The sequence below is a fragment of the Phenylobacterium sp. genome, assembly GCF_030693625.1.
Lineage (GTDB): Bacteria > Pseudomonadota > Alphaproteobacteria > Caulobacterales > Caulobacteraceae > Phenylobacterium > Phenylobacterium ferrooxidans.
Genome location: NZ_JAUYAF010000041.1, coordinates 1 through 54,861 on the forward strand (window position 1 = coordinate 1; position 54,861 = coordinate 54,861).

At 68.4% G+C, this 54,861-nt stretch carries 55 protein-coding genes; 33 read left to right on the forward strand and 22 right to left on the reverse strand.

What is annotated here, in order from left to right:
• From Q8N10_RS08905 to Q8N10_RS08915, 3 genes are all read left to right on the forward strand, one after another.
• Positions 1-1,058 (forward strand): VWA domain-containing protein (locus Q8N10_RS08905; protein WP_305663900.1); only part of this gene is annotated, 1,058 nt, incomplete at its 5' end.
• Between the two features lie 75 nt (positions 1,059-1,133).
• Positions 1,134-1,790 carry a TetR/AcrR family transcriptional regulator gene (locus tag Q8N10_RS08910; protein WP_304781986.1) on the forward strand — a complete coding sequence of 219 codons (657 nt, stop codon included), beginning with the start codon at positions 1,134-1,136 and terminating at the stop codon, positions 1,788-1,790.
• 1 nt (position 1,791) lies between these two features.
• The gene (locus Q8N10_RS08915; protein WP_304781984.1) at positions 1,792-2,961 is read left to right on the forward strand and encodes an MFS transporter; all 1,170 of its coding nucleotides are present in this window, start codon (positions 1,792-1,794) and stop codon (positions 2,959-2,961) included.
• On the opposite strand, the gene Q8N10_RS08920 is transcribed toward Q8N10_RS08915, so the two are convergent.
• From Q8N10_RS08920 to Q8N10_RS08930, 3 genes are read right to left on the reverse strand one after another with little or no spacing between them, the layout of a single operon-like run.
• Positions 2,933-4,357 (reverse strand): UdgX family uracil-DNA binding protein, encoded by a 1,425-nt coding sequence (locus tag Q8N10_RS08920; protein WP_304781981.1) that lies wholly within the window; start codon positions 4,355-4,357, stop codon positions 2,933-2,935. The two genes, Q8N10_RS08915 and Q8N10_RS08920, sit on opposite strands and share 29 nt — an antisense overlap.
• Complete coding sequence (locus tag Q8N10_RS08925; protein ID WP_304781978.1) at positions 4,357-5,583, reverse strand: putative DNA modification/repair radical SAM protein; 1,227 nt, start codon at positions 5,581-5,583, stop codon at positions 4,357-4,359. The genes Q8N10_RS08920 and Q8N10_RS08925 overlap by 1 nt, the downstream gene beginning before the upstream one ends.
• Before the next feature lie 43 nt (positions 5,584-5,626).
• A complete protein-coding gene (locus tag Q8N10_RS08930) occupies positions 5,627-6,553 on the reverse strand; it encodes a LysR family transcriptional regulator (protein WP_304781975.1) in 927 nt (308 codons plus the stop codon).
• 123 nt (positions 6,554-6,676) lie between these two features.
• Between Q8N10_RS08930 and Q8N10_RS08935 the strand changes: the two genes are divergently transcribed.
• Entirely contained in the window at positions 6,677-7,222 is a 546-nt protein-coding gene (locus Q8N10_RS08935) for a hypothetical protein (RefSeq protein WP_304781972.1), read from the forward strand.
• Positions 7,219-8,637, forward strand: a complete 1,419-nt coding sequence (locus Q8N10_RS08940) for an MFS transporter (RefSeq protein WP_304781969.1) — start codon at positions 7,219-7,221, stop codon at positions 8,635-8,637. The genes Q8N10_RS08935 and Q8N10_RS08940 overlap by 4 nt, the downstream gene beginning before the upstream one ends.
• 12 nt (positions 8,638-8,649) lie before the next feature.
• Here Q8N10_RS08940 and Q8N10_RS08945 read toward each other — a convergent pair whose 3' ends face one another.
• Positions 8,650-10,890: a transglycosylase domain-containing protein gene (locus tag Q8N10_RS08945; protein WP_304781965.1), complete on the reverse strand. Its 2,241-nt coding sequence runs from the start codon at positions 10,888-10,890 to the stop codon at positions 8,650-8,652.
• A 152-nt stretch (positions 10,891-11,042) separates the two neighbouring features.
• Between Q8N10_RS08945 and Q8N10_RS08950 the strand changes: the two genes are divergently transcribed.
• The 5 genes from Q8N10_RS08950 to Q8N10_RS08970 all read left to right on the forward strand — a co-directional run bounded on the left by Q8N10_RS08950 (position 11,043) and on the right by Q8N10_RS08970 (position 15,159).
• On the forward strand, positions 11,043-11,315 hold the full coding sequence (locus Q8N10_RS08950; protein WP_304781963.1) for a hypothetical protein: 273 nt from the start codon (positions 11,043-11,045) through the stop codon (positions 11,313-11,315).
• A 38-nt stretch (positions 11,316-11,353) separates the two neighbouring features.
• Complete coding sequence (locus Q8N10_RS08955) at positions 11,354-12,232, forward strand: transglutaminase family protein (RefSeq protein ID WP_304781960.1); 879 nt, start codon at positions 11,354-11,356, stop codon at positions 12,230-12,232.
• A gap of 26 nt (positions 12,233-12,258) precedes the next feature.
• Positions 12,259-12,405, forward strand: a complete 147-nt coding sequence (locus tag Q8N10_RS08960; protein ID WP_304781957.1) for a hypothetical protein — start codon at positions 12,259-12,261, stop codon at positions 12,403-12,405.
• 118 nt (positions 12,406-12,523) lie between these two features.
• Positions 12,524-13,687, forward strand: coding sequence for an MFS transporter (locus Q8N10_RS08965; protein WP_304781954.1), 1,164 nt, complete (start codon positions 12,524-12,526; stop codon positions 13,685-13,687).
• Positions 13,688-13,818: 131 nt separating this feature from the next.
• Positions 13,819-15,159 (forward strand): MFS transporter, encoded by a 1,341-nt coding sequence (locus Q8N10_RS08970; protein WP_304781951.1) that lies wholly within the window; start codon positions 13,819-13,821, stop codon positions 15,157-15,159.
• Here the strand turns inward: Q8N10_RS08970 and Q8N10_RS08975 are convergent.
• Genes Q8N10_RS08975 through pcaF form a run of 7 tightly spaced genes read right to left on the reverse strand, consistent with a single transcriptional unit; the run spans position 15,156 to position 21,220 of the window.
• Positions 15,156-16,232: a Glu/Leu/Phe/Val dehydrogenase dimerization domain-containing protein gene (locus tag Q8N10_RS08975; protein ID WP_304781948.1), complete on the reverse strand. Its 1,077-nt coding sequence runs from the start codon at positions 16,230-16,232 to the stop codon at positions 15,156-15,158. The two genes, Q8N10_RS08970 and Q8N10_RS08975, sit on opposite strands and share 4 nt — an antisense overlap.
• Positions 16,233-16,292: 60 nt before the next feature.
• Complete coding sequence (locus Q8N10_RS08980; RefSeq protein ID WP_304781945.1) at positions 16,293-17,312, reverse strand: alpha/beta fold hydrolase; 1,020 nt, start codon at positions 17,310-17,312, stop codon at positions 16,293-16,295.
• The gene (locus Q8N10_RS08985; protein ID WP_304781942.1) at positions 17,309-17,893 is read right to left on the reverse strand and encodes a uracil-DNA glycosylase family protein; all 585 of its coding nucleotides are present in this window, start codon (positions 17,891-17,893) and stop codon (positions 17,309-17,311) included. Before Q8N10_RS08985 ends, Q8N10_RS08980 begins: the two co-directional genes overlap by 4 nt.
• A gap of 34 nt (positions 17,894-17,927) precedes the next feature.
• A complete protein-coding gene (locus tag Q8N10_RS08990) occupies positions 17,928-18,245 on the reverse strand; it encodes a DUF3253 domain-containing protein (RefSeq protein WP_304781940.1) in 318 nt (105 codons plus the stop codon).
• A 2-nt stretch (positions 18,246-18,247) separates the two neighbouring features.
• A complete protein-coding gene (locus Q8N10_RS08995; RefSeq protein WP_304781936.1) occupies positions 18,248-19,396 on the reverse strand; it encodes an acyl-CoA dehydrogenase family protein in 1,149 nt (382 codons plus the stop codon).
• 16 nt (positions 19,397-19,412) lie between these two features.
• Entirely contained in the window at positions 19,413-20,015 is a 603-nt protein-coding gene (locus tag Q8N10_RS09000) for a hypothetical protein (RefSeq protein WP_304781932.1), read from the reverse strand.
• The gene (gene pcaF / locus Q8N10_RS09005) at positions 20,012-21,220 is read right to left on the reverse strand and encodes a 3-oxoadipyl-CoA thiolase (RefSeq protein ID WP_304781929.1); all 1,209 of its coding nucleotides are present in this window, start codon (positions 21,218-21,220) and stop codon (positions 20,012-20,014) included. The genes Q8N10_RS09000 and pcaF overlap by 4 nt, the downstream gene beginning before the upstream one ends.
• A gap of 108 nt (positions 21,221-21,328) precedes the next feature.
• On the opposite strand from pcaF, the gene Q8N10_RS09010 reads away from it, so the two are divergent.
• Together Q8N10_RS09010 and Q8N10_RS09015 are read left to right on the forward strand one after the other, a co-directional pair.
• On the forward strand, positions 21,329-21,787 hold the full coding sequence (locus Q8N10_RS09010) for a PaaI family thioesterase (protein ID WP_304781926.1): 459 nt from the start codon (positions 21,329-21,331) through the stop codon (positions 21,785-21,787).
• On the forward strand, positions 21,787-22,785 hold the full coding sequence (locus Q8N10_RS09015) for an LLM class flavin-dependent oxidoreductase (RefSeq protein WP_304781923.1): 999 nt from the start codon (positions 21,787-21,789) through the stop codon (positions 22,783-22,785). The genes Q8N10_RS09010 and Q8N10_RS09015 overlap by 1 nt, the downstream gene beginning before the upstream one ends.
• Here Q8N10_RS09015 and Q8N10_RS09020 read toward each other — a convergent pair.
• Both Q8N10_RS09020 and Q8N10_RS09025 read right to left on the reverse strand, forming a co-directional pair.
• Entirely contained in the window at positions 22,782-23,279 is a 498-nt protein-coding gene (locus tag Q8N10_RS09020) for a hypothetical protein (protein ID WP_304781920.1), read from the reverse strand. The two genes, Q8N10_RS09015 and Q8N10_RS09020, sit on opposite strands and share 4 nt — an antisense overlap.
• Positions 23,276-24,553 (reverse strand): NupC/NupG family nucleoside CNT transporter, encoded by a 1,278-nt coding sequence (locus tag Q8N10_RS09025; protein ID WP_304781917.1) that lies wholly within the window; start codon positions 24,551-24,553, stop codon positions 23,276-23,278. Before Q8N10_RS09025 ends, Q8N10_RS09020 begins: the two co-directional genes overlap by 4 nt.
• A gap of 173 nt (positions 24,554-24,726) precedes the next feature.
• Here Q8N10_RS09025 and Q8N10_RS09030 point away from each other — a divergent pair, with 173 nt between their 5' ends.
• The 3 genes from Q8N10_RS09030 to Q8N10_RS09040 are packed head-to-tail and all read left to right on the forward strand — an operon-like array spanning position 24,727 to position 26,080.
• Entirely contained in the window at positions 24,727-25,146 is a 420-nt protein-coding gene (locus tag Q8N10_RS09030) for an organic hydroperoxide resistance protein (protein WP_304781914.1), read from the forward strand.
• Positions 25,143-25,643 (forward strand): MarR family winged helix-turn-helix transcriptional regulator, encoded by a 501-nt coding sequence (locus tag Q8N10_RS09035; RefSeq protein ID WP_304781911.1) that lies wholly within the window; start codon positions 25,143-25,145, stop codon positions 25,641-25,643. The genes Q8N10_RS09030 and Q8N10_RS09035 overlap by 4 nt, the downstream gene beginning before the upstream one ends.
• A 56-nt stretch (positions 25,644-25,699) precedes the next feature.
• A complete protein-coding gene (locus tag Q8N10_RS09040; RefSeq protein ID WP_304781908.1) occupies positions 25,700-26,080 on the forward strand; it encodes a VOC family protein in 381 nt (126 codons plus the stop codon).
• Positions 26,081-26,349: 269 nt separating this feature from the next.
• Here the strand turns inward: Q8N10_RS09040 and Q8N10_RS09045 are convergent, their stop codons facing one another.
• Positions 26,350-27,039, reverse strand: a complete 690-nt coding sequence (locus tag Q8N10_RS09045; RefSeq protein WP_304781905.1) for a glutathione S-transferase family protein — start codon at positions 27,037-27,039, stop codon at positions 26,350-26,352.
• Positions 27,040-27,205: 166 nt separating this feature from the next.
• Here Q8N10_RS09045 and Q8N10_RS09050 point away from each other — a divergent pair, with 166 nt between their 5' ends.
• Positions 27,206-27,613, forward strand: a complete 408-nt coding sequence (locus tag Q8N10_RS09050) for a GFA family protein (RefSeq protein ID WP_304781901.1) — start codon at positions 27,206-27,208, stop codon at positions 27,611-27,613.
• 549 nt (positions 27,614-28,162) lie between these two features.
• Here the strand turns inward: Q8N10_RS09050 and Q8N10_RS09055 are convergent.
• Together Q8N10_RS09055 and Q8N10_RS09060 are read right to left on the reverse strand one after the other, a co-directional pair.
• A complete protein-coding gene (locus Q8N10_RS09055) occupies positions 28,163-28,585 on the reverse strand; it encodes a DUF2200 domain-containing protein (RefSeq protein WP_371133897.1) in 423 nt (140 codons plus the stop codon).
• Positions 28,586-28,658: 73 nt separating this feature from the next.
• Positions 28,659-29,972 carry a cytochrome P450 gene (locus Q8N10_RS09060; protein WP_304781894.1) on the reverse strand — a complete coding sequence of 438 codons (1,314 nt, stop codon included), beginning with the start codon at positions 29,970-29,972 and terminating at the stop codon, positions 28,659-28,661.
• 156 nt (positions 29,973-30,128) lie between these two features.
• Between Q8N10_RS09060 and Q8N10_RS09065 the strand changes: the two genes are divergently transcribed.
• The 3 genes from Q8N10_RS09065 (at position 30,129) to Q8N10_RS09075 (ending at position 32,158) form a co-directional block, all read left to right on the forward strand.
• The gene (locus Q8N10_RS09065; RefSeq protein WP_304781891.1) at positions 30,129-30,884 is read left to right on the forward strand and encodes a hypothetical protein; all 756 of its coding nucleotides are present in this window, start codon (positions 30,129-30,131) and stop codon (positions 30,882-30,884) included.
• Between the two features lie 98 nt (positions 30,885-30,982).
• Positions 30,983-31,633: a glutathione S-transferase family protein gene (locus Q8N10_RS09070; RefSeq protein ID WP_304781889.1), complete on the forward strand. Its 651-nt coding sequence runs from the start codon at positions 30,983-30,985 to the stop codon at positions 31,631-31,633.
• A 105-nt stretch (positions 31,634-31,738) separates the two neighbouring features.
• Positions 31,739-32,158, forward strand: a complete 420-nt coding sequence (locus Q8N10_RS09075; protein WP_304781886.1) for a hypothetical protein — start codon at positions 31,739-31,741, stop codon at positions 32,156-32,158.
• 43 nt (positions 32,159-32,201) lie between these two features.
• Here the strand turns inward: Q8N10_RS09075 and Q8N10_RS09080 are convergent, their stop codons facing one another.
• Positions 32,202-32,996, reverse strand: a complete 795-nt coding sequence (locus tag Q8N10_RS09080) for an SDR family oxidoreductase (RefSeq protein ID WP_304781883.1) — start codon at positions 32,994-32,996, stop codon at positions 32,202-32,204.
• A gap of 252 nt (positions 32,997-33,248) precedes the next feature.
• Here Q8N10_RS09080 and Q8N10_RS09085 point away from each other — a divergent pair, with 252 nt between their 5' ends.
• Positions 33,249-33,773, forward strand: a complete 525-nt coding sequence (locus tag Q8N10_RS09085) for a GNAT family N-acetyltransferase (RefSeq protein WP_304781879.1) — start codon at positions 33,249-33,251, stop codon at positions 33,771-33,773.
• Positions 33,774-33,844: 71 nt separating this feature from the next.
• Positions 33,845-34,882, forward strand: coding sequence for a PLP-dependent cysteine synthase family protein (locus Q8N10_RS09090; RefSeq protein WP_304781876.1), 1,038 nt, complete (start codon positions 33,845-33,847; stop codon positions 34,880-34,882).
• A gap of 68 nt (positions 34,883-34,950) precedes the next feature.
• Here the strand turns inward: Q8N10_RS09090 and Q8N10_RS09095 are convergent, their stop codons facing one another.
• The gene (locus Q8N10_RS09095; protein ID WP_304781873.1) at positions 34,951-37,020 is read right to left on the reverse strand and encodes a S46 family peptidase; all 2,070 of its coding nucleotides are present in this window, start codon (positions 37,018-37,020) and stop codon (positions 34,951-34,953) included.
• Positions 37,021-37,251: 231 nt separating this feature from the next.
• Between Q8N10_RS09095 and Q8N10_RS09100 the strand changes: the two genes are divergently transcribed.
• The 5 genes from Q8N10_RS09100 to Q8N10_RS09120 are packed head-to-tail and all read left to right on the forward strand — an operon-like array spanning position 37,252 to position 40,789.
• Positions 37,252-38,394, forward strand: a complete 1,143-nt coding sequence (locus tag Q8N10_RS09100) for an ABC transporter permease (protein ID WP_304781871.1) — start codon at positions 37,252-37,254, stop codon at positions 38,392-38,394.
• A complete protein-coding gene (locus tag Q8N10_RS09105; protein ID WP_304781868.1) occupies positions 38,391-39,146 on the forward strand; it encodes an ABC transporter ATP-binding protein in 756 nt (251 codons plus the stop codon). Before Q8N10_RS09100 ends, Q8N10_RS09105 begins: the two co-directional genes overlap by 4 nt.
• A gap of 4 nt (positions 39,147-39,150) precedes the next feature.
• Positions 39,151-40,110 (forward strand): HlyD family secretion protein, encoded by a 960-nt coding sequence (locus Q8N10_RS09110; RefSeq protein ID WP_304781865.1) that lies wholly within the window; start codon positions 39,151-39,153, stop codon positions 40,108-40,110.
• Positions 40,111-40,157: 47 nt separating this feature from the next.
• Positions 40,158-40,391, forward strand: coding sequence for an antitoxin (locus tag Q8N10_RS09115; protein WP_304781861.1), 234 nt, complete (start codon positions 40,158-40,160; stop codon positions 40,389-40,391).
• Complete coding sequence (locus tag Q8N10_RS09120; RefSeq protein WP_304781858.1) at positions 40,391-40,789, forward strand: type II toxin-antitoxin system VapC family toxin; 399 nt, start codon at positions 40,391-40,393, stop codon at positions 40,787-40,789. The genes Q8N10_RS09115 and Q8N10_RS09120 overlap by 1 nt, the downstream gene beginning before the upstream one ends.
• A 30-nt stretch (positions 40,790-40,819) precedes the next feature.
• Here Q8N10_RS09120 and Q8N10_RS09125 read toward each other — a convergent pair whose 3' ends face one another.
• Positions 40,820-42,910 (reverse strand): ATP-binding protein, encoded by a 2,091-nt coding sequence (locus Q8N10_RS09125; RefSeq protein ID WP_304781855.1) that lies wholly within the window; start codon positions 42,908-42,910, stop codon positions 40,820-40,822.
• A 178-nt stretch (positions 42,911-43,088) separates the two neighbouring features.
• Between Q8N10_RS09125 and Q8N10_RS09130 the strand changes: the two genes are divergently transcribed.
• The 4 genes from Q8N10_RS09130 (at position 43,089) to Q8N10_RS09145 (ending at position 48,644) form a co-directional block, all read left to right on the forward strand.
• Positions 43,089-43,994 carry an SDR family NAD(P)-dependent oxidoreductase gene (locus Q8N10_RS09130; protein ID WP_304781853.1) on the forward strand — a complete coding sequence of 302 codons (906 nt, stop codon included), beginning with the start codon at positions 43,089-43,091 and terminating at the stop codon, positions 43,992-43,994.
• Between the two features lie 158 nt (positions 43,995-44,152).
• Positions 44,153-45,577, forward strand: a complete 1,425-nt coding sequence (locus tag Q8N10_RS09135; RefSeq protein ID WP_304781850.1) for an MFS transporter — start codon at positions 44,153-44,155, stop codon at positions 45,575-45,577.
• Between the two features lie 142 nt (positions 45,578-45,719).
• Entirely contained in the window at positions 45,720-47,159 is a 1,440-nt protein-coding gene (locus tag Q8N10_RS09140) for an MFS transporter (protein ID WP_304781848.1), read from the forward strand.
• 78 nt (positions 47,160-47,237) lie between these two features.
• A complete protein-coding gene (locus Q8N10_RS09145) occupies positions 47,238-48,644 on the forward strand; it encodes an MFS transporter (RefSeq protein WP_304781845.1) in 1,407 nt (468 codons plus the stop codon).
• A gap of 141 nt (positions 48,645-48,785) precedes the next feature.
• On the opposite strand, the gene Q8N10_RS09150 is transcribed toward Q8N10_RS09145, so the two are convergent.
• Positions 48,786-49,904 (reverse strand): Mrp/NBP35 family ATP-binding protein, encoded by a 1,119-nt coding sequence (locus Q8N10_RS09150; protein ID WP_305663901.1) that lies wholly within the window; start codon positions 49,902-49,904, stop codon positions 48,786-48,788.
• A 125-nt stretch (positions 49,905-50,029) separates the two neighbouring features.
• Here Q8N10_RS09150 and hflK point away from each other — a divergent pair, with 125 nt between their 5' ends.
• Positions 50,030-51,226 carry an FtsH protease activity modulator HflK gene (gene hflK / locus Q8N10_RS09155; protein ID WP_304781839.1) on the forward strand — a complete coding sequence of 399 codons (1,197 nt, stop codon included), beginning with the start codon at positions 50,030-50,032 and terminating at the stop codon, positions 51,224-51,226.
• Positions 51,223-52,113: a protease modulator HflC gene (gene hflC / locus Q8N10_RS09160; protein WP_304781836.1), complete on the forward strand. Its 891-nt coding sequence runs from the start codon at positions 51,223-51,225 to the stop codon at positions 52,111-52,113. Before hflK ends, hflC begins: the two co-directional genes overlap by 4 nt.
• A gap of 173 nt (positions 52,114-52,286) precedes the next feature.
• Here the strand turns inward: hflC and Q8N10_RS09165 are convergent, their stop codons facing one another.
• Together Q8N10_RS09165 and serB are read right to left on the reverse strand one after the other, a co-directional pair.
• Positions 52,287-52,943, reverse strand: coding sequence for an HAD family phosphatase (locus tag Q8N10_RS09165; RefSeq protein WP_304781833.1), 657 nt, complete (start codon positions 52,941-52,943; stop codon positions 52,287-52,289).
• A 49-nt stretch (positions 52,944-52,992) separates the two neighbouring features.
• A complete protein-coding gene (serB, locus tag Q8N10_RS09170; protein ID WP_304781830.1) occupies positions 52,993-53,886 on the reverse strand; it encodes a phosphoserine phosphatase SerB in 894 nt (297 codons plus the stop codon).
• Here serB and miaA point away from each other — a divergent pair.
• Positions 53,831-54,814, forward strand: a complete 984-nt coding sequence (gene miaA, locus Q8N10_RS09175) for a tRNA (adenosine(37)-N6)-dimethylallyltransferase MiaA (protein WP_304781827.1) — start codon at positions 53,831-53,833, stop codon at positions 54,812-54,814. The two genes, serB and miaA, sit on opposite strands and share 56 nt — an antisense overlap.
• The last annotated feature ends 47 nt before the right edge of the window (positions 54,815-54,861 follow it).

Genomic DNA, 54,861 nt, shown 5'->3' on the forward strand with positions numbered 1-54,861 from the left:
TCTACTACCTGTCGCGGGCAGCCCTCGTGAAGGACGAGAAGAACATCGACCGTTTCGACCAGGTGTTCGGTCACGTGTTCAAGGGCCTGGAAAAGGTGGATGGGGTCGGTACGGCCGACATTCCCGCCGAGTGGCTGGAAAAGATCAGCGAGAAGTTCCTCACCGAAGAGGAAAAGGCGCAGATCGAGGCCATGGGCGGCTTCGACAAGCTCATGGAGGCGCTCGCCGAGCGCATGAAGGAGCAGAAGGAGCGCCACGAGGGCGGCAACAAGATGATCGGGACCGGGGGCACCTCGCCCTTCGGCGCCAACGGCTATCATCCCGAAGGCATCCGCATCGGCCAGGACAAGGGCCGCCACGGCAAGGCGATCAAGGTCTGGGACAAGCGCGAGTACAAGAACCTCGACGACTCCGTCGAACTCGGCACCCGCAACATCAAGGTCGCCCTGCGTCGCCTGCGCAAATGGGTGCGCGAGGGCGCGACCGAAGAGCTGGACATGTCCGGCACCATCCGCGGCACCGCGGAAAAGGGCTATCTCGACATCCATATGCGGCCCGAGCGCCGCAACAAGGTGAGCGTGCTCATCTTCTTCGATGTCGGCGGCTCGATGGACAGCCACATCAAGGTCTGCGAGGAACTGTTCTCAGCGGCCCGTTCTGAATTCAAGAACATGGAATTCTACTACTTCCACAACTGCCTCTATGAGAGCGTCTGGAAGGACAACCGCCGACGCCACGCGGAGAAGCTGAACACCTGGGATATTCTCCATAAATATTCCCACGACTACAAAGTCATCTTCGTTGGCGACGCCACCATGAGCCCCTACGAGATCACCTATCCGGGCGGCTCTGTGGAGCACTGGAACGAGGAAGCTGGCGCGGTCTGGATCGACCGGGTGGCCGGCATCTACGAGAACATGGTCTGGCTGAACCCCACCGCCGAACGGCACTGGGACTACACCCCCTCGATCGAGCTGATGAAGCAGCTGGTGGGCGACCGGATGTATCCGCTGACCATCGAAGGCCTCGACAAGGCGATGCGGGAACTCTCGCGCTAAAAGGGTCGCAGGCGGACAATCGTTTGCGGCACGCATTAGCCTGCTAAGCTGTTCGCGAACCTTGAGGATTCGCCTGTGACCGATCCGGTGCCGGCCAACGACCCTGATCCACCCAACGAGGCCGCCACCAAGGCCGCGGTCTTCTCCGCCGCTGAGAGGCTGTTTGCCTTGCACGGCTTCCAGAACGTCTCGGTGCGCGACATCACCGCCGAGGCCGGGGTCAACCTCGCCTCGGTGAACTACCACTTCGGGTCCAAGGACGCCCTGCTGTTCGAGATCTTCCGGCGGCGCACCGGGGAGTTGAACCGGGAGCGGGCCCGCATGCTTCACGAGGCCCGCGACCGCCACAACGGCAAGCCGCCGGTGCGCGACATTCTGGCGGCGCTGTTCACTCCGCCGCTGAAGTGGGCCTCGCCCGAGAACGACCGCCGGATCTCGGTGCAGTTCATCATCCGCTCCCGCAGCGAGGGGACGGCGGAGATGCGCGAGGCCCTGACCAACGACGTCTCCCACCTGGCCCGCTTCGCCGACGCCCTGATCGCGGCGCGACCAGATCTGCCGCGCGAGAGCGTCTACTGGCGCCTGCACTTCTGCCTTGGCATGGTCCACAACAACCGCTTCGCCGAGTTCGACCGCCTGCACGTGCTGTCGGACGGAGCCACCCGCGAAAGCGACATCGATGGCCTGCTGAAGCGGATGCTCGACTTCGCCGAGGCCGGCTTCCTGGCCTAGGGTGGCGCCCGCCTTCGTCGGCCGGGTCTATCTGTTCAAGGCGCTGGACGCCTTCGTCCTGATCTACCCGCTCTACACCGTGATGTTCGTCGACCATGGCCTGACGCCAGTCCAGGTGTCGGCGACCCTGATGGCCTGGTCGATCACCGCCTTCATCCTGCAGATTCCGTCCGGTGTCCTGGCCGACCGCTATTCGCGGCGCTGGATCCTGGCCGGCGCGCAGATGCTGCGGGTGATCGGATTCCTGGTCTGGATCGCATCTCCCAGTTTCCTGAGCTGCCTGGTGGGGATGATGCTCTGGGGGGCCAAGAGCGCCTTCACCAACGGGGTGTTCGAGGCGCTGGTCTATGACGAGCTGCACGGCGAGGGGCGGGCCGATGACTACAGCCAGGTGATCGGCCGCGCCCAGGGGGTGGGCTTCGCCGCGGTCCTGGCCGCCTCGCTCAGCGCCTCGGTCTCGGTGCAGTTCGGCTACACCGCGATCCTGTGGGCGAGCGTCGTCGTGGTGCTGGGGGCCGCCGGCGCGGCCGTCGCCCTGCCCCGGGCGCGCAAGACGCTGCGCACGAACCGGCACTATCTGGCGCTGCTGAAGCAGGGCTTCCAGACCGTGGCCGGCGCGCCGCTGATCCTTGGATTCATCGTTTTCGCCGCGCTGAGCAACGCCTTTGGCGGTGGGCTTGAGGGGTTCTGGCCGATCTTCGGATCGGAGACGGGATTGCCCGCCTCCCAGGTCGCCCTCTTCGTGGCCGCCATCAGCGCCGCCCAGGCCGGCGGTTCACTCACCGCCCACCGTTTGCGCCGGGCGACGACCTCGGTGTTCTTCGCCCTGTTCGCCGCCATCGGCCTGCTGATCGCCGGGGCCGCGGTCAGCCTGCAGCCCTGGTCGGTGGCCCTGATCATCCCGGCCGCCGGGCTCTTCAAGGTGGTGGACGTCAACTTCGACGCCCGCCTGCATCACGCCATCCCGACGGAGACCCGCGCCACCATCGCCGCGGTGAAGAGCTTCTCGGGCCAGGTCATCATGACCGGCATGCTGATGACATTCGGCCTCCTGGCCCAGGGGGTGTCCTACCGGGCCGCCTTCATGGCCTGCGGCGCCGCCATCGCCTTGATCGGCCTGGCCGCCCTGGTCCGGAACCGGCTCAGGCCGCCAGCCCCCATGCAAACCTGAGGTCTTGGACGAACAGGGCGTAGGCCTTGGCCTTCGCCTCGGCGTCGGGCACGCGCAGGAGGTAGGAGGGGTGATAGGTCACCACCCCCTGGGCCTGATCTGGCAGCTGCAGGGCGATCCCCCGGTTCTTGCCGATCGGCGTGACCTTTCCGAACACGCTGAGGGCCGCCGTGGCGCCCAGGCTGACCACCACGCGGGGCCGGATGAGCCTGCGCTCGGCGTCCACCCACCAGCGACAGGCGGTGACCTCGGACGGGTTGGGCGTCTGGTGGATGCGGCGTTTGCCGCGTAGCTCGTGCTTGAAGTGCTTCACGGCGTTGGTGACATAGGTCTCGGTGCGGGGCACGCCCGCCTCGGCGAGCGCCTTGTCCAGCACCTGGCCCGCGGGGCCGACGAAAGGCCGACCGGCCAGATCCTCCTGGTCACCGGGTTGCTCGCCCACCAGCATCAGGCGGGCGTGGGCGGGGCCTTCGCCGGGCACGCCCTGGGTCGCGTCCTTGTAGAGCGGGCAACGGCGGCAGGCGTCGACGCCAGCGGCCACCTCCTCCAGGCTCTGAGACGCCAGCGCGTCATAGGTGGCGTCGCGGGCGGTCTTGGCCATCTGCCGAATCACGCGGTTCGGCTGGCTGGGAGCTTGGGCGACCATCAGGTTTGTCCGGCCCTCGGCGGCGGCGATTAAATCAGGAATGAGCCGCGCCTCCGGCAGGTTCCGCCAATAGCGCTTGGGCATCTCCTTGGTCATGGCGTCGACCTTCAGCCGGGCCGGGTTGAAGATCGAGGCGTAGTAGGTGCGCCAATAGTCCTCCAGGGCGTCCTCCCCCGGCGCGTCAGCCGGGTCGGCGCCGGGAGTGACCGCTAACTGCGCGCCGTTCCAGTGGATGCAGCTGTCCGGCGTCAGGATCGACCAGATCATGTTGGCGAAGCGCTTGGCGAAGAAGGGCGCGACCGACTCGGTCACCCGATGGGCCGGTTCGAACCAGGCGGCGTAGGCCTCCGGGTCGACGCCCACGGCCCGGAAGCGGACAAAGGCCTTCATCTTGTGAGCGGCCTTGCTGACCTGGCGGGCGAAGTCGTTGGCGCGGGCCACATCAGGGTCGGTGGCGATGCGCAGCAGGTTTGGCTCGGCCGCCATGCGCCAGAGCATCCGATACAGCAGGGAAAACCGCTCGGCCGAGCGGTGCAGGATCACAGCCTCGGCCAGCTCCAGGAACTCGCGGCTGACCGTGAAGCCGCCTGGCGCTGGCGCCGCAAGGGGCTCTGGATCGGCGAACAGGTCGCCCTCCCCGTCCACGGTCCAGATCACGGTGTCGGGCGACGCGCCCTGGCCGCGCAGGCTTCGCGCCGCCTCGCGCCAGCCTGCGAAGTCGATCTCCGACGCCAGCCGGACGACGCGCATCAGAACAGGCTCAGCTGGGTCGGAGGCGCCAGCCGCGCCCGCAGGTCGGCCTTGTCGGTGAGCGCGCCCGGCCGCCAGTCGGCGGTGACAATGAAGGGCTTCAGCTTGTCGAGCCGGCGCGTCAGGCGCTTCACGTCCTCCAGGGTCAGCTGCTTGTAGCGGCGGATGTCGATCATGCGTTCGACGCTGCGCACGCCCAAGCCCGGCACCCGCAGCATGGTCTCGCGCTCGGCGGTGTTGAGGTTGACGGGGAAGTCGCCGCGATTGCGCAGGGCCCAGGCCAGCTTGGGGTCGATGTCGAGGTCCAAATCGACACCCTCAACGGTGATCTCGTCGTGGGTGAAGCCGTAGAAGCGCATCAGCCAGTCGGCCTGGTAGAGGCGGTGCTCGCGCATCAGGGGCGGGCGGACCGGGGGCAGGCGGGAGGTGGTGTCGGGGATGGGGCTGTAGGCCGAGTAGTAGACCCGGCGCATCCCGTAGGCGCCATAGAGGCCGGCGCTCTTGGCCAGGATCTCCCCGTCGGTGGCGGCGTCGGCGCCGACGATCATCTGGGTGGACTGGCCAGCCGGGGCGAACTTGGGCGGCTTGGTTTTCCGAACCTTTTCCGTGGTTTGATCGATGCCGAGGCGGACCCAACCCATGGCCTTCTTGATACCGACCGCGTCCTTCTCGGGCGCAAGGTCGGCCAGGCTGGCGTCGCGGGGCAGCTCGACATTGATGGAGATGCGGTCGGCGTAGAGGGCCGCCTCATTGACCAGGGCCGGAGAGGCCTCGGGGATCACCTTGAGGTGGATATAGCCCCGGAAGTCGTGGTCGATCCGCAGCGACTTCGCCACCCGGACCATCTCCTCCATGGTGTAGTCGCCGCTCTTGATGATGCCCGAGGAGAGGAACAGGCCCTCGATATAGTTGCGCTTGTAGAAGGACAGGGTCAGGTCGACGACCTCGGCCACCGTGAACCGGGCGCGTGGGGTGTTGGAGGACACCCGGTTGACGCAATAGGCGCAGTCATAGACGCAGAAATTGGTCAGCAGGATCTTCAGCAGGCTGATGCAGCGGCCGTCTGGGGCGTAGGCGTGGCAGATGCCCATGCCGCCGTCCGTAGAGCCGACGCCTTTCCCGCCCATTGAGTCCCGCTTCACCGTCCCGGACGAGGCGCAGGAGGCGTCGTACTTAGCGGCGTCGGAGAGGATTTCGAGTTTGCGCTTCAGCGTCAGGGCCACCATGCGATGACCCTAATGTTCTAGTTTTGTTCTGTAAAGTTGCGGCCTATTGTGAAGCTGCGGAATTCCGTGGCGGAGCGCCCTGCTCCCTCAAAACCTCCCGAACACATCCTCGCAGCCAACGGTGCGCCCCGTCGGCATCCATCCGGGGATGCCAGAGCATCGAGACGGTGAATTCAAGCGCAGGCAGGGGAAGTGTGAAACTGAACATCCCCTGGCGAAGCGTCGCGGTGTGGCGATCGGGTACGGTCGCGACAAGGTCTGACCCCCTCGCCAAAGTCAGGGCCGCCGAAAAGCCGCTGACGATGGCGCCGACATTCCGCCCCGGCGCGGACGGCAGGAACGGAAGATCAACTGCGCCGCTCTCAAGGCCGTTTCGCGAGACGATGACATGCTGCGCGTCGGCGTATCTGGCGGCGGTCAATTTGCCGGTGCTCAGCGGGTGAGCATCACGGACGATGCCTACCAACCGATCCCGGAACAGCGCCTGGGTGCGCACCTCCGGCCCAAGAGATTCCTCGATGACGCCCGTTTCCAAGTCGACGCGGCCGTCGCGGAGCGGTGAGCTGTCCTTGTCCGGCTTTTGCATGAAGTTGAGCCGCACCCCCGGCGCTTCCCTGCCGACCCTCGCCAAGAGGCCGGGACCAAAGCTCTCAACGAAGCCGTCGCTGGCGCGAAGCGTGAAAGTCCGAACGAGGCCCGCGAGATCAAGTCTCTCATCGGGGCGCAGGACAGCCTCGACCTCCAGCACCAAGTCGTGGACCCGCCCGCGCAGGGCCAGGGCGCGCGGCGTGGGCGCCAATCCCCGACCAGCCCGGACCAACAGCGGATCGCCGGTCGTTTCCCGAAGCCGGGACAGGGCCCGGCTCATCGCCGATGGGCTGAGCCGCAGCCGTTTGGCGGCGCCCACGACACTCCCTTCCGCCAGGAGGGCGTCCAGGGTGATGAGGAGGTTCAGGTCGGGCGCCGGCATGTTCCAAGCACATACCCGAATGCAGCGTCTGATGCACGAATATGATGCGAATGGTGCGTCTTCCGCCACCTCTCGCCCGCGCCTAACCTTTTGCTGAGAACCCGCTCGACGAAGGAAAAACCCATGTCCGCAAACTCGTTACAGTCGTTCCTGGATGGCGTTAAGTCGAAGTGGGGCCCGCTGACAAGCGAGCTTGTCGCGGACTGCCGCGATCTCTTGGAAGACCTACTTGAGGCCTCGCCCTCTGAGGAATGGCTCGCTGCGCTGCATGCCAATCGCTCACCAAACGAAGAACTGTACAGAGATCCCGAGCATGGATTTGTCCTGCTCGCCCACACCGAGCAGGCCGGCCTCTACCGGCCGCCCCATGACCACGGCCGCGGCTGGGTGATCTATGCAATACAGCAAGGCGAAATCGAGATGGGCGCCTATGGCCGGATCCAGGCGCCAGACGGCGAGGTGCGCCTGGTGAAGCGCAACAGCACCCTCGTGCGCGCCGGTCAGGTTCAGGTCTACCTGCCAGGCGATGTCCACGACACGCGCTGCATGACCAGCTCCGCCCTGGTTTTCCGCTTCACTGAACGGGACCTCCGTGCCGAGGATCGGCAGGAGCACCGCGTCACGCGCTATGTCGACCGGGAGGGTGTCTGGACCACCGACAGGTCGTGACCGGCGTGGTCGCCGCAGAACAGGCGCCGGCAGACCCAGGCTCGGGTTTGCCGCAGCCGGGGCGAAAGGTCGCGGTCGCTTGCGTGCTGACCGCCATGAGCCTGGTCGTGCTGGACGCCGGGATGGCCAATGTGGCCCTGCCGTCGATGGCAAGTTCGCTGCAAGCGCCGCCCGCGACGGTGGTCCTTGTCGTCACCGCCTATCAGACCGCGCTCGTCATGGCGCTCCTGCCTTGCGCCGCGCTTGGCGAGTGGCTTGGCTATCGCCGGATATTGACGGCCGGGGTCGCCATTTTCACTGTGGCGTCGGCGCTCTGCGCTCTTGCGCCATCGCTGCCTTGGCTGATCACGGCGCGGTTCCTCCAGGGCCTTGGCGGCGCCGCGGTGATGGCGTTGGGCGTGGCGCTCCTCCGCGTCTCGGTCCGTGAGGGTCGGCTTGGCGCGGCCGTCGGCTGGAACGCGCTTACCGTCGCCTTATCTTCCGCCGCGGCTCCCGCCCTGGGCGCTTTCATTTTGGCCGGCCTGGGCTGGCCCTGGCTCTATTGGGTGAACCTTCCGATGGGCGCCTTGGCGCTCGCCTGCTCCCGCGCCCTGCCGGCGGCCAAGGGCGCGGGGCGACCGGTGGACCCGCTCAGCGTCGCGCTGAACGGTTTGACCTTCGGGTCGCTGGTCATAGGGGCGGAGATGGCTCCAAGGGAGCCGTATATGGCCGGTCTGGTCTTGGCCATAGGCGTCCTGAGCCTGTTGGGGTTGCTCCGCCGGGAAATGCCGAAGGCGGCTCCGATGGTCCCCCTTGATCTGCTGCGCGGCAAACCATTTCGAATCTCGGTGATCGCGTCGGTTTGCTGTTTCGCGGGCCAGACAACCGGCTTGGTGGCGCTTCCGTTCTACCTGCAGCACGAGCTTGGTCAGACGCTGCTCACGACCGGGCTGTACATGACAGCCTGGCCGCTGAGCGTCGCCGCAGCCGCTCTGGCGGCGGGTCGTCTGGCCGATCGCGCCCCCACCGCCTGGCTCTGCGCCCTGGGCGGGATTTGTCTCGCCCTTGGCTTGGCGGCGATGGCCCTTGTGCCGCTGGGTGACGAGCCCAGGCTACTTGGTCCGTTTGTGATGATCTGCGGGCTGGGCTTTGGCCTGTTCCAGACCCCCAACAACCGCAACATGTTCCTGTGCGCGCCTGTGGAAAGGAGTGGCGCGGCCGGCGGCATGCAAGGCACCGCCCGCCTGACGGGCCAAACGGCCGGCGCCGTTCTGATGACACTGCTCTTCGCCGCGACCACCATCGACGCCGCCCCGCGCATCGGCTTTGGACTCGGCGCCGTGCTGGCCGTGCTCGCGAGTGGGGTGAGCCTCCTGGGGCTCGCCCCGCGCCGCGGATCGACGGGATGGCGACGGTCCGTCGCCTCGCATTTATGAGCGGTTTAGGGGCTAGAGCTTGGACGAGTCCGTCGAGGGCGCCGGGGCGGCTGGGGCCTCCGGACCTATGAGCGCAACCGGCGCGTCGGGCGGGGTCTCGGCGGAAGGCGCCTCAGCCCCTTCCGGCAGGGTCCCGTCTGCGGGTAGTTCGGGGATGGTCAGGTCCTCGGTCGCGATCGGGGGCGCTTCCACCAGCGCGGCCTTGGGGCGGTCGCGGTTGACGGCGTAGGAGACGAACTCCTTCCAGATCTTGGCGGGCAGGCCGCCGCCGACCACGCCGTTCATCGAGGCGTTGTCGTCATTGCCGACCCAGACGCCGACGACGAGATCGCCGACATAGCCGATGAACAGGGCGTCCCGGTAATCCTGGGTGGTGCCGGTCTTGCCGAAGGCGCCGGGCATGGCGGCCTCGATGCCGGTGCCGCGCTGGGTGGCCGAGCGCAGCAGGTCGCGCATGCCGGCCAGCTCGGCCTTGCCCAGCTTGCGGACAGTCTTGGGCTTGCGGAAGCTGGCCAGGCCGTGGGGGACGACCGGCGCCTCGCCCGCGTCGATGGCGGCGTAGGCGGCGGTGAGCTGGACCAGGCTCATGGGACCGGTGCCGAGCGCCAGGGTCAGGTCGTTGGGGATCAGTTCGGTGACGCCCAGGTCGCGCGCCGTGCGAACGATGTCGTCACGGCCGACCTCCTTGGCCAGACGCACGGCGGCCACGTTGGAGGAGCCGGCGAAGGCGGTGATCAGGGGCACCATGCGGCCAGCGTACTTGACCTCATGGTTCTTCGGCTTCCATCCGGAGACCTCGACAGGGGCGTCGAGGATCGGACTGGTGGGGGTCCAGCCTTCGCGCAGGGCGGCGAGGTAGACGAAGAGCTTGAAGGCCGAGCCCGGCTGGCGGGCGGCGTCGGCGCGGTTGAACTGGCTGACCTTGTAGTCGCGGCCGCCCACCATGGCGACGACGCGGCCATCGGTGCGCATGGCGACAAGCGCCCCCTGGCCGGCGTTCAGCGCCTTGCCGTCACGGTCCAGGGCGCGGGCCAGGATCTTCTCGGCCTGGGCCTGGAGATTGGTGTCGAGGGTGGTCTTGACCACGGTCTCGCCATAGCTCGCCTCCATCGCCGCCTTGGCCTGGGGGATGACCCAGTCGGCGAAGTAGGAGCCGGTGGGGATGGGCTTGCGGCCACCATAGGGGCGCACGCCCCGGGCGGCGCTCCTAGCCTGGGCCTTGGTGATCAGGCCGGTGTCGGCCATGGCGCCCAGGACGATCCGCATGCGCTCGCGCGCGCCTTCCAGATTTTCGGTGGGCGCCAGACGCGAGGGGGCCTTGACCAGGCCGGCCAGCATGGCCGCCTCGCCGATGGACAGCGCCTCCGGCGTCTTGTCGAAGTAGTGCCGGGCGGCGGCCCGCAGGCCAAAGGCGCCGTCGCCGAAATAGACTGAGGACAGGTAGCGCGACAGGATCTCGTCCTTGGAGAGGCGGGCCTCCAGATAGACGGCGATGATCGCCTCCTGAGCCTTGCGGCGCAGGGTGCGCTGGCTGGACAGGAAGGCGTTCTTAGCCAGCTGCTGGGTGATGGTGGAGCCACCCTCGGCCACGCCACCGGCCCGGGCGTTGGCGTTCATGGCCCGGGCGATGGCCTTGGGGTCGACGCCCATGTGGCTGTAGAAGCGCCGGTCCTCGATGGCGATGAACGCGCCGGAGACGTACTTCGGCAGCTTGGCGACCTCGACAGGCTCTTCCTTGTAGGAGCCGCGCTTGGCGATGGGCCGGCCGTCGGCGGCCACCAGGACGAGGGTCGGATTTTCCAGCGGCTCCAGGGCCTGACCCAGCGGCAGGGAGCCCACCAGCCAGACCATGAAGATGAGGAGCAGGGCTGCGACCCCGGCCCCGATCTGCCAGGGCCGGCGCATCCACAACGGGGGGGTGCCGTCGCCGGCGGCGGTCACAGGGCTGGGACTGACCTGAGGTTCCGGCGCCGGCTGGGGCGTGATCTCGGGCTCGGGGTCTGGGTCGACATCCGGAACCAGCTCCGGCTCCGGCTGCGGCGTGACCTCCGGCTCCGGCTCAGCGTCCGGTTCAGGCTCGGACTCCGGTTCGGGCGCTCCAGCGGACTCAGCGTCTTCGTCAGTGAATTCAGACTCTGGAAGCGCCTGCGCCTCCGACGACTGTTCCGGCGACGTCTCATCCCCCGGCGCCAGCTCCGGCGGCGGAGCCTTGTCGGGCTTGGGCGGATCGACCTCGGGGTCGTTGTCGGACATGCACGTCGCATTCAATCGGGCGCGGCCCGGGGGAGCGGCGTCCATACCACATGGGTGTGGGGCGCCAAGCGTGGCCGGAGCCAGGTGAGAGCTCCGGCGGAACGCCGAGGCGCGCCGGTCGTTGCAGCTTCACCCATTCCAAAGGAGCTCCCATGCGACTGATCCTGACCCTGGCGGCCGTTTCGGCCCTGGCGCTCTCCGCGGCCGCCTGCAGTGACAAGCCCAACGCCACCGGCGCCGCCATGCCCGACACCGATTCGGTGGCCGGTACCGGCGCGGCCACGGCCCCTGACGCCGGCGTCACCGGCGCCGTGCCCGCCGACGGCTCCCCGCCCCCGATGCAAGCCACCTCGCCGGCCGCCGAAGGCGCTGGCGTCGGCACGAGCGGCGGTCAGGGCGCCGGGAGCGGCACGACCACGCCCTAACCGGAACCTCCATCGCGGCCGCCCGTTCGTGGCGCACGATGGCCCGGCTGATCATTCGTCACGAGACCCGCTATCTCTATGAGCGGCCGGTGGGCTTTGGCCTTCACCGGCTGCTGCTGAGGCCGCGCGACAGCCACGCCACGCGGATTGTGGAAGCCTCGATGGGCCTTTCGCTGCGGGCCTCCAAGCGGTGGGTCTATGACGCGCTCGGGAACTGCGTCTGCCTGATGACGCCGGAGGGGCGGTCGCAGGAGCTGACGATCGTCAGCCAGCTCACCATCGAACGGTTTCCGGCCCCGCTGGCCCCGCTGCGGATCGACAATCCTCACACCGCCATGCCCATCGTCTACGACCGTGGCGACCGCACGATCCTGGATCCCTTCATCGACCCCGCGAGCGACGATCCCAACGGCATGTTGCTGGACTGGGTCCGCGCCCATGCGGGCGGCCCCTATGAGCCGGCTCTGGACTTTCTGCAGCGGCTGAACCGCCACATCCACCAGCACTTCGACTACCGCCAGCGCGACGAAGAGGGCACCCAGACGCCCGCCTTCACCGTGACGATGGGTTCGGGCACCTGCCGTGACTTCGCTTGGCTGATGGTGGAGGCGCTGCGGCGACTGGGCTACGCGGCGCGCTTCGTCACCGGATATCTCTATTCGCCGCATCATTCGAGCGTGCGGGGCGCAGGCGCCACCCATGCCTGGTGCGAGGTCTTCCTGCCCGACCTTGGCTGGCTGGAGTTCGACCCCACAAACGGCCTCGCGGAATCGGCCGACCTGATCCCGGTGGCCGTCAGCCGCACGCCCGAGGGGGCCACGCCGATCAGCGGCGTGATCCTTGGGGACCCGGGCAAGAGCGAGTTGTCGATTCACGTAGATGTGCGACCCGCCGACCCGCAGATGGAGGCGGCTTAAGCGTTAGGGGTTCGGGAGGACGAACCATGACCACAGGCTTCCATCAGCAAGACCCCAACATCAACTTCAGCGTGCCCCGCTCCGCGCCCAAGCCGCAGCACGGCCGAGCGCCGGACCAGAAGGTGGTGAAGGTGAAGGAACAGAAGTCCATCCATCCGCGCCCAGGGCACTAAGGCCTTCATCCTCCTCGCCGTGCGGGAGGAGGAAACACCTGGGTCCGACTCTGCTTAAGCTCCCCCTCTGACGCCCTTTGGCGTTGGAGACCGCACTCTTGCCCATCGGCCGCCGACCATGACCTTCACCCCGCGCCGCGCGGTGCTGACCTTGGGGGTGACCCAGACGATCGGCTATGCCTGTTCGAGCTACCTGCCCGCCACCCTGGCCAAGCCGATGGCCGCCGATGTGGGGATGTCCACCACGGGGGTGTTCCTGGCGTTTTCCGCGGCGCTGCTGCTGCAGGCGGTGACCGGCCCGCGCGTCGGCAAGCTGGTGGACCAGAGGGGTGGACGCCCGCCTCTCACCACCGCCAGCCTGCTGTTCGCCGCCGGCCTGGTCGGCCTGGCGATCTCCGAAACCCCCGTGGCCTTGATCGCATCCTGGCTGATCATCGGCCTGGGCATGTCGGCTGGCCTGTACGACATCGCCTTCGCCGGCCTGGTGTCCTGGTTCGGGGTCGACGCGCGCCGGTCCATCACCGGCGTGACCCTGATCGCCGGGTTCGCCAGCACGATCGGCTGGCCGCTCACCGCCTGGCTGGAGCACGAGATCGGCTGGCGCGGCGCATGCCTGGTCTGGGCCGCGCTCAACCTGATGGTCGCCCTGCCCCTCCATCTCAGCCTGCCTCGCGCCCCGGCGCCGCGTCCGGCGCCCGCCAGCGACGCCCCACCGGTCAGCGACGCGCCCGCGCCGGGCGACACCTCGAAGATGGTGCTGATGGCGTGCGCCTTCGCGGTGCTCGCGGCCATCGGCTCGGCGATGTCGGCGCATCTTCCGCCCCTGCTGAACGCGCTTGGGGTCGGCCCGGCCGCGGCCGTGGGCGCCGCAGCCCTGGTGGGTCCGGCCCAGGTGGCCGCGCGGCTGGCCGAGTTCGCCCTGGTGCGCCGCATCCACCCCCTGGTCTCGGGCCGGGTGGCGGTGGCCATGTTCCCCATCGGCGCGGGCCTGCTGATCGCCTTCGGCGCCATCGCCGCGGCCCCCTTCGCGATCCTCTACGGCGCGGGAAACGGGCTTTTCACCATCGTGCGCGGGGCCCTGCCGCTGGCCCTGTTCGGGGAGCGCAACTATGGGCGGCGGCTTGGCGTGCTCAACGTGCCGTCCCGGTTGCTGCAGGCGGTGTCGCCCTTCGTGTTCGCCCTGATGATCGAACGCTCGGCCAACCTGGCCCTGGCGGTGATGGCGGCAGGGTCGGTGCTGGCCTTTGGCGCGCTCTTGCTTTTGCGGAAACCGGCGGCCTGAGCGCGTCCCTTCGTCGCCAGGGGTTTCCCTGCTCCGGGACTCTGCTAGACCGGACGGATTGAATTTATCCGTTATTAAAAGGGAGAGCCCGCGCGGCTTTTCACTGCCCTGCGCGCGCGGGCCGGACGCCATTGGAAGAAAAAATCATTAGGGACGAACTGGAGGCGATCGGCGAAGCCGCCGCTCCGGAAGAAGAGACGATGGAGGCCAAGGAAGCGGCCTATGAAAAGTTCGTCTGGGACAATCTGAAGCGCAACTATATCGGCAACTACCTGCACGGCATGCTGGGCATGACGGGCTTCCGGCTGGTCAATGCGCCGACCTTCCTGCCCGCCTATCTGCACATGATTTCCGGCTCCAACACCATCGTGGGCCTGGGCCTGGCCCTGCAGCAGGTCGGCAGCATCGTCTCGCCCATCGTCGGCGCCACCCAGATCGAGCATCGCACCAAGGTGATGCCCGCGGCCATGTGGATGGGGGGCCTGGCGCGGCTGCAGATCCTGGGCATGGCCGCCTCGGGTTGGCTGCTGTCGGGTCAGTCCCTGGTGGTGGCGATCCTGGCCTTCATGTTCATGTTTGGCCTGTTCATGGGCGCCCAGCGCGTCGTGTTCGGCCTGCTGATGGCCAAGGTGATCCCGCTCAGCCGCCGGGGCCGACTGCAGGCCTGGCGCAACGCCACGGGGGGGCTGATCGCCGCCGTCCTGGCCTATTTCGCAGGGCGCTATTTCGTCGGGGCCAACCTGTTCGGCAACGGCTACGGCGTCACCTTCATCTTCGCCTTCGTGCTCACGAGCCTTGGTCTGTCGGCCCTGAACCTGCTGCTCCGCGAGCCGGAGCCGCCGACCCTGCGCGCCCAGACCAAGCTGCGCGATCGCATCAAGGACTTCCCCGCCCTGATCGCGTCGGACCGGGGCTACATGTACTTCCTGATCGTGCAGATGCTGGCCACGGCCGGCCGGCTGGCGGTGCCCTTCTACATCATCTACGCCGGCACCACGATCGAGCTCAACGGCCGCAATCTGGGCCTGCTGTCCCTGGCCTATCTGGGCGCTGACACCCTCTCCAACCTGCTCTGGGGCTATATGGGGGACAAGACCGGCTTCCGGCGCATCCTGCTGGTGTCGCTGGTGATCTGGATCGCGGCCACCGTGCTGCTGATGAATGTCCACCTGATGCCCCTGACCTTCCTGGCCTTCTTCGGTCTGGGGGCGGCGCAGTCGGGCTACATGATGGCCGCCCAGACCATGATCCTGGAGTTCGGATCGCGCGACGAGATGCCCATGCGGATCGCCATCTCGGCCACCGCCGAGGGCATCATGGCGGCCATCGGCCCCCTGGCCGGCGGGATCATGGCGAGCACCCTGGGCTTCCCGGTGGTGTTCGGCGTCTCGATCGGCTTCCTGGTGGCGGCCCTGCTGCTGCTGATCGTGGCGGTGAAAGAGCCGCGGACGGCCCGGGTCGGGCGGATCTAGGCCGCCAGCCTGGCCCGCGCCGCCTCGGCGATGCGCGCTCGGGCCATCTCGTTGGCCACCTCGTGGGTGGGGCGGCGCTCGGCGATGGAGCGGGCCAGGACCTCGTCGAGAGTCTCGGTGAGGTGGTCCAGCTTGGCCGCCACCCAGGCCGCGTCGAAGGCGGTCCCGGCCTCGAGGGCGGCGATCTCGGCGGCGACGTTGATGATGCCGCCGCCGTTGATCACATAGTCCGGCGCATAGAGCATGCCGCGCTCGAAGAGGGCGCGGCCTACCTCGGGCGTGGCCAGCTGGTTGTTGGCGCCGCCGGCCACGATGCGGGCCTTCAGCCGCGGCAGGGTCTCGGCGTTGATGGCGCCGCCCAGGGCGCAGGGGGCGAAGACGTCGGCCTGGACCTCGAAGATGTCGGCGGGACTGACGATCTTGGCGCCCGTCCGCTCGGCGACCGCGCGCAGGGCCTCAGGGTTGGTGTCGGTGATCACCAGCCGGGCGCCGGCGGCGTGCAGCTTGTCGGCCAGGTAGGCGCCGACATGGCCGACCCCCTGGATGGCGACGGTGATCCCGGCCAGGTCGCGGTTCAGCGCCCTGCGCACGCTGAGCGCCACGCCGCGGAACACCCCCTCGGCGGTGACCGGGGACGGATCGCCCGAGGCGGCGGCATGGCCCTCAAGGCCGGCCACGAAGCGGGTCTGGCGGCGCGCGTGCATCAGGTCGGCCGGAGAGACGCCGACATCCTCGGCGGTCCAGTAGCGGCCCCCCACGGCGTCCACGGCCCGGCCAAAGGCCTCGAACAGGGCCGGTGTCTTCTGGGTGCGGCTGTCGCCGATGATCACGGCCTTGCCGCCGCCCAGGGGGATGTCGGCCATGGCGTTCTTGTAGGACATGGCCCGCGACAGCCGCAGGGCGTCGTCGAGCGCCAGGTCGGCGCTGGCATAGGGCCACATGCGGCAACCGCCCGCCGCCGGGCCCCGGGCGGTGGAGTGCACCGCGATGATGCACTTGAGGCCGGTTTTCTCGTCGAAGAACGCGCTGACGCTCTCATGCCCCTCGAAGGCGGGGTGATCGAACAGGGTCATGCTGAGAACACGCTCAAAGTGGGGAAGGATTTACCCGGCTCTACCCCTGCGCGTTCCATCTCACAACCCCGGCGATGTGGCGGCCTGGGCGCTCTGGCGCCTCGGCTTGGGGATGGGCGGCGCGCCGGAGGGCAAGGGGGCCTCGGGATCGCGGACATAGGTCAGGATGTCCTCCCACACCTTGGGACCCTGGTGATCGCGGGTCATCAGGTGCCAGCCGCGCTCGTAATAGACGGTGCGGTCGCCGGGCTTCAGGCGGCTGGCGGCCTCGAAGGCCGGGCGCTTGGGAATGATCTCGTCATGGGCGCCGTAGAGATAGAGGGCCGGGACCTTGATCTGACCGGTCGCATGGTAGGCCCGCTCCATCATCGCCACCAGGCCATAGAGGGTGTCTGACCGGGCGCCCCAGACCATCAGCGGGTCGCGGCCCATGGCCTTGAGCTCCTCGCGGTTGTCGGTGGGGGCGACGCGCTTGGTCAGCCAGTCCGGCGGGACGTAGATCTTCGACCCCGTCAGCCGCGCGGCGAACCACAGGGTGGTCTTGTACGGCAGGGGCTGGGACGACCAGCCCCAGACGGCGGGCGACAGCAGCACCACGCGGTCGGCGGTAGGGGGGCGATCGGAGGCGAAGGCCTGGACGGTGACCGCGCCGCCCATGCTCTCGCCCGCGACGACGATCACCGCCTTGGGGTGTTTGGCGCGGACCACGGCGGCGATGGTGCGCAGGTCCTCCACCATCAGCTCGTCACCGCCCCAGATCCCCCGGTGGGGGGAGCGGCCGAAGCCGCGCTGGTCATAGGCGTAGGTGGTCACCCCCTGGCTCGCCCACCAGGGCGCGGCCAGGTGGAAGGCGTTGGCGTAGTCGTTCATGCCGTGGACGCCGATGATCACCGCCCAGGGCTCGGGCGTGTCGGCGGCCCAGGTGGTCAGCCCCAGGCGGGTCCCGTCGAAGCTGACGAAGCGGTCGCCCTCCAGACGGGGGCCTGAGAAGGCGGCGGGCGGCGTGCCGGCCTGCTGCACCATCAGCGGCGTGCAGGCGGTGAGCATCATGGCCGACAGGAGGACAAGGAGGCGCTTCACGGCTCTAGAATGGCTTGGACCCTTTGGCGAAGATAGGGCGTAACCTCGGCTTCGAACCAGGGGTTCTTCCGCAGCCAGGCTGTGTTGCGCCAGGACGGATGCGGCATGGGCAGGTAGTGCGGCAGGTAGTCCCGCCAGGCGCGAACGGTCTCCGTCATATTGGCCTTCGCGCGATCACCCAGGGCCCAGGCCTGGGCGTAGCCGCCCACCAGCAGGGTCAGCTCCATCGCGGGCAAGGCCGCCATCAGCCGCGGCCGCCAGAGCTGGGCGCAGCGCGGCGGGGGCGGATAGTCGCCGCCCTTGGGACTGGTCCCGGGGAAGCAGAAGGCCATGGCGGCCACGCCGATCTCGGGACGTCCGTAGAAGGTCGCCGCATCGATTCCCATCCAGGTGCGCAGCCGCTCGCCGGAGGGATCGGTGAAGGGCATGCCGCTCTCATGCACCCGGCGGCCCGGCGCCTGGCCGACGATCAGCAGCCGGGTCCCGGGGTTCACCATCACCACCGGCCGCGGCGTGTGGGGCAGCTCGCCGGCGCAGGCCCGGCAGGCGGCGATGTCGGCGAGGACGGTGGGCAGGGACATGGGCCTATCTAGGAACGATGGGCTCCAGCGCCAGCTAGACCTCAGTCTCGTCCGGCGCCGCGGCCACCGGGACCTCTGCGGCCTTGGCCAATGCCGCTGCGCGCTCATCCTCGGTGGGGAGGCGCAGGCGGTAGACGCCCTTGAAGGTGTCGGGGTCGGCGGGCTTATTGTGGCGCAGGACGGTGAGCCGGCCCTGGCGGGCGAGGCCGCGGGCGGTGGCGCGGACGTGGCCGGTGAGGCGCTGCCAGCGCTCGCTGTCGGCGGCGCGGGCGACTTCCTCGGAGGAGGCGGACTTGCCGGGCGGGAGCTTGCCGATGATCTCCAGGATCACGGCCTCCATGTCGATGCTCATGGTCAGCCGCCTCGTTTCAGGGTTTCGCGGGCGATCACCACCTGCTGAATCTGGCTGGTGCCCTCATAGATGCGGAAGATGCGCACGTCACGGTAGAAGCGCTCGATCCCGTGGTCGGCGACATAGCCGGCGCCCCCGAAGATCTGCACAGCCCGGTCGGCGACCCGGCCTACCATCTCCGAGGCGAAGTACTTGGCGGCGGCGGCCTCCATGGTGACGCTCTCACCGGCGTCGCGCTTGCGGGCGGTCTCCATGACCATGGCCTTGGCCACCAGGGTCTCGGTCTTGCAGTCGGCGATCATGCCCTGGATCAGCTGGAAGGCGGCGATGGGCTGGCCGAACTGCTTGCGCTCATTGGCATAGGCCACGCAGTCGGTGAGCAGGCGTTCCGCCACGCCGACGCAGACCGCCGAGATGTGCAGACGGCCGCGGTCCAGAACCTGCATGGCCACCTTGAACCCCTCGCCTTCCCGGCCCAGGCGGTTCTCCGCCGGCACCCGGACATTGTCGAAGATCACGTCGCAGATGTGCGCCCCCTGCTGGCCCATCTTCTTCTCGGGCTTGCCGATGGAAAGGCCCGGCAGGTTGCGTTCCACCAGGAAGGCCGAGACCCCGCCGGCGCCGGGCCTGCTCGCGTCGGTCCGCGTCATCACCGTGAAGAGGTCGGCCTTGTTGGCGTTGGTGATGTAGCGCTTGGTGCCGTTCAGCACGTAGTGGTCGCCATCCAGCACCGCCCGGGTCTGGACCGCTGCGGAGTCCGACCCCGCCTCCGGCTCGGTGAGCGCGAAGGAGGTGATGATGTCGCCCGAGGCGATGCCGGGCAGGTATTTGGCCTTCTGTTCCTCGGTGCCGAACATCACCAGGCCCTGGCTGCCGATGCCGACATTGGTGCCGAAGGTGGAGCGGAAGGCCGGGCTGGTGCGGCCCAGCTCGACAGCCACCAGGCACTCGTCCTCCATGGAGAGGTCCAGGCCGCCGTACTCGGCGGGGATGGAGAGGCCAAACAGGCCCAGCTCCTTCATCTCGCTCACCAGCTCGGGGGGCATGGCGTCCTCTTCGGAGACCTTGGCCTCCAGGGGACGCAGGCGTTCGGAGACGAAGCGGCGGACCGTGTCGATCAGCTGTTCGCGGGTTTCCAGGTCGAGGGCCATGATGTCTCTCTCGGCTCTATTTGCAGGTGATCTTATCGTCGGCGACCTCGGCCACCGCCGACAGGGTGACGGCGATGATGGGGTCGGACCACATTTCGTAGTTCGTCCCGCCGCCCGGCACGGCGCAGACCTGGGCCTTGCGCTTGGCAAGCTTGCCGGACCGGATCGCGGTGAGCTCGGCCTCGTAGCTGACCGCGTGGGACAGGCCGTTCCAGATTTTCAGGAAAGACTGCTTCTTGGCCGCCGAACCATCGACGGCGAAGGCCACCTTGCCGGGCGCGACCGCCTTGTAGGTGTCGGGGGCGCCGTCGGGCAGGGCCATGTCGACATGGCCGGTCTCGACGGCTTCAAGCACCGGCTTGCCGCCGGCGACGTCCAGGGTGGCGCGCTGGCCCGACATCACCTGGACGGCGTCGCCGATCAGCTTGGTGTGCGGGTCGAAGCCGGCTGCGATCAAGGCTTCCACCAGGGTCGGCGGCTTCTTCGGCGCTCCGGCGGCCTGCGCGGGCCCACCGGCCGGGGGTGGAGCGGCGGCGGGCGCGGTCTTGACCGGCGCGTCCTGGGCGAAGGCCGGACCAGCGAAAGCCAGGGCGGCGGCGAGGACGAAAGGACGGATCATGCCTTGGCCAGGGCCAGGGCCGAGCCTTGGCCGACGCCGACGCACATGGTGGCCAGGGCTCGGTCGCCACCGCTCTGGTGCAGCGCGCGGGCGGCCGTCAGCGCCAGGCGGGCGCCGGACGCGCCGAGCGGATGGCCGATGGCGATCGCGCCGCCGTGGGCGTTCACGTGCTCGGCGTCGTCGGCCAGGCCCCAGGCGCGGGTGCAGGCGAGCGCCTGGGCGGCGAAGGCCTCGTTCAGCTCGATGACGTTGAAGTCGCGGGGCGTGACGCCCAGCCGGGCGCACAGCTTCTCCACCGCCGGGACCGGGCCCACGCCCATGATGCGCGGCGCGACGCCCCCCGAGGCGGCGCCCTCGATGCGGGCGAGCGGTTCGAGGCCCAGCTTCTGGACCATCTCGGCCGAGGCCAGCAGCAGGGCCGCGGCGCCGTCATTGACGCCGGAGGCGTTGCCGGCGGTGACCGTGCCGCCCTCGCGGACTATGGGCTTGAGACCCTGCAGGGCGGCCAGCGTGGTGTCGGGGCGCGGATGCTCGTCCTCGCTGACGACGATGTCGCCCTTGCGGTCCTTGATGGTCAAAGGCGCGATCTCGCCGTCGAAGAAGCCCTTGGCGCGGGCGGCGCCGACGCGGGCCTGGCTGCGCTGGGCGAAGGCGTCCTGGTCCTCGCGGTTGATCTGGTAGTCGGTGGCGACGTTCTCGGCCGTCTCCGGCATGGCGTCGACGCCGTATTCCTTCTTCATCTGCGGGTTCACGAAGCGCCAGCCGATGGTGGTGTCGTACATCTCCGGGGTGCGGGAGAAGGCGCTGTCGGGCTTGGCCATCACGAAGGGGGCGCGGCTCATGCTCTCCACGCCACCAGCGATGATCAGGTCGGCCTCGCCCGCGGCGATGGTGCGGGCCCCGGCGATGACCGCGTCGAGCCCTGAAGCGCAGAGGCGGTTGACGGTCAGGCCCGGCACGGTGGACGGCAGGCCCGCCAGCAGCAGGGCCATGCGGGCGACGTTGCGGTTGTCCTCGCCGGCCTGATTGACGTTCCCATAGATCACCTCGTCCACCTGCCCCCAGTCGAGCTTGGGATAGGCGGCCATCAGGGCCTTCAGCGGATGGGCGGCGAGGTCGTCGGCGCGCACCTTGGAGAGCGCCCCCGCATAACGGCCGATCGGGCTGCGCAGGCCTCCACACAGATAGACAGTCCGGCCTTGCATGATCTCTCTCCGCCACTTAGGTCGCCTTGCGGCGTCGCCCGTTCGAGGCGGCAAACTAGTGTTTGGATCGGCGGCGGGCAAACGCTTCCGGAGTTGTGGGGAGCGCATATGGACGGCACCGACGCAGAGACCGATTCCTGGGTGCACCTCGTGGTCCAGGGCGGCGAGTGGGCCGGCTGGTCGATGTACGGCAATGACCCCTTCGAGGATCACGCCGGGCCCTTCTACTACCGCATCGACGATGATGGCGCGCCGGTATGCGCCATGCGGCCCGAGCGCAAGCACATGAACGGCGGCGGCTTCATGCACGGCGGGGCGTTGATGACCTTCGCCGACTACTGCCTGTTCGTGATCGCCCGCGACGCCCTGAAGGACAGCCGCAGCGTGACCGCCACCTTCAACAGCGAGTTCGTCGGCGCGGTGCCGGAGGGCTCCCTGCTCGAGTGCCGGGGCGAGGTGGTGAAGGCCGGTCGCAGCATGGTGTTCGTGCGGGGGATCATGACGGTCGAGGGCGACGCGGTGCTGAGCTTCTCGGCCGTGCTGAAGAAGACCGCGCCGAGGACCTGATGACCTACACCCTCTCGGTCCTCGACCTCTCGCCGGTGAGCGGGAGCAACACCCAGGCCCAGGCGGTGCGCGACAGCCTGGAGGTGGCCAAGGCCGCCGAGCGGCTGGGCTATCACCGCTTCTGGGTGGCCGAGCACCACAATATCGGCGGGCTGGGCTCGCCGGCCCCGGAGATCCTGATCGCGGCGGCCAGCCAGATCACCTCGACGATCCGGCTGGGCTCGGGCGGGGTGATGCTGGTGAACTACAGCCCCCTGAAGGTGGCCGAGGTGTTCATGGAGCTGGAGGCCCTGGCGCCTGGCCGCATCGACCTGGGCGTGGGCCGGGCGCTCGGCACAGATCAGCGGACCGGCGGCGCGCTGAGATCATCAGGCTCCGAAGCCTTCCCGCAGTATTTCGCCCTGCTGTCGGCCTGGCTGCTGGACGCCTCGGGGGTGGAGCCGATCACCGACGCCCATCCCGCCCGCGAGATCCACGCCAATCCGGCCGGCCCCTCGCACCCCGATCTCTTCCTGCTCTGCACCTCGGTGGAGAGCGCGCTGTTCGCCGCCCAGGCGGGCGTCGGCATGGTGTTCGCCGAGTTCATCGCTCGCGCCGACGGCGGTCCGGCGGTGGCGGCCTACAAGGGGAACTTCCGGCCGTCGGTGTTCCGCGCCGAGCCCTGGACCGGGATCGCCACCATCGCGCTCGCCGCCGAGACCAGCGCCGAGGCCGAGCGGCTGGCCGCCCCGATGCGGGCCGGCAACCTCGCCACCCTGGACGGCGGCCGGCGCCGCTTCACCTCCATCCCCGAGTCCCAGGCCTTCCTGGCCGAGCGGGCGGACGATCCGCGACTGGCGGGCGTGATGGCGCGCTCCATCGTGGGCGATCCCGCCACCGTAAAGGCGCGGCTGGACGGGAAGGCGGCGAGCACCGGCGCGGACGAACTGTTCGTGATGGCGGTAGGACCCGACCTCGAGAGCCGCATCCGCTCACTCGAGTTGATCAAGTCCGCCTAGTGGGCGTGTTCCATGGCCGGCGCCTTCTCTGGCGCATCGGCCAGCCGCGCCTCGATGCGCGCCAGGCCGAAGACTGAGCGCCAGCCTTTCCTGTCGCCGCTGGAGGCGACGCGCCAGGGGGCTTCCTTGTCGGGCAGGGGCTTGCCGTCCACGTGGTCGGCGAGGATCACCACGTCGTCGTGGAAGTCCTTGTCCAGTTCGGCCAGCGAATAGACCGCCTGGAAGCCGTCCTTGCCGGTCATGACGACATAGGCTCGCAGCGGGTCGCCGTGCAGCCTGGGCCCCACCGGCAGGCCGCCGGCCCGCAGGACGTAGGTCAGGATCGGGCCCGCATAGGTCCGGGCGCCGCTTTTCACCTCGGCGCGCGGCAGGTCGGCGAGGTCGGCGGGGGTCAGGACCTTGGTCTTGCCGCCGGGGTCCACCACCGTCAGGGACTGGGCGAAGGCCGCGACGGGGGCGACCGCCAGGGCCAGGGCGAGAAGGAGCGCCCTCATTGGCCGAACAGTTCGCGGGGCATGGCGCCCACCACGGCGGCGGTCATGCAGGTGGCCAGGAAGCCGGCCAGCAGGGCCTTCCAGACCATGCCGATGATCTCGTTACGGCGCTCGGGCATCAGGACGCCCATGCCCGAGACGGTGATCCCCACCGAGCCGACATTGGCGAAGCCGCATAGGGCGTAGGTCATGATCATGCGGGTGCGCTCGGTCATCTCGCCGGCCGGGACCGCGCCCAGCTGGATGAAGGCGATGAACTCCGTCAGCATCAGCTTCACCCCCAGCAGATAGCCCGCCTTGAGGGCCTCGTCCCAGTGGATGCCCAGGGTCCAGGCCAGGGGCGCGAAGACCACGCCCAGGATGCGCTCGATGGTGAGCGGCGATCCCATCACGTCCGGGAAGACCGTGAGCACGCCGTTACCGATGGCCACGAAGGCCACGAAGACGATGAGGATGGCCGAGATGTTCAGCACCACGGTGAGGCCATCCATGGTGCCCTTGGAGATGGCGTCGATCGCACTGTCATACTTCAGAAGAGAATTGTAGTCGGCGTAGAAGCCCCCCTGTCCCGGCTTCTCCGGCACCATGATGCGGGCCAGCAGGATGCCGGCCGGGGCCGAGATGATCGAGGCCACCAGGACGTGGGCCGCAGCGTTGGGCAGGGCGTCCTTCAGGATGGTGGCGTAGGCCACCATGGTGGAGCCGGCGACGGTGGCCAGGCCCACGACGATCATCAGGAACAGCTCCGAGCGGGTCAGCTTGTCCAGGAAGGCGCGAATGACGATGGGGCTCTCGATCATGCCGAGGAAGATGTTGGCGGCCACGGCCAGGGCCGAGGCGCCCCCCAGGCCCATGGTCTTCTGGAAGATGAAGCCGAAGCCGCGGGTGATCCATTTGAGGATCTGCCAGTGCCACAGCAGGGCTGACAGGGCCGAGATCACCAGGATCAGGGGCAGGACCTGGAAGGCGAAGACGAAGAGGCCGCCGGGGTTGGTGACGGCGTAGGGCTGGGTCCCGCCGGCCATGTAGCCGAAGACGAACTGGGCGCCCTGGGCGGTGGCGGCGGCCAGGCCGTCGACGCCGTCGTTGAGGGCCTGGATGAACCCCTGGGCGCCGGGCAGGCCAAACAGCAGCAGGACCAGGGCGACCTGGACGAAGATGGCCCCCAGGGCCAGCTTCCAGGGGAAGCGGCCGCGGTCTTCCGACAGGGCCCAGCAGACCGCCAGGGTCAGGGCGATGCCCACCAGGCTCTGGGCGTTCTCCAGGCGAAACATGCGGTTAGACCCCAGCGCCGGGACTCACCGGCCGGCCCCCCTATTGAGGCGAACCCCGGGGCGGAGGCAACTGTGGTGGCCGTCGCGGATGGAAGAAAAGGCGCCTTTCCTGAGTTGACGTCAATTTGATTGTACCCAATATACTTGCATACGATCAACACGGAGATGACCCCATGCCCGCCCTCTATTCCACCCAGGCCCGCGCCGTCGGCGGCCGCGCCGGCCATGTCGAAAGCCTCGATGGCCTGCTGAAGGTCGACTTGGCCCTGCCCAGGGAGATGGGCGGCAAGGGCGGGGCGACCAATCCTGAGCAGCTGTTCGCCGCCGGCTACGCGGCCTGTTTCGAGAACGCCGTGCGGTTCCTCGCCGGCCAGCAGAAGATCGCGCTCACCGGCGCCGCAGTGACCGCCACGGTCGAACTGCACCCGCGCGCCGAGGGCGGTTTCCGCCTGGGGGTGGCGCTGGATGTGGAGACCCAGGGCCTGGATCAGGCGGCCGCCGAAGCCCTGGTGGCCACGGCCCACCAGGTCTGCCCCTATTCGAATGCGCTTCGTGGCAATGTCGATGTTGCGATAACCGTAAGGACGCAATGAGTCCCAAAGCCACCAAGACCACCGACGACCGACGAACGCCGACAAGTGACCGTCGGGGTGTCGCCGAGCAGCTACGTCTCGATAACCAGCTCTGCTTCGCCCTCTATGCGGCGACGGGGCTGGTGACCCGGGCCTACCGGCCGCTGCTGGAGCCGCTCGGCCTGACCTATCCCCAGTACCTGGCCATGATGGCGCTGTGGGAAAAGGCCCCGCGCACGGTGAGCGACCTGGGCGAGGCCCTGGGTCTCGACAGCGGCACCCTCACCCCGCTGCTGAAACGCATGGAGGGGGCGGGCCTGGTGAAGCGGACCCGTGATGCGGCCGACGAACGCCGCGTGCAGATCACCCTCACCGACGCCGGCCGGGCCTTGCAGCAGAAGGCCGCGGGGGTGCCCGTCGCCCTGGCCTGCAACCTGGGCCTGCCAGGCGAGGAGATCGTCGCGCTACGGGCGACGCTGCAGGACCTGGCGCGACGGATGCGCGGGACGCAGGACTGATTGCCGCCTCCGCCCTCTGAGGTCATTCTGCGGCCCTCGGGGCGAGGAGATGCGGGATGAGCGCAGCCGTGAACGGACAGCCGGTGGCCTTTATCCAGGTCACGGAGCGCGAGCGGGCCATGGACTTCTATTGCGGCAAACTCGGCCTGCCGCTTCTCAGCGCCGACGCCTTCGGCGACTTCGTCGAGGTCGACGGCGCGCTGCTGCGGATCACCGTGCTCCCCGACTACAAGGCTCACCCCCACCCGGTGTTCGGCTGGAACGTGCCGGACATGGGCGCGGCCGTGCGCGCCCTGCGGGCTCGCGGCGTGGTGTTCACGATCTATGAGGGCATGGGGCAGGACGAGCTGGGGATCTGGTCAGCCCCCGACGGCGGCGCCCAGGTCGCCTGGTTCTCCGACCCCGACGGCAATGTGCTGAGCCTGTCGCGCGCCTAGGGCGGTGGTCGGAGAGGGCTCCTGGAGCGCGTGCGGCCAGTGACGACAGCCTGATCCTTCTCCCCCTGCGGGAGAAGGTGGCCGGTCAGCGACCGGTCGGATGAGGGGTCGCGCTCCGCTCTCAGGACAAGAACTGCCGTCATCCCGGGCGACCCGTAGGGAGACCCGGGATGACGCAGTGGACTTGCTTGAAAGGCCTATCGACCCCTCATCCGACCCTGCTCCGCAGGGCCACCTTCTCCCGCAAGGGGAGAAGGAACCCGTAGCGGCTAGGCCTGCTCGGCGGCCTTGGCCTTTTCCTTGGCGGCCATCTTGGCGATGAGGTCGCGGCGTTCGGCCAGGCCGCGGTGCAGTTCCACCAGGGTGGCGGCGGCGTGCGGGTTCTTCTGGATGGCGGCCCAGTAGGCGGCGACCTTGGGGGAGGCCGGGATGGGGTCTTCGACCCCGACGGTGGGGATCACGTTCTCCACCAGGAACAGGGCCGGGACCAGGGTGCAGTCGGCCATGGTCAGGCGGCCGGAGACCGCGAAGCCATCGGTCCCGATGTAGTGCTCCAGCGCCTTGATCCCGCGGATCACCTGGCCCGAGAGCAGCTTGACGATGTCGGCGCTGCGGGTCGAGGCGCGGCCCTGGCCCGAGAGCATGAACATGTTGTTCATCAGGTAGATGTCGGCGATGCGCGACACCGTGCGGATGGCGGCGGTCTCGCGGGGCGTGGCGCCCAGCATCGAATTCTGGGGATAGATCTCCTCCAGGTACTCAGAGATCACCTCGGATTCCGGGATCACGTCGCCGCCCAGGTCGAGGACCGGAATGCGGGCCAGCGGCGAGGTCTTGTGGAACTCGCCGGTCATGAAGCCCGGCGGCAGTTCGATGGCGATGTCGGAGATGCCCTTGGCGTAGATCTGCATCCGCACCTTGGCGGAATAGGGGGAGAGGTCGCCGGAATAGAGCTTCATGAGATCGTCCTGGAAATGAGCGCCGCGAACGGCCGTTTGAATATGCGCTACAGCTAACGGCGTTTCGCCGGGGGTTCAATGGAGGGGCGCCGTTGCCTTCCCGCGGGCTTCACGCTGTGGTGGGGGCCATGTCTAACAGGCGATGGCTGCAAGGGTTGGAAAGCCGATGACCATACGAACCGGCAGCTGTCTTTGCGGCGCCAGGGCCTATGAGATCGACGGTGATCTGGACGGCGTCTGGGTCTGCCACTGCTCGCTGTGCCGCAAGGCGTCCGGTTCGGTGGGCAACGCGATCCTGATCGTGCCGCTGGACCGCTTCCGGTGGGTGAAGGGGGCGGATCACGGGGTGACCTTCGCCCTGCCCTCCGGATATCCCGTCACCCGCTGCCGAACCTGCGGCACGCCGCTGCCGGCCGAGACCGACGAGACCAACGTCTATCTGACCGCAGGCACCCTGGACGTCCCGCTAGGCAAGGGTGTCCGCACCCACCTGTTCTGCGCCTCCCGGGCTGACTGGGACCGGGACGAGGCTGATGTGCGCTATTTCGAGGAGCGCTCCACGGGGGCGGGGTGAGCTAGAATTCGGTGGGCCCTAGAATTCAGGCCTAAATTCCGTGACAGTGCATTTAATTCCCCTGGGAACTGAGAACCGGCCTGTCAATTGAATGCACTGTCACTGTAATTCGTCACCGTAATTCTTGTGGCCTCGCTTCTTCGGGATAGGTGCTGAGCGGCTTGTCCCTTTCCTCCCTCAAGAGGCGCTGAAGCACTGCGAGCCTGGCCTGGTCGGGTTGCTCTTTGATAAGATCTTCGAAACGCTTGATATTCGCGCTCTTGAGTTCCGTCGGAGTCATGATCAACCGCCGCCGCCAAGCTACCCCTATTGGATAAGCTTCACCGTTATAACCCGAGGAGCGACTTCCACCTAACCGTGTAGGTAATGGCGCGGTGACCACAGCATCTGACCTTATGAGTTATTGTCCGACTTAATAAGTCGGATAGTCGAACGTCCGGTGAGCATCGGCTGGTCCCTCTCTCGCCTGGGGTGAGATTAGCACCCGGCTGCTGACAGCGGCGTGGCGGCAGTGACCTCCGGTGGATGGGCCGCGAGCGAGCCCGCGCCTCAGACCTTGGCGGGCAGGCGGTGCAGGATCTTTTCCATCGCCTTGCCCTTGGCCAGTTCGTCGATGAGCTTGTCGAGGTAGCGGATCTCCCGCATCACCGGGTCGGCGATCGCCTCGACGCGGACGCCGCAGACGACGCCGCGGATGTCGGCGCGGGCTGGATTGAGCGCCGGCGCCTGGGTGAAGAAGCTCTCATAGTCGGTGTCCGCCACCAGCTGGGCGGCGAGGCCTGCCTCATCGTAGCCGGTCAGCCAGTGGATGATCTGGTCGACCTCGGCCTTGGTGCGGCCCTTGCGCTGCGCCTTGGCGACCAGGGCCGGATAAATCTTGGCGACGCTCATCCTGTAGATGCGATGGGTCATCTGATCCTCCACGGCGCTGGCCGGGATCATAAGCATGAGGTCGGTAGCGTCGTCAGGCAAGCACACGACGTCATCCCGGATCAGCCTGCCGGCTGTCCGGGATGACGGGGCTATTGTTCTAAGAGCGAGCCCCCTACAGCTTGCGGGGGATCATAACCTGCATGGACTTGTAGCCCTTGACGAAGGTCGAGGGGACGCGCTGGGGCTCTTCGAGGACCTGGATCTCGGGGAAGCGCGCCAGGATCTCTTCCCAGATGATCTTCAGCTGCAGCTCGGCCAGGCGGTTGCCGACGCAGCGGTGGACGCCGAAGCCGAAGGACAGGTGCTGGCGGGGGCGTTCGCGGTCGATGATGAAGGCGTTGGGGTTCTCGATGACGCTGTCGTCGCGGTTGCCCGAGACGTACCACATGACGACGTTGTCGCCCTTCTTGATGGTCTTGCCGCCCAGCTCGTAGTCCTGGGTCGCCACGCGCTTCATGTGGGCCAGAGGGGTCTGCCAGCGGATGGTCTCCGACACCATCGAGGGGATGAGGTCGGGGTTGGCGCGCAGCTTGGCGAACTGGTCGGGGTTCTTGTTCAGGGCGTAGATCGAGCCGGAGATCGTGTTGCGGGTGGTGTCATTGCCGCCGATGGTCAGCAGGATGATGTTCCCCAGGTATTCGAACTGGTTCATGTCCTTGGTGGCCTCGCCGTGGGCCAGCATGGAGACCAGGTCGCCCTCGGGCGGCTTGGCCTTGCGATCGGCCCACAGGTTCAGGAAGTAGCCGGCATAGGCGGCCATCTCGGCGCGCTTTTCCTCCCAGGTGTCGACGACGCCGTCGCCGGGACGCGACATCACCATGTCCGACCAGCGGGTCAGGTTGCGGCGATCCTCCTGGGGCATGCCGAACAGGGTGGCCAGGGTCATGGCCGTGAGCTCCATCGAGACCTTGTCGACCCAGTCGAAGGGCTCGCCGATCGGCAGGCTGTCGAGGATCATCCCGGCGCGCTCGCGGATCAGGGGCTCCATGATCTTCAGATTGTGCGGTGAGACCGCCGGGCTGACGGTCTTGCGCTGTTCGTCGTGCTTGGGCGGGTCCATGGCGATGAACATGGTCGGGCCCGCTCCGCCGCCGAAGGGGCCGCCGGTCATCTGGGCGCCGCTGGCCACCAGCTTGGCGATCATCTCCTCGCTCGGACCCAGGCTGATGCCGCCCTCCGACGAGAACACCGCGTGGTTGGTGTCGACCGCCATGATGTCGTTGTAGCGGGTGACCGCCCAGTGGGGTTCGAAGTCGCTGGCCGGCTGCCAGTGGACGGGATCCTCGGCCCGCAGGCGCTCGAAGTAGGGCCAGATGGCGTCGTCCCGGAAGAGCTTGGACTGGGCGACGTTCAGGCTCTCGATCGGCAGGGAATAGACCGCGTCGCGGGCGTCCTTGACCGCGTCCAGAGTGGCGCTCTCGCTCATCGGGTATTCCTCGCTTTGGCCAGGGCTTTCGAAGCCTGTTCTCCCACATTTCGCGGCTTGAACAGCGTTCGGCAAGGGCTAGCTGACGGGGGCGTCATTTTTGCGGGCCGGGGGGGTCGTTGACCCGTCCGGGCGGCGACGGTGTAGGCTCGCCCCATGGGTGGGATCATCGAGGCGCGCCGCGACCAGGCCGAGCGGCTGAGGGGCTATTTCGAGGTCCAGCTGCGGTTCGCCGAAATCATCGCCGCCCGGACCTCGCGCGCCCTTTCGGAGACCTGCCTGGAGTTCACCAACCTGCACCGGCGGTTTGGCCTGGGCCGGGTCGAGGTGGGGGCGCCCTCGGCGGCATGGGCGCGCTACGCGGCGGGACTTGAGGACCGCGAGGCGGGACGCCTGGACTGGACCGTGGCCTTCTTCGCCCAGTCGGCGCCCGAGGCGAGCGGAGGGCCGCGGTTCGGCTGCTTCAGCTATGAGCTGGAGGAGGCCGGCGAGGTGGTGCGGATCCACTTCAGCAACCGCGACAGCGACGACGGCGTCGGGCCGCTGGCGCGGGCCAAGATCAACCGCCGCAGGTCCGAGCTGGCCGAGATGTTTCGCCATGTGCGCGCGCACCACCCGGCGGCGCGGACGGCGAAGGGCGGGTCCTGGCTCTACAATCTGGAGGCCTACCGCCGGCTGTTCCCGCCGCACTATGGCGCCTCGGCGTTCGAACCCGAGCGGGTCCGGCTGGACGGGACCTCCAGCTGGGGCCAACTGCTGGACTTCCGCGAGGCCGTGAAGCCCAACCTCCGCCAGGCCCTGCTCGACAACATGGCAGGCATGGATATCGCCGCGCCGTGGCGGGCTTTTCCGATGCGCGCCCTGGGCGCCCGGGCTTCAATCGAACCCTTCCACCAGTTCTACGGCCGCTAGAGGTCGGGCGGGCGGGCGAAAAAACCGGGGGCCGAGTCGCAGGACCCGGTGGCCGCGCGTCCTTGGAAGACGAAGACACCGCGGATGGAGCCCCCCCGATGACCCCCACCCTCACCGCCTTCAAGGCCTCCCCCGATCGCGGCCGGGGCCTGGCCCGTGACATGCGCGTCCGCTGGGCCTTCGAGGAGGTCGGCCAGCCCTACGAGGTGCGGCTGGTGACCTTCGCGCAGATGAAGGCGCCCGCCCACCTGGCCCTGCACCCCTTCGGCCAGATCCCCACCTATGAGGAGGGCGACCTGGCGATCTTCGAATGCGGCGCCATGGTGCTGCATGTCGCCGAGCGCCATGCGGGCCTGCTGCCCGACGAGGCCAACGCCCGGGCGCGCGCCATCAGCTGGATCTTCGCGGCCCTGAGCACCCTGGAGCCGCCGATCACCGAGTGGGAGATCTCGCGGTTCACCGAGCGCGACAAGAGCTGGTTCGGCGAGCGCCTGGCCGCTGTCGAGGACCGCATCCGCACCCGGCTGGGCCAGCTTTCCAGCCGCCTGGGCGACGCTGACTGGCTGGACGGGGATTTCAGCGCGGGCGACCTGATGATGGTGTCGGTGCTGCAGCGCCTGGGCGGTTCGGGCCTGGTGGGGGAGTTTCCGAACCTGGCGGCCTATGTCGCGCGGGCGCAGGCGCGGCCGGCCTACCGGCGGGCGTTCGAGGCGCAGTACGCGGTGTTCCTGGCCGCGTCGCAGGGCTGAGAACAGGTTCAAGCTTGACCTTGGACTCGACAATTCGCCCGCCCCGTTGTCGGATCGGCGTTCTCTGAAACGTCCTTGGAAGGACGAGGCGACGGAGGGCGATCCATGGAGGCAGGCCTAACCGACAAGACCGCCGGGGCGCGGTTCTGGCTGCAGAGCATCGTGGCGCTGCTGGCGGGGTTCGCCGCGGTGGTGGTGCTGTCGCTGCTGGCCGACGCGGTTTTCTACCTGACGGGGGTGTTTCCCGCCACCGGCCAGGCGATGACCGAGATGGGGGATAACCTGCTGGCCCTCTCCTACCGGATGGTGTTTGGAGCCTTCGGGAGCTACGTCGCCGCGCGCCTGGCGCCGGCCCGCCCCATGCTGCACGCCCTGATCCTGGGCGCGGTGGGCGCGGCCTTGGCCGTCCTCGGCGTGGCGACCACCTGGAACATGAACCTGGGGCCGTCCTGGTATCCGATCGCCCTGGTGGTCACCGCGATGCCGATGGCCTGGGTCGGCGGGGTCCTGGGCCGCAAGGGCTGAGCCTTCTCCTCCCCCGCGAACGGGGGAGGAGAAGGCCTCTCGCCTAGGCGTAGTTGGCCAGCGCGTTGCCCGAGGCGTCGCCACAGCCGGAGCCGCCGTCGACCGGGATGATGGCGCCGTTGACGTACTTGGCCTGGTCCGAGGAGAGGAAGAGGCACATGTCGGCGATCTCGTCCTTGGTGCCGTAGCGGCGCATCGGGTTGCGGCTCTTCACGCGCTCCTCGGCCTCGGCGGTCGGGGCCAGGCGGGCCATGCCCTCGGTGTCGGCGATGGGACCGGGCGAGATGGCGTTGACGCGGACACCGCCGGGGCCCCACTCGAGCGCCAGGCACTTGGTCAGCATGTTGATGCCCGCCTTGGCGGCGCAGACGTGGGACTGGAACAGGCTGGCGCGCTCGCCCTGGCCGGCGGTGATGGAGATCAGGGACGCGCCCGGCCGACGCAGGAACTCGAAGGAGGCGCGCAGGACGTTGAAGGTGCCGATCAGGTCGATGTCCACCACGGTCTTGAAGCCGTTGGCGCTCATGCCCAGCGCCGGGGCCACGAAGTTGCCCGCCGCGCCCGACAGTACGATGTCGATCTCGCCGAATTCCGAGTGGGTTCGCTTCAGCGCGGCCTCGACGGCGGCGTAGTCGCGGACGTCGGCGGCGATGCCGATGCAGGGCTTGCCGAAGGTGGAGACCTCCTTGGCGGCGGCGGCGATCTTCTCCTCGCTGCGGCTGATGATGACGACATTGGCGCCGGCGGCGGCGAAGCGCTTGGCGATGCCGAGGTTGATGCCGCTGGAGGCGCCGGCGACGAAGCAGGTCTTGCCGGCGAGTTGGGTGTCTTGGGCCATGGTGTTTCCTCTCGTTCTGTTGGGACGAGCTTAGGGCGGGGTTGCGGGGGGCGGAAGGGTGACCCGGCGTAGCGCTGCTCAAGATGCCCCCTCCTGGGGGAGCTGGCGCGAAGCGCCTGAGGGGGATCTGGGGCGTTGACGCTCCTTCGATCTCGGCTAGCCTCGCCCGATGGCCTGACCCCGGACATCGGCGCCCCGAGCGCCCTCCCCCGCCCCGACGCTGGCGCGTTCCCTCATGTCCGAAGGCTTCCCATGACGCTTCGCCGTATCGCCGCCGCCGACCTCGCGCAGGTCGCGCGCTATCCCTTCACGCTCTCCATCACCGAACCGATGACCGATCCGGCGCGGCTGGCGGAGACCTTCGCGGCCACCGGGTTCTGGACCGACGAGGCCGGCGCCCTGGCTATCGAGGCCGACGGGCGTTTGGTGGGGACCTGCCAGTTCTATCGCGCGGCGCCCTGCATCCACGGGCTGGAGCTGGGCTACATCGTGCACGACCCCGCCGACCGGGGCCGCGGCCTGGCGGCGCCGGCGGTGCGCGCCTTCTCCGACCTGCTGTTCTCCGAGCGGCCAGGCGTCTATCGCCAGCAGCTGATCATCGAGACCTGGAACACCGCCTCGTGGAGGCTGGCCGAACGCTGCGGCTTTACCCGCGAGGGGCTGCTGCGCAGCGCCGGGTTCGGCGAAGGCGATCCGGCCGACTGCCTGATCTATTCCCGCACCCGCAAGGACTGGCGGGAGGAGATGACCACGACGATGGGGGTGGCCTTCGACTGATCGGGGTTGTGGCGCCCTGGGCGCTGGACCTAGGTTGCGCGCCATATCGTCCGCCAACCCTGGAGGCCCAGATGGCCCGTTATCAGAACATCCTCGAAACCATCGGCCGCACGCCTGTCGTGCGGATCAACAAGCTGGGCCCCGAGGGCGTGAACCTGTGGGTCAAGGTCGAGGCCTTCAACCCGCTGGGCTCGGTCAAGGACCGCCTGGCCCTGGGCGTCATTGAGGCCGCGGAAAGGTCCGGCGCCCTGAAGCCCGGCCAGACGGTGATCGAGGCCACCAGCGGCAACACCGGCATCGGCCTGGCCATGGTCTGCGCCCAGAAGGGCTATCCCCTGGTGGTGACCATGGCCGAGAGCTTCTCGGTGGAGCGGCGCAAGCTGATGCGGTTCCTGGGGGCGAAAGTGGTCACCACGCCGGCGGCTCTGCGCGGCACCGGCATGGTGGCCAAGGCGGTTGAGCTGGCGCAGAAGCACGGCTGGTTTCTGACCCGGCAGTTTGAGAACGAAGCCAACCCGGACATGCACGCGCGCACCACCGCCGTTGAGATCCTGGAGGACTTCGCGGGCGAGAGCCTGGACTACTGGGTGACCGGCTATGGCACCGGTGGGACGCTGAGGGGAGTGAGCCGCGTGCTGGCGGAGAAGAGCCCCGGCACCAAGATCATCGTCTGCGAGCCGGAGGACGCCCAGCTGCTGGGCAGCGGCGCGGAGCAGGCGCGCAATCCCGACGGCTCGGCCGCCTCCGGCCACGCCGCCTGGAAACCCCACCCCATGCAGGGCTGGACCCCCGACTTCATTCCGAAACTGACCGGCGACGCGGTGGCCGACATCGACCAGATCATCGCCATCCCCGGCCCCGAGGCCATGGCCATGAGCAAGAGGCTGGCCGACCAGGAGGGCATCTTCGTCGGCATCACCTCGGGGGCGACCTTCGCCGGGGCGCTCAAGGTGGCGGCCAGCGCGCCCAAGGGCTCCAACATCCTGTGCATGCTGCCCGACACCGGGGAGCGCTACCTGTCGACCCCGCTGTTCGCCGACGTGCCGGTGGAGATGACGCCAGACGAGCAGTCGATCTTCGACTCCACGCCGCTGGGGAAGCCGGCGTAGGCAGCCGCGACGGCGAGGTCCGGCCGACCCTTTCCTCCCCCGCTGCGCAGGGGAGGAAAAAGGAGCGGTTATTTCCCCGTCAGCTCCTTCACCAGGGCCGCCTGGCCGTAGACTTTTTCCAGGGCCTCCGTGGCCGCTGAGGTGGCCACCACCACCGTGCGGTTGATCGTGCCGTCGTAGCCGTAGTTGCCGCCGAGGGAGTGGATGTTGCCGTCGAAGGCGGCGCCCAGGATCTCGGCCTTGGCGTTCAGCACCGGCGAGCCGGAGTTGCCGCCGATGATGTCGTTGGTGGTGACGAAGTTGTACACCGTGGCCGGGTTCAGCCGGTCCTTGGCGGCCACCCAGCGGGGGGCGAGCTGGAAGGGCTCGGCGCCCGTCGCGCGGTCATAGAGGCCGGCGAAGGTGGTGAAGGGCGGGATGGTCACGCCGCGGTGGGTCCAGCCGGCGACCTTTCCGTAGGACAGGCGCAGGGTGAAGGTCGCGTCGGGATAGACCGCGTCGCCATAGGCGGCGAACTTGGCCCGGGCGATGCGCTCGGCGGCGCGGTCGGTGGGGCCGCTGACCTCGGTCTCCCAGGCGGTGCGGACCTCGCGGGCGGCGGGGTCGATCCGCAGGGCGAGCTGGATCATGGGATCGGTCGACGCCAGGATGGCGGGCAGGCCGCCGTCCCAGAGGCGCTTGCGCTCGGCGGGGTCGGCGAGCTTGGTCCCGGCCACCAGACGGGCGGCCATGGCCTCGGGGCTCTCCTTGCCCAGCAGCTGCTTCACCGCCGCGTCGTCGACGGTGAGATACTCGCGGGTGTTGGACAGCCAGAAGCCGAGATAGAGCTGCTCCAGGGCGGCGTCCACCGGCTGTTCGTCGAGGATCTGCTTGGCCATGAGGGCCAGGCCCGCATCGCCGTATTCCGGCAGGCGCTCGGCCGAGGGCTTGGCGCGTTCCTGCCCGGCGCGGACCAGTTCGCGGGCGAACAGGAAGAGCTCCGACAGCGATCCGGCGCCGCTTTCCAGCTGGCGCAGGCGCAGGAAGCGGTCGGCATAGGGGCCCTGGACCTTGGCGATCTCGCCCCAGGGGTCGCCGATGTCGGCGGCCAGCTTGGGATCGGCGGCGACCTTGGCGCGCAGCTCGGCCTCGGCGGCGCGCTTGGCCTCCATGAAGGCCGGGTCGTTGAGGGCGAACTGGCGGCCGTAGAAGACCTTAAAGCTGTTCTCGACCCCGAACAGGGGATCGGTGGCGATACGCTTGGATTCCGCGTCGCGCTCACCAAAGGCGATCAGCCGGCCGCGCAGTTCCGAGCGCTGCAGCTGACCGATGGGCAGGGCCAGGTCGCGCTGGGTCTGCAGCTGGGCGACCGTCAGCATGCGGTCGGTGCCGCCGGGATTGCCGGACACGAAGGTGACCTCGCCGTCCTTGGGGGCCCGGCTCTGCCAGATCAGGTGCTGGGGCGAGGCGATGGGCTTGCCGTTCTCGTACAGGCGCAAGAAGGCGGTATCGAGGTTGAAGCGCGGGAAGTTGAAATTGTCCGGGTCGCCGCCGAAGAAGGCCGTCGCGATCTCCGGGGCGAAGACCAGGCGGACGTCGGAGTATTTGCGGTACTTGTAGAGCTTGTACTGGCCGCCCCGGTAGAGGGTGACCAGCTGGCAGCGGACGGCCTCGTCATTGCCGCAGGCGGCGGTCTCGGCCGCGCCCTTGGCGGCGTCGCGCGCCTTGACGAAATCGAGCCCGGTCTTGCCGGCGGTGGCCTTGCCGATGTCGCCGGTGAGGTCGGTGATGGAGACCAGGACCTCGGCCTGCATGCCGGCGCACTTCTTCTCCTCGGTCCGGGCGGTGGTGAGGAAGCCGTCCTTCACATAGTCGGTCTTGCCGTCCGACAGGCTCTGGACGCAGTCGACGACGCAGTGGTGGTTGGTGAAGACCAGGCCTTGCTTGGACACCAGGGAGGCCGAGCAGCCGCTGGTGAGGCGCACGGAGGCGGCCTGGACGCGGTCGAGCCACTTCTGGTCGGTCTTGACGCCATAGGCCTGGGCCACCTTGGCGGCCGGGAAGTTGTCGAAGGTCCACATGCCTTCGTCGGCGAGGGCCGGGGCGGCGGAGAGGGCGATGGTGGCGGCGAGCGCGCCGCCCAAGGTCTGTCGAAGCATGAACATCCCGATGAGGTTTCGCGAGCCACGGGGGAGGTCGCGGGGTGGCGATCCGTAACAATGTAACAGCCCCATGGCTAGGGGCTTTTGCGATCAATGGCTTAGCCGAGGTCCGGCTGGAAAGTTACTTATAATTCATGTGATTAGACCCCGAAAACCGCCGCCTTACAGGGTTTTAACTAGGCTCCCGACGGTCCCGCGCACACATGCTGGCGCCGTTGGAGGGACGTCATGTCACTGGCCCTGGCCACCCTGATCTATGAATGGCGCCGGTACATGGCCGCCGTGATCGCGCTGGCCTTTTCGGGCCTGCTGATCCTGGCCCAAGTCGGCATGTTCACCGGGATCGTCAAGGGCGCCACGGCCACCATCGACCGCTCCCGCGCCGATATCCTGGTGCTGGGCGCCAAGTCGGAAAGCCTGATCAATTCGGGTCCCTCGGGCCTGCCGCGCCGCATCCAGCCGCAGCTCTATCTGAACCCCGACGTGGTGGAGGTGGCCAGCTTCGACGGCGACGGGGCCCGCTGGACCAACCGTCCACCCCCAGGGAAGAAGGCGGTCACCACCTTCGTCCAGGTCAATATGGTCGACACCCGCCCCGGCGCGGTGACCCTGCCCACCGACTATTCCGAAACCGTCCGCGTCGCCCTGCAGGAGCCCTATGCGGTGGCCATCGACCGCAGCGCCCTGGCGCGGCTGGGGGTCAAGCCCGGCGACAGCGCCGCCCTGAACGGCAAGTCGGTGCATGTCCGCGCCATCCTGGAGGGCTATCCCGACATCAACCAGCCGTCCGTCGTGGTGTCGCGCGACACCATGCGTCTGCTGGGCATGGGGGAGAAGGGCGACAAGACCGGCCCGCTGATGGTGCGCATCAAGGACCCGGCCCAGGCCGAAGTGGTGCGCGACACCCTGAACGCCAACGCCGACGGCGCCTATCGCGCGTGGACCCGCGACGAGCTTTCCAAGGCCAATGAGGGCGCCCTGATGAAGGAGCAGATCATCGGGGTGATGCTGGGCTTCTCGGTGTTCCTGGGCTTCCTGATCGGGGTGGGGATCACCTCCCAGACCCTGCGCGGGGCGATCCTGGCCAATATCAAGGAATTCGCCAGCCTGCGGGCGCTGGGAGTCTCCATGCCTTCGCTGCGCCTGATCGTGGTGGAGCTGTCCTTCTGGGTGGGGATCGTGGGACTCGCGGCCACCGCCCTGCTGACCTTCGGCATCTCGCTGCTGGCCAAGAGCGCCGGCCTGCCCATGGGCTTCCCCATCGGCTGGATCACCGGGGTCGCCATCCTGCTGATGCTGATCTCCATGGCCTCGGGCCTGATGGCCATGGGCATCCTGAAGAAGAGCCAACCCGCGGACCTGCTGCGATGAGCCAGACCTCCGGTATCCCCGGCGCCCACGCCCTGGTGGCCAAGGGCCTGACCAAGCGGTTCAAGACCGGCCGCACCCATATCGAGGTGCTGAAGGCCGTCGATTTCGACGCCCTGCACGGCGACGTGACCATGGTCATGGGGCCTTCGGGTTCGGGCAAGTCGACCCTGGTGGCGACCCTGTCAGGCCTGCTGAAACCCGACGAGGGGTCGGTGAGCGCCATGGGCGAGAACCTGTGGAAGCTGCGCCCCGGCCAGATCGACAGGTTCCGCCTGGACCACTGCGGCTTCATCTTCCAGGGCTTCAACCTGTTCGGCGCGCTGTCGGCCCTGCAGCAGGTGACCATCATCCTGAAGTACAAGGGCTTCGCGCCGGCCGAGGCCCGCGCCCGAGCCGAGATCGCGCTGGCCGAGGTGGGTCTTTCCAAGCGCATGCACCAGCGCCCCTCCGAACTGTCCGGCGGCGAGAAGCAGCGGGTGGCCATCGCGCGCGCCCTGGCCAAGGAGCCGCATCTGCTGTTCGCCGACGAGCCCACCAGCGCGCTGGACGGCGAGAACGGCCAGATCGTCATCCAGCTTCTGCAGCGGGCGGCCAAGAGCCACGGCGCCGCGGTGATCTGCGTGACCCACGACCCGCGGCTGGAAGCCTATGCCGACCGCATCATCCACATCGAGGACGGGGCCATTCTGGACGACCGGCGCACGACGCCGGAGCCCAGCGCGGCCAAGACCCCTGAGCTCATCGGAGCCTAAGACCATGTTCGCCTTCCTCCGCCGCCACGTCGTCTGGGCCGTGGTTCTTGTGCTCGGTCTCGCCGTCGCCGGCGGGCTCCTGCTGAACAGCCAGGCCAAGGCCCAGAAGGCGGAAGCGGCCAAGGTCGCCGCCGCCAAGGCGCCCAAGAGCCCCTTCGTCGCCATCGCCAACGGCAAGGCCGACGTCGAGGGCGGCATGATCCAGGTGGCCGCGCGCCGCGCCGGGATCGTGCGCGAGGTGCTGGTGAGCGAGGGCGACCGCGTCACCAAGGGCCAGGTCCTGGCCCGCCAGGAGGACGATCAACCGCGGCTGGCCGCCGCCCAGGCCGCCGCCGCCGTGCGCCAGGCCCGCGCCCAGATGGCGATGACCCAGGTGCAGCTCTCCACCGCCCAGCGCGAGCGGGCCCGGCTGCAGGGCCTGGTGGCCACCAACTTCGTGGCCGGCCAGCGGCTGGACCAGGCGCAGGACAGGATCGCCGAGGCCCAGGCCACCCTAGAAGCCCAGCGCGCCTCCGTCGCCACCGCCCAGGCGGCCCTCGCACAGGCCCGCTACGAGCAGGAGCAAACCATCATCCGCGCCCCGGCCGACGGTCGCATCGCGCGGCGCTACGCCAATCCGGGCGCCGGCGCCTCGACCCTGAACGTGTCGACCATGTTCGACCTGGAGCCCGTCGCGCCGCACATCGTGCGCGCCGAGATCGCCGAGGGCGCCCTGCCCTTTGTCCGCATCGGCCAGGCGGTGCAGATCGCGCCTGAGAGCGACCCCACCAAGGTCTATCGCGGCACGGTGCTGCGCCAGGCCGCGGTGTTCGGCGCCCGTAAGCTGGTCTCCGACGACCCCACCGAACGCACCGACGACCGGGTCGTCGAGGTGGTGGTGAGCGCCGACAACGCCCCGTTCCTGATCGGCCAGCGGGTGCTGGTGAAGTTCCTGCGCGGGACGGAGATGGCGTCGGCGAACTAGGATCGGTAGCGTTGGCATAGGCCTTGGCATAGGCTATGCGTAGCGCCATGACCGTCCATCGCCACGTCAAGCTGTTCAAGAATGGGCGCAACCAGGCCGTCCGTATTCCCCGTGAGTTCGAGTTGCCGGGGGAAGACGCCATCATGCACCGGGACGGCGATCGGCTGATCATCGAGATCGCGCCGCCGAAGTCTTTGCTCGCCGTCCTGGCCGGGCTGTCGTCCCTGGACGAGGACTTCCCGCAGATCGACGATCCGGTCCCGGACGCCGTCGATCTCTGATGCGGAGCCTGCTGGACACCAACATCCTCTCTGATCTCGTCCGCAATCCTCAGGGACGGATCGCCGCGCGGATCGCCGAGGTCGGCGAAGACGCCATCTGCACCAGCGTGATCGTGGCGGCCGAGCTTCGGTTTGGCGCCGCCAAGAAGGGTTCGGAGCGTTTGACAACCCAACTCGAAATGGTCCTGGGCGCCCTCGATATTCTGCCATTTGAAGCCCCCGCCGACAGAGCTTACGGCGAACTGCGCGCACGGCTCGAAGCGGCGGGAACCCCCATCGGTGGCAATGACATGCTGATCGCCGCCCATGCGATTTCGTTGGGCCACGTCCTCATCACCGACAACGAAGGCGAGTTCGGCAGGGTCAGCGGACTGACGTTGGTGAATTGGCTTCGCTGAGGCTTTCGCCCTTCGCGAGGAGGACCACCCTTAAGCCGCCAGCACCTCGCCGTCGGCGTCGCGGCCGATCCAGCGGGCCAGGCAGTCGTTGAGGGCCTGGATGCTAACGGGCTTGCCGACGCTGTCGACCATGCCGGCCTCGAGCATCCTGGCGACCTGCTCGGGCATGACGTCGGCGCTCATGGCGATGACCGGGGTCATGCCGACCGGGCCCCCCAGGGCGCGGATGGCGCGGGTGGCGGCCAGGCCGTCGACGACGGGCATGTGGACGTCCATCAGGATGGCGTCGTAGCGGCGGGTCCGGGCGGCCTCGATCGCCTCGCGGCCATCGCAGGCGATGTCGGCGGTGCAGCCCAGCAGGCTGAGAATCGCCACCCCGAGCTCGCGGTTCATGGGGTGGTCGTCCACCAGCAGGATGTGAGCGCAGAGCCCCTGTTCCCCACTCTGATCGGCGGCGGGCTCGGCGATGGCCTCGGCGCGGGCCATGGGGATTTCCAGCCAGAAGGTGGAGCCCTGGCCGGGGGTCGATTCCACCGCCACCTTGCCGCCCATCAGGTCCACCAGGCCCTTGCAGATGGCCAGGCCCAGGCCGGTGCCGCCGTGGGTGCGGCTGACCGAGGAATCCACCTGGCTGAAGCGCAGGAACAGGCGCTCGGCGGCGGCCGGTGCGATACCGGGACCGGTGTCGGTGACGGCGATGCGGACCAGGTCCTGCTCGCCCTGGGACACCACCGACAGGGCCAGGGTGACGCCGCCGGCGTCGGTGAACTTGACCGCGTTGTTGAGCAGGTTGAGCAGCACCTGGCCCAGGCGGTGGTCGTCGCAGACGTGGGCCGCGCCGGCCACGCCCTGGAAGGTCATGGCCAGGGTCAGGCCCTTGCGCTGGGCGCCGTCGGCCACGATCGCCATGACCGACTGGCAGGCCTGGGCCAGGTCCACGGGCTTGGGGTCCAGGTCGATGCGGCCGGCCTCCACCTTTGAGAAGTCGAGGATGTCGTTGACCACGGTGAGCAGGGCGCCGCCGGAGCGTTCGATCAGGCCGATCTGATGGCGGCTGTCGGCGGGCAGGTCGTCGCGCCGCTCCAGCACCTGGGCGAAGCCGATGATGGAGTTCAGCGGCGTGCGGATCTCGTGGCTCATGGCCGCCAGGAACTCGGTCTTGGCCACCGACGCCGCCTGGGCCCGGTCGCGGGCGCGCATGTAGCTGGCCGAGCGGCGCGCCAGGATCTGGCGCAGGCGCTGCTGGTGGGTGGCCATCAGGGCGGCGATGAGACCGGTGGCGAAGACCATGGCCAGGTAGACCTGGCTCAGGGTGATCCGGTGGTTGAGGCTCTCGTGATCGGTCATCAGGCCTGGCGGGGCCTGGTGGACGCCGAGCGGCAGCATGACCGTGCAGGTGAGCGCCATGGCCAGGATGACGGCGCGGGGGCCCATCCGCAGGCCCACCAGGGTGATGGCCGGGAAGGCGACGAACAGGGCTACGGCGCTGAACGGGGTGAAGACCGCCGCCGCCATGCCCGCCATCAGCAGATAGGCGCAGAGCTGCTCCCAAGGCGGGGTCCGCATCAGGCTGGCGCGACTGCGGGCCAGCAGCAGGATGGCGGGCAGGACCAGGCCCATGCCGAGGAACTTGGCCGGCAGGCGGTTGGCCAGCATGCTGATCGGGAACTCGCCGTGCAGCATCCAGGCGCCGATCCCCAGCAGCAGCCACCCGGCCAGCAGCACCGGCAGCAGAGCCAGGAAAATCAGGCCGGCGAACCGGCTGGGGGTGGTGAGCCGCACCACGCCGATCCGGCGCGCCAGTCCGGCGACGCAGACAGCCTCGACCGTGTTCAGCACCGAGAAGCCGACGGCGTCCACCGCCGACACGCGAAACAGCAGGATGACGGCGACCTGGAGGCCGAATCCGGTGGCCAGGATGGGCAGCCGCCAGCGGGAGGGCAGCAGCAACAGGCCGCCGATGACGAAGGCGTTGGCCGTCCAGATGGTGTCGATGCCGCCGGCCTGCTGGCGCAGGACGTTGGTCAGCCAGAGGTTGGCGACGTAGCAGAGGCAGAGCACCAGCGCCAAGGCGGCGTGCCGGTTGCGACTGATGGTCTTGATCATGTCGACGCCCGGCACTGCAACATCCTGAACTAACCCTAAACTGGGGGTCGCCAAGGAACCGTTAAGCACAGAGGATATTCCAAAATCCGAACCGCGGCGCCAACCGTCCCGGGCACAGGCGGCGGCTTGACCTCGTCTCTCCCGCGCCGCACAAACCGCGCGAAATCCTGACCCTCTTTCTGGAGAGACTTCCATGGCGGACATCCGCTTCGACGGCAAAGTGGCGATCGTCACCGGCGCGGGCGGCGGCCTGGGCAAGCAGCATGCGCTGGAGCTGGCGCGTCGCGGGGCCAAGGTCGTCGTCAACGACCTGGGCGGCTCGATGGACGGTTCGGGCGGCTCGTCCGCCGCCGCCGACGCCGTGGTCGAAGAGATCAAGGCCCTGGGCGGCGAAGCCATCTCCAACGGTTCGTCGGTCACCGACGACGCCGGCGTCGCCCACATGGTCAAGCAGACCATGGACCAGTGGGGCCGCATCGACGTGCTGATCGCCAACGCCGGCATCCTGCGCGACAAGAGCTTCGCCAAGATGACCATGGAAGACTTCGAGCTGGTGCTGAACGTCCACCTGATGGGCACAGTCAAGCCGACCAAGGCCGTCTGGGAGATCATGCGCGAGCAGAACTACGGCCGCATCGTCGTGACCACCTCGTCGTCAGGCATGTACGGCAACTTCGGCCAGTCCAACTACGGCGCCGCCAAGCTGGGCATCATCGGGTTCATGAACACGATCCGCCTCGAGGGCCAGAAGAACAACATCCACATCAACGCCATCAGCCCGGTCGCCGCCACGCGCATGACCGAGAACCTGATGCCCCCCGCTATCCTGGAAAAGCTGAAGCCGGAATATGTGACGCCGGGCGTCGTCTACCTGGCCTCGGAGGAAGCCCCCACCGGCGCGATCCTGACCGCCGGCGCGGGCGCCTTCGCGCTCACCCGCCTCTATGAAACCGAGGGCGTCTACCTCGGCGAGGGCGGGCTGTCGGTGGAAGAGGTGCGCGACAACTGGTCCAAGATCTCCGATCCGGCCGGCCAGCAGGCCTATCTGAACGGCGGCGAGCAGAGCGGGAAGTTCTTCCGCAAGATGCAGGGCGGCTAGGGTCACACCCCACCGCGTTCGATCTCGGGGCGGCTCCAGCAGGGGCCGCCCTTTTTCGTTGCACTGATTTCGCTTGCTCCACCCTGCCTAATCGCGCGTAACCTGGGGGTATGCACGCCCCCGCAAGAGCGGCGATCCATCAGGAACAGGGACCTTACATGAGCGACTCTTCGGTGGTGAGCGCGCGGCGCCTGCCGCTCTCCACGGCCATGGCCTTCGCGGCCACCAGCCTGCCCATCTCCGCCGTCGCCATCGCCATCTCGGTCTACCTGCCCCGCCACTATGCGAGCCACCTCGGCATCGACCTGGCCCTGGTGGGGGCGGCCTTCTTCATCGTGCGCATGATCGACATCCCGGTGGACGGCCTGCTGGGCTGGACCATGGACAAGACCCGGACGCGCTGGGGCCGATACCGGGTCTGGACGATCCTCGGGGCGCCGGTGCTGATGGCCGGCATCTACTTCCTGTTCATGCCGCCGGAGGGCGTGGGACGAACCTATCTGATCGTGTGCCTGCTGGTGATGTACCTGGGCAACTCGATCCTGGCCCTGTCGCACGCGGCCTGGGCCGCGACGCTCGCCCCTCACTATGACGACCGCTCGCGGCTGTTCGGCATCATGACCGCCATCGGCGTCCTGGGGGCGGCCTCGATCCTGGCCATTCCGATCATCAACGAGGCCCGCGGTGCGTCGGATGCCGGCAACATCTCCACCATGGGCTGGTTCATCTTCGTGCTGACCCCGATCGCCACGGCTCTGGTGATCTGGCGCACGCCCGAGAAGATCGCGCCCGAGGTTCCCGGCCACGCCTTCCGCCTGCGCGACTACGGCGCCCTGATCACCCGCCCCTCGTTCCTGCGCATCCTGCTGGCCGACCTGTGCCTGTCGCTCGGCCCGGGCTGGATGAGCGCGCTGTACCTGTTCTTCTTCACCGACAGCCGCGGGTTCACCACCGGCCAGGCGAGCATCCTGCTGGCGGTCTACATCCTGGCCGGGTTCGCCGGCGCGCCGCTGATGGGGCGGCTGGCCACCAAGATCTCCAAGCACCGCGCGGTGATGGTGGCCACCACGGTCTATTCCCTGGTGCTGATCTCGCTGATGGCGATCCCGCAGGGCAATATGCTGATCGGGGCGATCCCGATGTTCATGGCCGGCTTCATGGCCGCGGGCTTCAACGTCCTGACCCGCGCCATGACCGCCGACGTCGCCGACGAGGTGCGCCTGGAACAGGGCAAGGAGCGTTCGGGCCTGCTCTACGCCATCACCGTCATGACCACCAAGATCGCCGGCGCCTTCTCCATCGGCCTGACCTTCTGGGTGCTGTCCAAGGTGGGCTACCTGGCCGCCGACGGCGCGCAGAACACGCCCGAGGCGATCCATAACCTGGAGCTCGCCTATCTGATCGGGCCGGTGGTCTTCGTGATGCTGGGGGGCGCCTGCATGATCGGCTACAAGCTGGGAGCCGACCGCCACGCCGAAATCCGGGCCGAACTGGACGCCCGCGACGCCCTCTATGACGAGGCGCCTATCCTCGAGAGCGTGACCGGCGAGGCCGCGATCCCGACGCCGCCCCGGGCCGACTGACAGCTGCACGCGGCGCCGGTCGGAATCCCCGGCCGGCGCCCGCGAAACCGCTTGCTTCAGCACAGGTGATCAAGCGTAACCTACGCGCAAGACTCAAGCCTCCGACAAGTGTGTGCTGGGTGTGCGCGGAGGATTGCGAAACTTGACCCAAGCCAGCACGGCGAGCCCGTCGGGGCGCCTATCGCTCGGAACCATATTGGCCTTCGCCGGGACCAGCCTGCCGCTGTCGGCCCTGGCGATCGCCATCTCGGTCTACCTGCCCCGCTACTTCGCCAGCCACATCGGCGTCGAGCTGGCGGTGGTTGGCGCGGTCTTCGCCCTGGTGCGCGCCATCGACATCCCGCTGGACCCGGCGCTGGGCATGATCATGGACCGCACGCGGACCCGCTGGGGCCGCTACCGGATCTGGACGGTGATCGGCGCGCCGATCCTGATGATCGCCCTGATCATGCTGTTCCAGGCGCCTGAGGGCTCGGGGCAGCTCTATCTCGGGGGCTGGCTGCTGATCATGTACCTGGGCACCTCGATACTGGGCCTGTCGCACTCGGCCTGGGCCGCGACGCTGGCCACCAACTATCACGAGCGCTCGCGCATCTTCGCGGTGATGACGGCGGTGGGGGTGCTGGGTTCGGTCCTCGTCCTGGTGATCCCCATCGTCCTGGAGCAGCAGGGGCTGACGGACGCCCAAGGTGTCCAGGCCATGGGCTGGTTCATCATCGGCCTGACACCGGTGGCGGTCGCCCTGGTGGTTTGGCGGACGCCCGAGAAGATCACCGTCGACGTCGGCGGCAAGCATTTCAATCTGCACGACTACTGGGCGCTGATTTCCCGCCCCAACATGATCCGCATCCTACTGGCCGACCTCTGCCTGGCGCTCGGTCCCGGCTGGATGGCGGCGCTCTACCTGTTCTATTTCAAGGACGCCCGGGGCTTCTCCACCTCCGAGGCCAACATCCTGCTGCTGGTCTATATCCTGGCCGGCTTCGCGGGCGCCCCGTCGGTCGGCTGGCTGGCCAACAGGATCAGCAAGCACCGGGCGGTGATGGTCACCACCACCGGCTATTCGCTGATGCTGATGATGGTGGGCTTCCTGCCGAAGGGCAGCATGATGCTGGCCCTGCCGGCGATGTTCATGGCCGGGTTCCTGGCCGCGGGCTTCGGGGTCATGACCCGGGCGATCACCGCCGACATCGGCGACGAGGTCCGGCTGGACGGCGGCAAGGAACGGATCGGCCTGATCTACGCCCTGACCGTCCTGACCGGAAAAGTGGCGGGCGCCTTCTCGATCTTCCTGACCTTCACCGTGCTGGCCCGGGTCGGCTACAACGCCAAGGAGGGCGCCACCAACACCGCCCAGGCGATCCACAACCTGGAGCTCGCCTATCTGATCGGCCCCATCGTCTTCGTCATGCTCGGGGGCGCCTGTTTCATCGGTTACAAACTGGACGCCACCAGCCACGCGGAGGTCCGGCGCAAGCTGGAGGAACGCGACGCCCTCTATGACGAGGCGCCCATCATCGAGAGCGTGACCGCGACGCCGGGCAATATTCTGCCCATCGAGCCGGACGCTTCGCGACCCTGACGTCTTTTCCGCGCCACCCGGCGCACCTGAGTTTTTTCAAGCCGGCGCATTCTGCGCCACCCCATTACGGAGCTTTCCATGGCGGTTTCGTCCCCAACGCAGCGCATATCGCTGCCAGTCGCCCTATCCTTCGCCTCCACAGCCTTGCCCATCGCGGCCATCGGCCTGGTGATGGGTGTCTACCTGCCGCGGTTCTTCGCCGGACACCTCGGCCTGTCCATGGTGGCGGTGGGCGCGGCGATCACCATCGTGCGCCTGATCGACCTGGCCGTAGATCCCCTGCTGGGCATGGCCATGGACCGGACCACCTCGCGCTGGGGCCGCTACCGTCCCTGGCTGGCCGTAGGCGCCCCCCTGGTCATGGCTGCTGTCTACATGCTGTTCATGGCCGACACCGGTGTCAGCGAGGGCTATATCATCGGCTGGCTGCTGGTGCTGTTCCTCGGGATCTCCATCGTCACCCTGGCCCAGGCGGCCTGGGGCGCGGCCCTGGCCACGGACTACAATGACCGGTCCCGGGTCTATGGCGTGATCAGCGCCGTGGGGGTCATCGGCGCCGTCGCGATCCTGGTGGTGCAACTGTCGGTGAAGGGCACCTTCGCCGAGAGCGTCCACGCCATGGGGTGGTTCTGCATCATCCTGCTGCCCATCACGGTGGCGCTCTGCATCTGGATCAGCCCCGAGCGCGTCGCCCCGAAGACTGCGGGCGTGCACGCCAGCTTCGCCGACTACTGGAAGCTGATCACCCGGCCGGAGATGATCCGGTTGATCATCGCCGACTTTGTGATGGCGCTCGGTCCCGGCACCACGGCGGCGCTCTATCTGTTCTTCTTCCACGACGCCCGGGGCTACACGACGGCCCAGACCTCGTTCCTGCTGATCTTCTACATCGCCGCGGGCCTGGCCGGCGCGATGTTCTGGAGCTGGACGGCCCAGAAGCTGGGCAAGCACCGCACGCTGATGCTGACCTCGGTCTGCTACGCGGTCACCCAGTCGATGCTGATGATCATCCCGCCCGCCACCATGTCCCTGGCCATCCCCGCCATGTTCGCGGTCGGCTTCGTCTCCTCCGCCTTCGTGCTGATCGTCCGCGCCATGGTCGCCGACGTAGCCGACGAGGTGCGGCTGGAGACCGGCGAGGAGCGGGCCGGCCTGCTCTACGCGCTCGTGACCACCACCCAGAAGATCGGCTCGGCGCTCACCGTGGGCATCAGCTTCACCGTGCTGGGCATGGTGGGTTACAACGCAGCCGAGGGCGCCGTGAACACGCCTGCGGCCATCCGTGGCCTGGAGCTCTGCTACGTCTTCGCGCCCATCATCCTGGTGTTCTTCGGCGGGGCCTGCTTCATCGGCTGGAAGCTCGACGCCGCGCGCCACGGCGAGGTGCGCCGCCAGCTCGACCTGCGTGACGCCCTGGCGGCCGAGGCCGGCGTCCTGGCCACCGCCTCGGGCGTGGCGGTGCCGGACGCGAACGTCAGGCCGTAGCGCGCCTTAGAGCCTGATCCGTTGAGGTGGAATCGCTTCGCGATTCCGCCGATGCGGCGGATCAGGCTCCAGAAATAAGCGAGAGTATGATTCACGCTTGAGCCGGGACCGCTGCGCGGTTCCGTCTCAAGCGGTCTTGTTCTAGAGCAGGGCCTTGGCGATCTGATTGAAGACGTTGGCCGCGGGGCTCTGAGGGGCCGCCGCGGTCACCGGCCTGCCGTCGTCGCAGGCCTGGCGCAGGGCCTGATCCAGGGGGATTTCCCCCAGCAGGGGCAGGCCCAGCTTCGCCGCCTCCGCCTTGCCCCCGCCCTCGCCGAAGATCGGGATGCGGGCGCCGGTGGCGGGGTCGGGGAAGTAGGACATGTTCTCCACGAACCCCAGGATCGGGGTGTTGGTCTTCTGGAACATGGCCACGGCGCGGCGGGCGTCGATGAGGGCGATTTCCTGGGGGGTGGAGACGATGACCACCCCGTCCAGCTTGATCTTCTGAACCAGGGTCAGCTGGATGTCGCCGGTGCCGGGCGGCATGTCCACCACCAGAATATCCAGGGGCTCGGCCTCGGTTCCCCATCCCACGTCGTTGGCCATCTGGCGCACGGCCGAGGAGGCCATGGGGCCGCGCCAGATCATTGGGGCGGCCTCGTCCACCAGGAAGCCGATGGACATCACCTTCATGCCCCAGGCCTCCAGCGGGATCAGCTTCTTGTCGGGACCAAAACCCGGGTCGCCATCGACCCCCAGCATGCGCGGCGCCGACGGCCCATAGATGTCGGCATCCAGCAGGCCAACCCTCAGGCCCATGGCGGCGAAGGCGGCGGCCAGGTTCACGGAGATGGTGGACTTGCCCACCCCGCCCTTGCCACTGGCCACGGCGATGACGCGGCGGACGTGGTCAGGACGGACGGCGTCCACCGGCGGCTTGGGCGCGGCCGCCGGGTCCTGGGTCACGCGGGCGCCCTTGACCACGCGGGTCACGCCGGGCGCGGGCGGCGGCGGCTGGTCGGCCTCCACGGTCAGCATCACCGTCGCCTGGGCGACGCCGTCGACACGGGCCAGGGCCCGCTCGGCCTCCGCCCGGGTGGGCTCATAGAGGGGGATATCGGCCGCCGCCACCTCCAGCACGAAGCTGGCGCGGCCAGGCGCCAGGGTCAGGCCGTGGACCAGGCGGGCTGAGACGAGACCCTTGCCGGTCTTGGGATCCAGCACCCGATCCAGGGCGGCCAGCACAACGGCGCGTTCGGGGGCGGTTTCGGAGATCATGACACCCGTGTGTCTTGCTTTGCGAGCTTGCGCGCCTCATATCCGGCTGACAGCGCCGGTTTACAAGCCCGACGACAGGCGGCCCTTCGCCGCCGCGCCGAGACAAAGAAGCAGACGACGCGACCATGCCCTGGAACGACAATGCGAACCCCGGCCCCTGGGGCTCTCCGCCATCCGGCGAGGGCGGTGGTGGCGACAAGCAGCCCCCCAAGAACCAAGGCCCGCAAGGCGGCGGCCCGCGCCGTCCCGGCGGCGGCGGCGGTCCGGGCGGTCCGGATATCTCGGCCACTCTTGAGCGGTTGATCGCGCAGCTGCGCGGCATGTTGGGTGCCGGCGGTCCGGGCGGCGACCGAATCCGTCCCGGCGCGATCGCCGCCGTGGCGGGCGCGGGCTTCGCCCTGTGGGCCTTGTCGGGCGTCTATATCGTCCAACCCAACGAGGCGGCGGTGGTCACGACCTTCGGCGCCTATTCGCGTTCGGAAACCCCCGGCCTTCGCTATCACCTGCCCATGCCCATCGAGCGCGTGGAGAAGGTGGCGGTCACCAGCCTGAACCGCATCGACATCGGCGGATCGGCCGGCGCTGACGTGCCGGAAGAAAGCCTGATGCTGACCGGCGACGAGAACATCGTGAACCTGGACTTCAGCGTCACCTGGCGCGTGGCCGACGCGGCCAAGTACGTCTTTACCGTCCGCGACCAGGAAGACGCCGTCAAAGCCGTGGCCGAGAGCGCCATGCGCGAGGTGGTGGGCAAGACCACCCTGCAGGACATCCTCACCACCGGCCGCGGCCGGGTGCAGAACCAGTCGGCCGAGCTGATGCAGAAGACCCTGGACGGCTGGGGCGCCGGGGTGAGCATCGTCGAGGTGCAGATCCGCAGCGCCAACCCGCCGCAGGAAGTCGTCGCCGCCTTCCGCGAAGTGGCCAACGCCGGCCAGGACGCCGAGAGCGCGGTCAACGAGGCCAACTCCTACCGCAACCGGGTGATCAACGAGGCCAAGGGTGACGCGGCCAAGCTGACCCAGTCGGCCCAGGGTTATCGCGAGCAGTCGGTTCGGGAAGCCATCGGTGAGGCCTCGCGCTTCAGCCAGATCCTGACCGAGTACAAGCGTGCGCCGGGCGTGACCCGCGACCGCCTCTATATCGAGACCATGCAGCGGGTCCTGTCGCGCTCTAACAAGGTGGTCATCGACGGCAAGGGGGCCAGCGCCCCGATCATCCTGCCCCCCGATGTCTTCCGCGCCAAGACGCCCACCGCCCGCGTCGTACCGCAGGCCGAGGGCGGCGAAACCGTCATTCCCAGCCCTGGAGCTCCGCGATGAACCGCCGCCTCACCACCTGGGGTGTCATCGCGCTTGGCGTCCTGATCGTCCTGTTCAACACCCTGTTCATCGTCGAACAGCGCCAGCAGGCCATCGTCGTGCGCTTCGGCGAGCCGGTTCGCGTGATCAACGCGCCTGGCGAGAACGCGCCCGGCCTGAAGATCAAGGCGCCCTTCCTTGAGAACGTCATCAAGCTCGACAAGCGCAACCTGAAGCTCGAGGCCGACCAGGAAGAGGTCATCGCCGCCGACCAGGAGCGCCTGGTGGTGGACGCCTTCGTCCGCTACCGCATCTCCAACCCGCTGCAGTATTACCGGACCCTGCGGGACGAGCGCACGGCCAACGACCGCATCGAGCGGCTGTTGAACTCCTCCCTGCGACAGATCCTCGGCACGGCCAATTCCAGCGACATCATCTCGGGCCGCCGCGGCGCCCTGATGACCCAGACCAAGATCGACGTCGCCAAGCGGGCCAACTCCTCGCGCCTGGGCATCGAGATCATCGACGTGCGGATCAAGCGCGCCGACCTGCCCGCCGCCAACCAGGCGGCCGTCTATCGCCGCATGCAGACCAGCCGCCAGCAGGAGGCCGCTCAGCGCCGCGCCGAGGGCGAACAGAAGAAGCGCGAGATCATCGCCGGCGCCGACAAGGAAGTGGCCATCACGCTCGCCACCGCCACCGAGGAGGCCGAGACCACCCGAGGCGAGGGCGACGCCCAGCGCACCCGGATCTTCGCCCAGAGCTTCGGCCGCGATCCGAGCTTCGCGGCCTTCTACCGCTCGATGTCGGCCTACGAGGCCTCCCTGGGCCAGGGCGACACGACGATGGTGCTGTCCCCCGACAGCGCCTTCTTCAAGTACTTCGAACGCGGCCCGAACGCGCGGTAGATCGTATCGGCCCCTTCTCCCCTTGCGGGAGAAGGTGGCCCTGCGAAGCAGGGTCGGATGAGGGGTCGATAGGCCTCTCGGGATAGGGTTCAAGTACGCGCGTCGAGGGGAGAACAACCCCTCATCCGACCGGTCTTCGACCGGCCACCTTCTCCCGCAAGGGGAGAAGGAAACTATCGGAAGAGCCCCCGCACCTCGTGCAGGTCGGCGGCGATGCGGACGCACAGGGCGTGCATCTCCTCGGTGGGGTCCAGCAGGTCGGGGACCATGATGGTCATCATGCCAGCCGCAGATGCCGCACGGACGCCGTTGTGGCTGTCCTCCAGGGCGAGGCAGAATTCCGGATCGATCCCCAGGCGTTCGGCGGCCTTGAGGAAGGGGTCGGGGTTGGGCTTGCCGTTGACGTAGTCGCCGCGGGCCACCACCGCGTGGAAGCGCGGGATGATCCCCGACTTGCCCAGATGCGCCTCCACGGCCCGATGGCTGGACGAGGTGGCGATGGCGCGGGGCAGGTCGAGGGCGTCCAGGATGTCCAGCAGTTCCACGACTCCCGCCTTGAGCGCGATGCCGGCCTCGCAGGCCGCATCCACGTGGATCATGACCCGGGCGTTGAACTCCGCGATCGGGAAGTCGTCGCCGAAGTGGTTGAGCACCTGACGGTCACTCATGGGCCCCGGCAGGCCGATCATGCTCTTGAACAGCGACAGCGGCATGTCGTGACCGTGCTCGGCGGCGGTGGCGAACATGGAGTCGCGGTAGACGACCTCGGTGTCGCAGAGCAGGCCGTCCATGTCGAAGACGACGGCCTTGGGCGTGCGGGGCAATGTCATGCCCTGGCCATAGCGCGGTTGGCGCGGGGTCGCCCAATCAAGCCTGGCGTCAGTCTGTAACGAAGTCGGCCGCTGTGTAGCCCTGGAAGTAGAGCAAGGCGGTGAGGTCGGCGAAGTCCACCTTGGCGTCGGCCTCGGCGGCGACGATGGGCTTGGCGCGGTAGGCGACGCCGAGGCCGGCCGCATTGATCATGGCCAGGTCGTTGGCGCCGTCGCCGACGGCGAGCGCCTCGGCGGGGGTGAAGCCCGCAGCGGCGCTCTCCTCGCGCAGGGCGGCCAGCTTGGCCTCGCGGCCGAGGATGGGGGAGCCGACCTCACCCGTCAGCAGCCCGTTCGCCTCGACCAGGGTGTTGGCGCGGTTGGCCTGGAAACCGGCGGCCTGGGCCACGCGGGAGGTGAAGAAGGTGAAACCGCCGGAGACCAGGAAGGCGCCGGCGCCGTTGGCGGTCATGGTGCGGACCAGGGTGCGGGCGCCGGGGTTCAGCTCCACCCGCTCGTCATAACAGCGCTGCAGGACATCCACCGACAGGCCCTTCAGCATGGCGACGCGTTCGCGCAGGGCGGAGTCGAAGTCCAGCTCGCCGCGCATGGCGCGCTCGGTGATTTCGGAGACCTTGTCCTTCACGCCCGCGAAATCGGCCAGCTCGTCGATGCACTCGCAGCCGATGATGGTGGAGTCCATGTCGGCGATCAGCAGGCGCTTCTTCCGCCCGTTCCAGTGCTGGACGCAGGCGTCGATGGGCAGGCCCTCCAGCGCATTGGCCACGGCGATGCGAACCGGCGCGATGGCGTCGGCCTCCAGCGCCAGGTCGATGGCGCCGGGGCCCAGGACGCGGGGCTCCTTGACGCGGGCGCGGGCGCCTGCGAGCGCTGTGGTGATCGGGCCGATGGCGGCCTGGGCCGCATCTGGCGTGGGACTGACGAGGGTAAGGGCGAGCTGCATGGAGCCCCGCATCTGGCTGATCGCCGGGCCCACCGCAAGCGGCAAGTCGGCCCTGGCGCTGCGCCTGGCCCAGAAGATCGGGGCGGAGATCGTCGGCGCCGACGCCCTGCAGATCTATCGCGACCTGCGCGTGGTGACCGCCCGCCCCTCCCACGAGGAGGAGGCCTGGGTCCCGCATCACCTGGTGGGAACCGTCGACGGCGCCGACGGCTGGTCAGTGGGGACCTGGTCACGGGCGGCGAGCCAGGAGATCGCCGAGATCACCGGGCGCGGACAGGCAGTGGTCGTGGTCGGTGGCACCGGGCTCTATTTCCGCGCCCTCACCCACGGCTTGGCGGAGATCCCGCCGACACCGCCGGAGGTGCGCGACCAGGCCGCCATCGATTACGAGACGATGGGCGAGGTCGCCTTCCGCCGTCGGCTGGCCGAGGCCGATCCCGCCGCCGCGTCGCGGATCAGCCCCGGCGACCGGCAGAGGCTGGTGCGGGCCTGGGAGGTGTTCGCCGCCAGTGGCGTCTCGCTGACCGACTGGCAGGGGAGGACCGACCCTGCCCTCCCCGCCGGAAGCTATTCAGCCGTCGCTTTGGAGCCGGACCGCAAGGCGCTCTACGACCGATGCGACGCTCGGCTGGAGGCGATGATCGCCGCCGGCGCCTTGGAAGAGGTGGCCGAGTTGATGGCCCGGAACCTCGACCCCGCCCTGCCGATCATGAAGGCGGTGGGGGTGCGGGAACTGTCGGCTCAGCTGCGCGGTGAACTGACCCCGGCCCGCGCGTTGGCCGCCGCCCAGCAGGAGACCCGCCGCTACGCCAAGCGTCAGTCCACCTGGCAGCGGGGGCAGATGAGCGACTGGCCGCGCGTCACGGCGAGCGACCCCGACGACCAGTGGAGGCAGTTTCTTGCGCTGAACCCCGGCTTGACGCCCTGACGGGGGCATGGCATCAGCAGGGACCTTCGTTTCTGGAGAATGCTCGT

Excerpts from the sequence above, each read along its gene's own strand:
- Q8N10_RS08920 (WP_304781981.1), bottom strand. The coding sequence starts at position 4,357 with ATGCGCGTCGTCCGGCTGGCGTCGGAGATCGACTTCGCAGGCTGGCGC.
- Q8N10_RS08925 (WP_304781978.1), bottom strand. The coding sequence starts at position 5,583 with ATGGTGGCCCTGACGCTGAAGCGCAAACTCGAAATCCTCTCCGACGCC.
- Q8N10_RS08930 (WP_304781975.1), bottom strand. The coding sequence starts at position 6,553 with ATGCCGGCGCCCGACCTGAACCTCCTCATCACCCTGGACGCCCTCCTG.
- Q8N10_RS08935 (WP_304781972.1), top strand. The coding sequence starts at position 6,677 with ATGTCCGCAAACTCGTTACAGTCGTTCCTGGATGGCGTTAAGTCGAAG.
- Q8N10_RS08945 (WP_304781965.1), bottom strand. The coding sequence starts at position 10,890 with ATGTCCGACAACGACCCCGAGGTCGATCCGCCCAAGCCCGACAAGGCT.
- Q8N10_RS08950 (WP_304781963.1), top strand. The coding sequence starts at position 11,043 with ATGCGACTGATCCTGACCCTGGCGGCCGTTTCGGCCCTGGCGCTCTCC.
- Q8N10_RS08955 (WP_304781960.1), top strand. The coding sequence starts at position 11,354 with ATGGCCCGGCTGATCATTCGTCACGAGACCCGCTATCTCTATGAGCGG.
- Q8N10_RS08960 (WP_304781957.1), top strand. The coding sequence starts at position 12,259 with ATGACCACAGGCTTCCATCAGCAAGACCCCAACATCAACTTCAGCGTG.
- Q8N10_RS08965 (WP_304781954.1), top strand. The coding sequence starts at position 12,524 with ATGACCTTCACCCCGCGCCGCGCGGTGCTGACCTTGGGGGTGACCCAG.
- Q8N10_RS08975 (WP_304781948.1), bottom strand. The coding sequence starts at position 16,232 with ATGACCCTGTTCGATCACCCCGCCTTCGAGGGGCATGAGAGCGTCAGC.
- Q8N10_RS08985 (WP_304781942.1), bottom strand. The coding sequence starts at position 17,893 with ATGTCCCTGCCCACCGTCCTCGCCGACATCGCCGCCTGCCGGGCCTGC.
- Q8N10_RS08990 (WP_304781940.1), bottom strand. The coding sequence starts at position 18,245 with ATGAGCATCGACATGGAGGCCGTGATCCTGGAGATCATCGGCAAGCTC.
- Q8N10_RS08995 (WP_304781936.1), bottom strand. The coding sequence starts at position 19,396 with ATGGCCCTCGACCTGGAAACCCGCGAACAGCTGATCGACACGGTCCGC.
- Q8N10_RS09000 (WP_304781932.1), bottom strand. The coding sequence starts at position 20,015 with ATGATCCGTCCTTTCGTCCTCGCCGCCGCCCTGGCTTTCGCTGGTCCG.
- pcaF (WP_304781929.1), bottom strand. The coding sequence starts at position 21,220 with ATGCAAGGCCGGACTGTCTATCTGTGTGGAGGCCTGCGCAGCCCGATC.
- Q8N10_RS09010 (WP_304781926.1), top strand. The coding sequence starts at position 21,329 with ATGGACGGCACCGACGCAGAGACCGATTCCTGGGTGCACCTCGTGGTC.
- Q8N10_RS09015 (WP_304781923.1), top strand. The coding sequence starts at position 21,787 with ATGACCTACACCCTCTCGGTCCTCGACCTCTCGCCGGTGAGCGGGAGC.
- Q8N10_RS09020 (WP_304781920.1), bottom strand. The coding sequence starts at position 23,279 with ATGAGGGCGCTCCTTCTCGCCCTGGCCCTGGCGGTCGCCCCCGTCGCG.
- Q8N10_RS09025 (WP_304781917.1), bottom strand. The coding sequence starts at position 24,553 with ATGTTTCGCCTGGAGAACGCCCAGAGCCTGGTGGGCATCGCCCTGACC.
- Q8N10_RS09030 (WP_304781914.1), top strand. The coding sequence starts at position 24,727 with ATGCCCGCCCTCTATTCCACCCAGGCCCGCGCCGTCGGCGGCCGCGCC.
- Q8N10_RS09035 (WP_304781911.1), top strand. The coding sequence starts at position 25,143 with ATGAGTCCCAAAGCCACCAAGACCACCGACGACCGACGAACGCCGACA.
- Q8N10_RS09040 (WP_304781908.1), top strand. The coding sequence starts at position 25,700 with ATGAGCGCAGCCGTGAACGGACAGCCGGTGGCCTTTATCCAGGTCACG.
- Q8N10_RS09045 (WP_304781905.1), bottom strand. The coding sequence starts at position 27,039 with ATGAAGCTCTATTCCGGCGACCTCTCCCCCTATTCCGCCAAGGTGCGG.
- Q8N10_RS09050 (WP_304781901.1), top strand. The coding sequence starts at position 27,206 with ATGACCATACGAACCGGCAGCTGTCTTTGCGGCGCCAGGGCCTATGAG.
- Q8N10_RS09060 (WP_304781894.1), bottom strand. The coding sequence starts at position 29,972 with ATGAGCGAGAGCGCCACTCTGGACGCGGTCAAGGACGCCCGCGACGCG.
- Q8N10_RS09065 (WP_304781891.1), top strand. The coding sequence starts at position 30,129 with ATGGGTGGGATCATCGAGGCGCGCCGCGACCAGGCCGAGCGGCTGAGG.
- Q8N10_RS09070 (WP_304781889.1), top strand. The coding sequence starts at position 30,983 with ATGACCCCCACCCTCACCGCCTTCAAGGCCTCCCCCGATCGCGGCCGG.
- Q8N10_RS09075 (WP_304781886.1), top strand. The coding sequence starts at position 31,739 with ATGGAGGCAGGCCTAACCGACAAGACCGCCGGGGCGCGGTTCTGGCTG.
- Q8N10_RS09080 (WP_304781883.1), bottom strand. The coding sequence starts at position 32,996 with ATGGCCCAAGACACCCAACTCGCCGGCAAGACCTGCTTCGTCGCCGGC.
- Q8N10_RS09085 (WP_304781879.1), top strand. The coding sequence starts at position 33,249 with ATGACGCTTCGCCGTATCGCCGCCGCCGACCTCGCGCAGGTCGCGCGC.
- Q8N10_RS09090 (WP_304781876.1), top strand. The coding sequence starts at position 33,845 with ATGGCCCGTTATCAGAACATCCTCGAAACCATCGGCCGCACGCCTGTC.
- Q8N10_RS09095 (WP_304781873.1), bottom strand. The coding sequence starts at position 37,020 with ATGCTTCGACAGACCTTGGGCGGCGCGCTCGCCGCCACCATCGCCCTC.
- Q8N10_RS09100 (WP_304781871.1), top strand. The coding sequence starts at position 37,252 with ATGTCACTGGCCCTGGCCACCCTGATCTATGAATGGCGCCGGTACATG.
- Q8N10_RS09105 (WP_304781868.1), top strand. The coding sequence starts at position 38,391 with ATGAGCCAGACCTCCGGTATCCCCGGCGCCCACGCCCTGGTGGCCAAG.
- Q8N10_RS09110 (WP_304781865.1), top strand. The coding sequence starts at position 39,151 with ATGTTCGCCTTCCTCCGCCGCCACGTCGTCTGGGCCGTGGTTCTTGTG.
- Q8N10_RS09115 (WP_304781861.1), top strand. The coding sequence starts at position 40,158 with ATGACCGTCCATCGCCACGTCAAGCTGTTCAAGAATGGGCGCAACCAG.
- Q8N10_RS09120 (WP_304781858.1), top strand. The coding sequence starts at position 40,391 with ATGCGGAGCCTGCTGGACACCAACATCCTCTCTGATCTCGTCCGCAAT.
- Q8N10_RS09130 (WP_304781853.1), top strand. The coding sequence starts at position 43,089 with ATGGCGGACATCCGCTTCGACGGCAAAGTGGCGATCGTCACCGGCGCG.
- Q8N10_RS09135 (WP_304781850.1), top strand. The coding sequence starts at position 44,153 with ATGAGCGACTCTTCGGTGGTGAGCGCGCGGCGCCTGCCGCTCTCCACG.
- Q8N10_RS09145 (WP_304781845.1), top strand. The coding sequence starts at position 47,238 with ATGGCGGTTTCGTCCCCAACGCAGCGCATATCGCTGCCAGTCGCCCTA.
- Q8N10_RS09150 (WP_305663901.1), bottom strand. The coding sequence starts at position 49,904 with ATGATCTCCGAAACCGCCCCCGAACGCGCCGTTGTGCTGGCCGCCCTG.
- hflK (WP_304781839.1), top strand. The coding sequence starts at position 50,030 with ATGCCCTGGAACGACAATGCGAACCCCGGCCCCTGGGGCTCTCCGCCA.
- hflC (WP_304781836.1), top strand. The coding sequence starts at position 51,223 with ATGAACCGCCGCCTCACCACCTGGGGTGTCATCGCGCTTGGCGTCCTG.
- Q8N10_RS09165 (WP_304781833.1), bottom strand. The coding sequence starts at position 52,943 with ATGACATTGCCCCGCACGCCCAAGGCCGTCGTCTTCGACATGGACGGC.
- miaA (WP_304781827.1), top strand. The coding sequence starts at position 53,831 with ATGGCGGCCTGGGCCGCATCTGGCGTGGGACTGACGAGGGTAAGGGCG.
- serB (WP_304781830.1), bottom strand. The coding sequence starts at position 53,886 with ATGCAGCTCGCCCTTACCCTCGTCAGTCCCACGCCAGATGCGGCCCAG.